The organism is Phreatobacter sp. GW821-FHT04C01 (genome assembly GCF_059420385.1).
Genome location: NZ_JBWKTP010000013.1, coordinates 113690 through 170928 on the forward strand (window position 1 = coordinate 113690; position 57239 = coordinate 170928).

48 protein-coding genes (1 of these 48 cut by a window edge) are annotated in these 57239 nt (G+C 67.9%); 18 read left to right on the plus strand and 30 right to left on the minus strand.

The features are described from left to right. Window positions 1–740, minus strand: the beginning of a protein-coding gene (locus tag AC07WJ_RS33455; RefSeq protein ID WP_494939052.1) for a heavy metal translocating P-type ATPase. It extends 1795 nt beyond the left edge of the window; the window shows 740 of its 2535 coding nt (coding positions 1–740); it begins with the start codon at window positions 738–740; its stop codon lies off the left edge, out of view. Between the two features lie 241 nt (window positions 741–981). Between AC07WJ_RS33455 and AC07WJ_RS33460 the strand changes: the two genes are divergently transcribed. After that, window positions 982–1185 carry a heavy-metal-associated domain-containing protein gene (locus AC07WJ_RS33460; protein WP_494939053.1) on the plus strand — a complete coding sequence of 68 codons (204 nt, stop codon included), beginning with the start codon at window positions 982–984 and terminating at the stop codon, window positions 1183–1185. 232 nt (window positions 1186–1417) lie between these two features. Here the strand turns inward: AC07WJ_RS33460 and AC07WJ_RS33465 are convergent, their stop codons facing one another. The 4 genes from AC07WJ_RS33465 to AC07WJ_RS33480 form a co-directional block, all read right to left on the minus strand. Beyond that, window positions 1418–4606 carry an efflux RND transporter permease subunit gene (locus tag AC07WJ_RS33465; protein WP_494939054.1) on the minus strand — a complete coding sequence of 1063 codons (3189 nt, stop codon included), beginning with the start codon at window positions 4604–4606 and terminating at the stop codon, window positions 1418–1420. Next, entirely contained in the window at window positions 4603–5859 is a 1257-nt protein-coding gene (locus AC07WJ_RS33470) for an efflux RND transporter periplasmic adaptor subunit (protein ID WP_494939055.1), read from the minus strand. Before AC07WJ_RS33470 ends, AC07WJ_RS33465 begins: the two co-directional genes overlap by 4 nt. Before the next feature lie 254 nt (window positions 5860–6113). Next, window positions 6114–7595, minus strand: a complete 1482-nt coding sequence (locus AC07WJ_RS33475; protein ID WP_494939056.1) for a catalase — start codon at window positions 7593–7595, stop codon at window positions 6114–6116. Between the two features lie 26 nt (window positions 7596–7621). Continuing rightward, entirely contained in the window at window positions 7622–8263 is a 642-nt protein-coding gene (locus AC07WJ_RS33480) for an HD domain-containing protein (RefSeq protein ID WP_494939057.1), read from the minus strand. Window positions 8264–8373: 110 nt separating this feature from the next. Between AC07WJ_RS33480 and AC07WJ_RS33485 the strand changes: the two genes are divergently transcribed. Next, complete coding sequence (locus AC07WJ_RS33485; RefSeq protein ID WP_494939058.1) at window positions 8374–9351, plus strand: GlxA family transcriptional regulator; 978 nt, start codon at window positions 8374–8376, stop codon at window positions 9349–9351. A 62-nt stretch (window positions 9352–9413) separates the two neighbouring features. On the opposite strand, the gene AC07WJ_RS33490 is transcribed toward AC07WJ_RS33485, so the two are convergent. Then, window positions 9414–10325, minus strand: coding sequence for an aldo/keto reductase family oxidoreductase (locus AC07WJ_RS33490; RefSeq protein WP_494939059.1), 912 nt, complete (start codon window positions 10323–10325; stop codon window positions 9414–9416). 96 nt (window positions 10326–10421) lie between these two features. On the opposite strand from AC07WJ_RS33490, the gene AC07WJ_RS33495 reads away from it, so the two are divergent. Both AC07WJ_RS33495 and AC07WJ_RS33500 read left to right on the plus strand, forming a co-directional pair. Further along, window positions 10422–11315, plus strand: a complete 894-nt coding sequence (locus AC07WJ_RS33495; RefSeq protein ID WP_494939060.1) for a LysR family transcriptional regulator — start codon at window positions 10422–10424, stop codon at window positions 11313–11315. A gap of 103 nt (window positions 11316–11418) precedes the next feature. After that, window positions 11419–12927 (plus strand): amidohydrolase family protein, encoded by a 1509-nt coding sequence (locus AC07WJ_RS33500; protein ID WP_494939061.1) that lies wholly within the window; start codon window positions 11419–11421, stop codon window positions 12925–12927. A 28-nt stretch (window positions 12928–12955) separates the two neighbouring features. Here AC07WJ_RS33500 and AC07WJ_RS33505 read toward each other — a convergent pair whose 3' ends face one another. Next, window positions 12956–13381, minus strand: a complete 426-nt coding sequence (locus AC07WJ_RS33505) for a putative immunity protein (RefSeq protein WP_494939062.1) — start codon at window positions 13379–13381, stop codon at window positions 12956–12958. Window positions 13382–13390: 9 nt separating this feature from the next. Then, window positions 13391–13984, minus strand: a complete 594-nt coding sequence (locus AC07WJ_RS33510; protein ID WP_494939063.1) for a DUF1989 domain-containing protein — start codon at window positions 13982–13984, stop codon at window positions 13391–13393. Between the two features lie 355 nt (window positions 13985–14339). Here AC07WJ_RS33510 and AC07WJ_RS33515 point away from each other — a divergent pair, with 355 nt between their 5' ends. Together AC07WJ_RS33515 and AC07WJ_RS33520 are read left to right on the plus strand one after the other, a co-directional pair. Further along, entirely contained in the window at window positions 14340–14759 is a 420-nt protein-coding gene (locus AC07WJ_RS33515; protein WP_494939064.1) for a hypothetical protein, read from the plus strand. Between the two features lie 204 nt (window positions 14760–14963). Then, window positions 14964–16319: a serine hydrolase gene (locus AC07WJ_RS33520; protein WP_494939065.1), complete on the plus strand. Its 1356-nt coding sequence runs from the start codon at window positions 14964–14966 to the stop codon at window positions 16317–16319. 29 nt (window positions 16320–16348) lie between these two features. Here the strand turns inward: AC07WJ_RS33520 and AC07WJ_RS33525 are convergent, their stop codons facing one another. Continuing rightward, complete coding sequence (locus tag AC07WJ_RS33525) at window positions 16349–17290, minus strand: LysR family transcriptional regulator (RefSeq protein ID WP_494939066.1); 942 nt, start codon at window positions 17288–17290, stop codon at window positions 16349–16351. Between the two features lie 144 nt (window positions 17291–17434). Here AC07WJ_RS33525 and AC07WJ_RS33530 point away from each other — a divergent pair, with 144 nt between their 5' ends. Continuing rightward, window positions 17435–18226 carry an SDR family NAD(P)-dependent oxidoreductase gene (locus AC07WJ_RS33530; protein WP_494939067.1) on the plus strand — a complete coding sequence of 264 codons (792 nt, stop codon included), beginning with the start codon at window positions 17435–17437 and terminating at the stop codon, window positions 18224–18226. A 103-nt stretch (window positions 18227–18329) separates the two neighbouring features. Here the strand turns inward: AC07WJ_RS33530 and AC07WJ_RS33535 are convergent, their stop codons facing one another. The 4 genes from AC07WJ_RS33535 to AC07WJ_RS33550 form a co-directional block, all read right to left on the minus strand. Further along, complete coding sequence (locus AC07WJ_RS33535) at window positions 18330–20024, minus strand: arylsulfatase (RefSeq protein WP_494939116.1); 1695 nt, start codon at window positions 20022–20024, stop codon at window positions 18330–18332. Between the two features lie 275 nt (window positions 20025–20299). Further along, window positions 20300–21823, minus strand: a complete 1524-nt coding sequence (locus AC07WJ_RS33540; RefSeq protein ID WP_494939068.1) for a DUF1254 domain-containing protein — start codon at window positions 21821–21823, stop codon at window positions 20300–20302. 440 nt (window positions 21824–22263) lie between these two features. Further along, the gene (locus AC07WJ_RS33545; protein ID WP_494939069.1) at window positions 22264–22896 is read right to left on the minus strand and encodes a Vgb family protein; all 633 of its coding nucleotides are present in this window, start codon (window positions 22894–22896) and stop codon (window positions 22264–22266) included. Between the two features lie 30 nt (window positions 22897–22926). Then, window positions 22927–24147, minus strand: a complete 1221-nt coding sequence (locus AC07WJ_RS33550; protein ID WP_494939070.1) for a helix-turn-helix domain-containing protein — start codon at window positions 24145–24147, stop codon at window positions 22927–22929. A 132-nt stretch (window positions 24148–24279) separates the two neighbouring features. On the opposite strand from AC07WJ_RS33550, the gene AC07WJ_RS33555 reads away from it, so the two are divergent. The 4 genes from AC07WJ_RS33555 to AC07WJ_RS33570 all read left to right on the plus strand — a co-directional run bounded on the left by AC07WJ_RS33555 (window position 24280) and on the right by AC07WJ_RS33570 (window position 26566). Beyond that, complete coding sequence (locus AC07WJ_RS33555; protein ID WP_494939071.1) at window positions 24280–25098, plus strand: DUF899 domain-containing protein; 819 nt, start codon at window positions 24280–24282, stop codon at window positions 25096–25098. Continuing rightward, window positions 25076–25336: a hypothetical protein gene (locus AC07WJ_RS33560; RefSeq protein WP_494939072.1), complete on the plus strand. Its 261-nt coding sequence runs from the start codon at window positions 25076–25078 to the stop codon at window positions 25334–25336. The genes AC07WJ_RS33555 and AC07WJ_RS33560 overlap by 23 nt, the downstream gene beginning before the upstream one ends. A gap of 124 nt (window positions 25337–25460) precedes the next feature. Continuing rightward, window positions 25461–25877 (plus strand): GFA family protein, encoded by a 417-nt coding sequence (locus tag AC07WJ_RS33565; protein ID WP_494939073.1) that lies wholly within the window; start codon window positions 25461–25463, stop codon window positions 25875–25877. A gap of 116 nt (window positions 25878–25993) precedes the next feature. Continuing rightward, entirely contained in the window at window positions 25994–26566 is a 573-nt protein-coding gene (locus AC07WJ_RS33570) for an SRPBCC family protein (protein ID WP_494939074.1), read from the plus strand. A 130-nt stretch (window positions 26567–26696) separates the two neighbouring features. On the opposite strand, the gene AC07WJ_RS33575 is transcribed toward AC07WJ_RS33570, so the two are convergent. After that, entirely contained in the window at window positions 26697–33134 is a 6438-nt protein-coding gene (locus tag AC07WJ_RS33575; protein ID WP_494939075.1) for an MBG domain-containing protein, read from the minus strand. 303 nt (window positions 33135–33437) lie between these two features. On the opposite strand from AC07WJ_RS33575, the gene AC07WJ_RS33580 reads away from it, so the two are divergent. Continuing rightward, on the plus strand, window positions 33438–34223 hold the full coding sequence (locus tag AC07WJ_RS33580; RefSeq protein ID WP_494939076.1) for an SDR family NAD(P)-dependent oxidoreductase: 786 nt from the start codon (window positions 33438–33440) through the stop codon (window positions 34221–34223). Window positions 34224–34263: 40 nt separating this feature from the next. On the opposite strand, the gene AC07WJ_RS33585 is transcribed toward AC07WJ_RS33580, so the two are convergent. Both AC07WJ_RS33585 and AC07WJ_RS33590 read right to left on the minus strand, forming a co-directional pair. Continuing rightward, window positions 34264–34737 (minus strand): SRPBCC family protein, encoded by a 474-nt coding sequence (locus tag AC07WJ_RS33585; protein ID WP_494939077.1) that lies wholly within the window; start codon window positions 34735–34737, stop codon window positions 34264–34266. Window positions 34738–34809: 72 nt separating this feature from the next. Next, the gene (locus AC07WJ_RS33590; RefSeq protein WP_494939078.1) at window positions 34810–35397 is read right to left on the minus strand and encodes a DUF6506 family protein; all 588 of its coding nucleotides are present in this window, start codon (window positions 35395–35397) and stop codon (window positions 34810–34812) included. An 85-nt stretch (window positions 35398–35482) separates the two neighbouring features. On the opposite strand from AC07WJ_RS33590, the gene AC07WJ_RS33595 reads away from it, so the two are divergent. Continuing rightward, on the plus strand, window positions 35483–36388 hold the full coding sequence (locus AC07WJ_RS33595) for a LysR family transcriptional regulator (protein WP_494939079.1): 906 nt from the start codon (window positions 35483–35485) through the stop codon (window positions 36386–36388). Between the two features lie 33 nt (window positions 36389–36421). Here the strand turns inward: AC07WJ_RS33595 and AC07WJ_RS33600 are convergent, their stop codons facing one another. Both AC07WJ_RS33600 and AC07WJ_RS33605 read right to left on the minus strand, forming a co-directional pair. After that, window positions 36422–37594, minus strand: coding sequence for an MFS transporter (locus AC07WJ_RS33600; RefSeq protein ID WP_494939080.1), 1173 nt, complete (start codon window positions 37592–37594; stop codon window positions 36422–36424). A 13-nt stretch (window positions 37595–37607) separates the two neighbouring features. Further along, a complete protein-coding gene (locus AC07WJ_RS33605; RefSeq protein ID WP_494939081.1) occupies window positions 37608–39035 on the minus strand; it encodes an FAD-binding oxidoreductase in 1428 nt (475 codons plus the stop codon). 105 nt (window positions 39036–39140) lie between these two features. Between AC07WJ_RS33605 and AC07WJ_RS33610 the strand changes: the two genes are divergently transcribed. From AC07WJ_RS33610 to AC07WJ_RS33620, 3 genes are all read left to right on the plus strand, one after another. Continuing rightward, window positions 39141–40043 carry a LysR substrate-binding domain-containing protein gene (locus AC07WJ_RS33610; protein ID WP_494939082.1) on the plus strand — a complete coding sequence of 301 codons (903 nt, stop codon included), beginning with the start codon at window positions 39141–39143 and terminating at the stop codon, window positions 40041–40043. 102 nt (window positions 40044–40145) lie between these two features. After that, complete coding sequence (locus AC07WJ_RS33615; RefSeq protein WP_494939083.1) at window positions 40146–40628, plus strand: PaaI family thioesterase; 483 nt, start codon at window positions 40146–40148, stop codon at window positions 40626–40628. A gap of 41 nt (window positions 40629–40669) precedes the next feature. Then, window positions 40670–41818 (plus strand): NAD(P)-binding domain-containing protein, encoded by a 1149-nt coding sequence (locus AC07WJ_RS33620; RefSeq protein ID WP_494939084.1) that lies wholly within the window; start codon window positions 40670–40672, stop codon window positions 41816–41818. 111 nt (window positions 41819–41929) lie between these two features. On the opposite strand, the gene AC07WJ_RS33625 is transcribed toward AC07WJ_RS33620, so the two are convergent. The 3 genes from AC07WJ_RS33625 to AC07WJ_RS33635 all read right to left on the minus strand — a co-directional run bounded on the left by AC07WJ_RS33625 (window position 41930) and on the right by AC07WJ_RS33635 (window position 44304). Continuing rightward, entirely contained in the window at window positions 41930–42664 is a 735-nt protein-coding gene (locus tag AC07WJ_RS33625) for a phosphotransferase enzyme family protein (protein WP_494939117.1), read from the minus strand. 8 nt (window positions 42665–42672) lie between these two features. Then, the gene (locus tag AC07WJ_RS33630) at window positions 42673–43197 is read right to left on the minus strand and encodes a HEAT repeat domain-containing protein (RefSeq protein WP_494939085.1); all 525 of its coding nucleotides are present in this window, start codon (window positions 43195–43197) and stop codon (window positions 42673–42675) included. Window positions 43198–43371: 174 nt separating this feature from the next. Continuing rightward, the gene (locus tag AC07WJ_RS33635; protein ID WP_494939086.1) at window positions 43372–44304 is read right to left on the minus strand and encodes a GlxA family transcriptional regulator; all 933 of its coding nucleotides are present in this window, start codon (window positions 44302–44304) and stop codon (window positions 43372–43374) included. 208 nt (window positions 44305–44512) lie between these two features. Here AC07WJ_RS33635 and AC07WJ_RS33640 point away from each other — a divergent pair, with 208 nt between their 5' ends. Then, window positions 44513–45352 carry a dienelactone hydrolase family protein gene (locus AC07WJ_RS33640; protein WP_494939087.1) on the plus strand — a complete coding sequence of 280 codons (840 nt, stop codon included), beginning with the start codon at window positions 44513–44515 and terminating at the stop codon, window positions 45350–45352. A 59-nt stretch (window positions 45353–45411) separates the two neighbouring features. Here the strand turns inward: AC07WJ_RS33640 and AC07WJ_RS33645 are convergent, their stop codons facing one another. The 9 genes from AC07WJ_RS33645 to AC07WJ_RS33685 form a co-directional block, all read right to left on the minus strand. Continuing rightward, entirely contained in the window at window positions 45412–47280 is a 1869-nt protein-coding gene (locus tag AC07WJ_RS33645; RefSeq protein WP_494939088.1) for an autotransporter domain-containing protein, read from the minus strand. A 357-nt stretch (window positions 47281–47637) separates the two neighbouring features. Continuing rightward, a complete protein-coding gene (locus AC07WJ_RS33650) occupies window positions 47638–48594 on the minus strand; it encodes an acetamidase/formamidase family protein (RefSeq protein ID WP_494939089.1) in 957 nt (318 codons plus the stop codon). 33 nt (window positions 48595–48627) lie between these two features. Beyond that, window positions 48628–49635: an ABC transporter ATP-binding protein gene (locus tag AC07WJ_RS33655; RefSeq protein ID WP_494939090.1), complete on the minus strand. Its 1008-nt coding sequence runs from the start codon at window positions 49633–49635 to the stop codon at window positions 48628–48630. Continuing rightward, the gene (locus AC07WJ_RS33660) at window positions 49632–50642 is read right to left on the minus strand and encodes an ABC transporter ATP-binding protein (RefSeq protein WP_494939091.1); all 1011 of its coding nucleotides are present in this window, start codon (window positions 50640–50642) and stop codon (window positions 49632–49634) included. The genes AC07WJ_RS33655 and AC07WJ_RS33660 overlap by 4 nt, the downstream gene beginning before the upstream one ends. A gap of 4 nt (window positions 50643–50646) precedes the next feature. Next, on the minus strand, window positions 50647–51546 hold the full coding sequence (locus AC07WJ_RS33665) for an ABC transporter permease (RefSeq protein ID WP_494939092.1): 900 nt from the start codon (window positions 51544–51546) through the stop codon (window positions 50647–50649). A 23-nt stretch (window positions 51547–51569) separates the two neighbouring features. Then, on the minus strand, window positions 51570–52511 hold the full coding sequence (locus AC07WJ_RS33670; RefSeq protein ID WP_494939093.1) for an ABC transporter permease: 942 nt from the start codon (window positions 52509–52511) through the stop codon (window positions 51570–51572). After that, window positions 52496–53920: an amidase gene (locus tag AC07WJ_RS33675; protein WP_494939094.1), complete on the minus strand. Its 1425-nt coding sequence runs from the start codon at window positions 53918–53920 to the stop codon at window positions 52496–52498. Before AC07WJ_RS33675 ends, AC07WJ_RS33670 begins: the two co-directional genes overlap by 16 nt. An 8-nt stretch (window positions 53921–53928) precedes the next feature. Beyond that, window positions 53929–54438: a cupin domain-containing protein gene (locus tag AC07WJ_RS33680; RefSeq protein WP_494939095.1), complete on the minus strand. Its 510-nt coding sequence runs from the start codon at window positions 54436–54438 to the stop codon at window positions 53929–53931. 67 nt (window positions 54439–54505) lie between these two features. Then, a complete protein-coding gene (locus tag AC07WJ_RS33685) occupies window positions 54506–56083 on the minus strand; it encodes an ABC transporter substrate-binding protein (RefSeq protein WP_494939096.1) in 1578 nt (525 codons plus the stop codon). Between the two features lie 341 nt (window positions 56084–56424). Here AC07WJ_RS33685 and AC07WJ_RS33690 point away from each other — a divergent pair, with 341 nt between their 5' ends. After that, window positions 56425–57120 carry a TetR family transcriptional regulator gene (locus tag AC07WJ_RS33690; protein WP_494939097.1) on the plus strand — a complete coding sequence of 232 codons (696 nt, stop codon included), beginning with the start codon at window positions 56425–56427 and terminating at the stop codon, window positions 57118–57120. Window positions 57121–57239: the final 119 nt, after the last annotated feature.

The following is a 57239-nucleotide window of genomic DNA, read 5'->3' on the forward strand; positions in this document are numbered from 1 at the left end:
AGGGAATTCATGTCGGGGGCGAGGCGTGCGAGCGCCGGCACGCCCTTCCGGTAGAAGCGCAGGCCGGGACCGAACTGGACGATGGTCGCCAGCACGAAAAAGGTGATGTAGCGCGGCTGCTCGTCGAAATTGGCCATCAGCCAATGGTGCAGCGCGGGGAACAGGTGGGAGCCCATTTCCAGCACGAAAATCGGCAGGGTCAGGACGGCCGCGATGGTGAAATCGCGCTTGAGGTTGGAGAACTCGCGGTTGCGGGCGTCCTCGCGGCTGTCGGTCGCCGCCAAGGTCGCCATTGCCTCCGTGCGGCGCGGCTCATAACCGGCCTTGCGGATGGCGGCCTCGATCGCCGCGCGTGGCGCGGAACCGGCGAGCAGCGCGACGGTCGCGCGCTCGGTGGCGAGATTGACCGAGGCTGAGGTCACGCCGGGCACCGCGGCAATCGCCTTTTCGACGCGGCCGACACATGAGGCGCAGGTCATGCCCTCGATATCGACCTCGATCGTCTCGACCGGCACGTCATAGCCGGCGCCGCGGATCGCCGCGATGACGCCGTCGACATCGGCCGCGGCGCCGAAAGCGACCTCGGCGCTCTCGGTGGCGAGGTTGACGGTGGCCGCCGAGACGCCCGGCACGGCCGCGATCGCCTTCTCGACGCGACGCACGCAGGATGCGCAGGTCATGCCTTCGATCGGGAAAGTCCGTCGGGCGGTCGCGGCTTCTAGTCGAGGCAACGCATTCATCGTTCCTGGTCTCCGTTCGAATGTGATGAAGGGAGGCTAGGGCTTCCAGTCGCGGGAAGGTCAACAGGGGGGGCAAAGATTCTTGGCTCGCGGCAAGTGGCTGCTTTCAAACATATTTTTTCGCGCGGGCGAACGAGGGTCCTGAAAATAGCCGGGACGGCGGGCGGCTTGACCTTCCACCGGCGGGAACCTGCAGATTCGACGAACGGCGCCTGCGCCGATGACGAGACAGGAGAAACCGATGCTGAAATTGAACGTCCCCGACATGACCTGCGGCCACTGCGCCGGGGTCGTCACGAAGGCCATCCGCAGCGTCGACGCGGGCGCCGGCGTCGATGTCGATCTCAAGACCCGGACCGTGACCATCGACGCCAAGGCCGACGGCGCCGCTTTCACCCAGGCGCTTGCGGTGGCGGGCTATCCGGCCACTCTCGGCGCCGCGTAACAACGACCATGGCCCCGGGGGCGGAGCCTCTTTTCCGCCCCCGCAACACGCCTCGCGCGCCCGGCGGGGCAGGGCCGATGACGGCGGGCGAGAGACGGGCGGCCGCGGCGGCCGCGCCGTCATGAGCCCTGGGCGGCGGCGGCGGGGCCCGGACGTGAGCCAGAGATCCGGGAAGCCGCCGGTGTGACGGATGTGGGGCGGGGAGGTTCGAGGCCTGCCCGCCCCGCCGCCGTCAGGCCGGAGGCTCGCCTGCGACGGCTGTCGTCGCGTCGACCGCGGAACCGGCTGCGCGCCGCAGGACCAGCCGCCGGACGACGACGTAGAACACGGGTGTCAGGATCAATCCGAAGAAGGTCACGCCGAGCATGCCGGCGAACACGGCGATGCCCATGGCATGGCGCATCTCCGCGCCGGCGCCCGTCGCCATCACCAGCGGCACGACGCCGGCAATGAAGGCGAGCGACGTCATCAGGATCGGCCGCAGGCGCAGGCGCGCGGCCTCGAGCACCGCGGCCAGGGGATCGCGGCCCTTCCTTTCCTCCTCATGGGCGAATTCCACGATCAGGATGGCGTTCTTGGCGGCCAGGCCGACCAGCACGACGAATGCGATCTGGGTGAAGATGTTGTTGTCGCCGCTTGAGAGCCAGACCCCGGCGATGGCGGACAGCAAGGCCATGGGCGCGATGAGCAGGACCGTGAACGGCAAGGACCAGCTGTTGTACTGCGCCGCCAAGATCAGGAAGGCCAGCAGGACCGCGAGCGGAAACACGATCATCGCCGTGTTGCCGGCCTGTTTCTCCTGGAAGGTCAGGTCGGTCCATTCGAACGCCATGCCGGCCGGCAGTGTCTCGCGCATGATCCGCTCGATGACCGCCGTCGCCTGGCCGGACGAATAGCCCGGCGCCGGACCTCCGGTGATGTCGACCGAGGGATAGCCATTGTAATGCATCACCCGATCGGGTCCTGAACTGGTCGCGACGGTCGCAAGCGCCGCCAGCGGAACCATCTCGCCCGCGGCATTGCGAACCTTCAGGCGGGCGATGTCGTCCACATCGGCGCGGAACGGCGCGTCGGCCTGGACGATGACGCGATAGGTTCGGCCGAACCGGTTGAAATCATTGGCGTAGAGCGAGCCCAGATTGACCTGCAGCGTCTCGAAGATCGCGGTCAGCGGAACCCCTTGCGCCTTGGCCTTGGCCCGGTCGAGATCGACCTGAACCTGCGGCGCGTTCATCTGAAAGCTCGCCATCATGCCGGCGAGTTCCGGCGCTTGCGCCGCCTTCGCCATGATCGCGCCCTGCGCCCTGGCCAGGGCTTCGAACCCGGCGCCGGAACGATCCTCGATCTGCAGCTTGAACCCACCGATCGTTCCGAGCCCCGGCACCGGCGGCGGCGGGAACATGCCGACGAAACCATCCGGGATCTGGCTGTACTTGCCCATCAGCCGCCCGGCGATCGCATTGGCCGAGAGCGACGGGTCCCGGCGCTGGTCGAAGGGATCGAGGATGGCGAAGACGACCGCCGCGTTCGGCAGGTTGACGAAGCCGTTCACCGAGAGGCCCGGAAAGGCCACGACGCTTTCGACGCCGGGTTCTGCCATCGCGATCCTGGACATCTCCTTGACCACGGCCTCGGTCCGGTCGAGCGACGCGCCGGACGGCAATTGGGCGATGCCGACGAGATAATACTTGTCCTGCGTCGGCACGAAACCGGCCGGAATGCTCTGGAACCCCATCCAGGTCATTCCGACAAGGGCCGCATAAAGCGCCAGGATCACGCCGCTGATACGGATGGCGCGGCGCGCCGCGCCGACATAGGCGTCGGAGGCCCGGTCGAAGAAGCGATTGAACAGCCGGAAGAACCAGCCGAAGGCGAAATCGATGCCGCGGGTGAGCCAGTCGCGCTTCGACCCGGCATGGTGCGGTGTCAGCAGAATGCCCGCCAGCGCCGGCGAAAGCGTCAGGGAATTGATCGCCGAAAGCACCGTCGAGATCGCGATGGTGACGGCAAACTGGCGGTAGAACTCGCCCTGAAGGCCCGACAGAAAGGCGGCCGGAATGAACACCGCCGCGAGGACCGAGGTGATGGCGATGATCGGCGCGGTTACCTCGTCCATTGCCTTGCGGGCCGCGTCCCGCGGCGTTTCGCCGAGGCCGATATGGCGCTCGACATTTTCGACGACGACGATGGCGTCGTCGACAACGATGCCGATCGAAAGAACCAGGCCGAACAGCGACAGGGTGTTGAGCGAGAAACCCAGCAGATACATCACCGCAAGCGTGCCGATGAGCGAGATCGGCACGGCCACCAGCGGAATGATGGACGCCCGCCACGTCTGCAGGAACAGGACCACGACGATGACGACGAGAACGATGGCTTCGAGCAAGGTCGTCACGACCGCCGCCAGGGAGGCGCGCACGAAGACGGTCGGATCGTAGGCGATTCGGTATTCCAGGCCCTCGGGGAAACCGCGCTGCAACTGCTTCATCTCGGCGCGCACCGCGTTCGAGACGTCGAGCGCATTGGCGCCGGGGCGCTGAATGATCTGCAGCGCCACCGCCGGCTCGCCGTCGAGCAGGCTGCGCAATGCATAGGCGTCGGCACCAAGCCCGATCCGCGCCACATCGCGCAGGCGCACGATCTGCCCGTCATCGCCGGTCTTGATCACGATCTCGCCGAATTGTTCCTCGCTGGACAACCGGCCGAGCATGTTGACCGTGACCTGATAGCTGGCGGCATCGGACGGCTGCTGGCCGACCGAGCCGGCCGCCACCTGGACGTTCTGCTCGCGAATGGCGGCGACGACATCCCGGGCCGTCAGTCCGCGGGCCGCGATCCTGGCGGGGTCCAGCCAGACGCGCATCGCATATTCGCCGGCGCCCCAGACGAGCACGTCGCCGACCCCCGGCAAGCGGGCGAGCGAGTCGCGGACCTGAAGGGTGGCGAAGTTGGAGATGTAGAGCGGATCATAGCGTTTGTCGGGCGATATGAGATGAACCACCATCAGAACATCGGGCGACGTCTTCTGGGTCACGACGCCGATGCGCTGAACCTCCTCGGGCAGGCGCGGCAGCGCGCGCGACACGCGGTTCTGCACCTGGATCTGGGCGATGTCGGCATCGGTGCCCTGGGCGAAGGTGACGGTGAGCGTCATCCGGCCGTCGGTTGCGGCCTGCGACCCCATATAGAGCATGCCCTCGACGCCGTTGATCGACTGCTCGAGCGGGGCGGCCACGGTTTCGGCGATGACCTGCGGATTGGCGCCGGGATAACTTGCGGTGACCTGCACGGTCGGCGGGGTGACCGATGGGTATTCGCTCAGCGACAGCCGAAACAGGGCAATCGCGCCCGCGATCAGCATGAGGGCGGAGACAACGATCGCAAAGATCGGGCGGTTGATGAAAAAGCGGGGCAGGCTCATCGACCGGCCTCCCGGCTATTGCGGTCGGCGACGGCGCCGCCTGAGCGCCGATCGGGCGCCGGCGCGATCCGGTTCGGGGTCACCTCCATGCCCGGGCGCACCAGCCCCTTGATGATGATCGTATCGCCGGGGTTGAGGCCGCTGGCGACGACGCGCAGTCCCTCGTTCATCGCGCCCAGTTCGACCGGCCGGTATTCGACCTTGTTGCCGGCGCCGAGCACCAGGACGTAGCGGCGTCCCTGATCGGTGCCGATCGCCTGGTCGTCGATGAGAACGGTCTCCCGGGGCGGGCTCGTGGCCAGTTTCACCCGTGCGAACAGGCCCGGTGTCAGCCGGCCGTCGGGATTGGCCAGCACGGCCCGGGCGCGGATCGTCCCGGTGCCGCGATCGACACGATTGCCGAGGAAGTCCAGCGTGCCCGCATGCGGGTAGCCGGTCTCGGTGGCGAGCCCGACCTGCACCGGGAACGCGGCGCCCTGGCGCCCGCCGGCTTCGGGCCGGGCCTTGCTCAGAAAGCTCAGATAGGTCGCTTCGTCGATATCGAAATGGACATGGACGGGATCGATCGACACGATTGTGGTGAGCAGTGCCGCCGTGGCGCCGGAGGCTCCGGTGACGAGATTTCCTTCCGTCACGAGGACGCGGTCGACGCGCCCGGCGATCGGGGCGGTGACGCGGGAATAGGAAAGGTCGAGCCTCGCCGCGGCCACCGCGGCCTTTGCCTCCAGCACCTGCGCTTGCCGCTCCCGTTTCCTGGACACGGCGTCGTCGAAGGTCTTGCTGGAGACCGCACCGCTCGGCACCAGCCGCTGCGACCGGTCGAGATCCGTCTCGGCCTGGGCGAGCAGGACCTCGGCCCGCTGCAGCTGCGCCTCCGCATTCTGGAGCGCGACCTCGAACCGGCGCGGGTCGATCTGGAACAGCAACTGGCCCTGTTCGACGAGGCCGCCTTCCGGCACGCTGACGGATTCGAGCATGCCGCCGACCCGCGGCCGGAGCTCGACCGTCCTGGTGGCGGCCACGACACCGGTGAACTCCGACGATCGGGCGATCACCCGCGTGACCACCTCGGCCACCGGCACCTGGGGTGGCGGCGGCGTGGCGGCGGTCCCGGCCGTTTCGCCCGCGGTCAGCGCGGCGCTGACGGTGGCCGGCACGCCATTCAGATAGAGCAGCAATGCGCCGCTGCCGACGGTCGTCAAGGCGAACAGAAAGGTCTTGGCGGACAGAAAGGTCTTGGATTTTCTTGTCATTTGGGCGACCTCGTCGTCGGAATGCGCGACGTCTCGGACGCCGCCGCTGGATGATGCCCAGCGACGCTAGTGCTTTCAGTGACTGGAAGGTCAACAGCCGTGCCGACGGCGCACGAGCCGAAGCGCGCGATGCCGTCTTGCCGGGAGCCCGGCCTTCGCCGCGGTCACCGTTGGGGGCGGTGCTGCCAGCGGCGAGAGCTTGCTTGCAAGGGATGGAGCAGGCCGATCGCCGGCCTCGGTCTCGTCTCCCGGCGTCATCCCGCGGGCCGGTCGTCCTCCGCGGCCCTGACCGTTGCGACGCGCAACAGGGCCGCGGCGACGCCGGCGCCATAGTCGGGATCGGCCTTCGTGCAATTGGCGACGTGGCGCTGCTGGATCGGCACGGCGGCGGCGCCGACGGCGCGCGCGGTGTTGTCGAACAGCATCTGGCGCTGCGCCGGGTTCATCTTGCGGAACAGGTCGCCGGGTTGCTGGTAGTGGTCGTCGTCGACGCGATGATCCCAGTGGGCGGCCGCGCCCTCGATATCGAGCGGCGGCTCGTTCAGGTCAGGCTGATCGGTCCATTCGCCCCGGCTGTTCGGGAAATAGGTCGGGGTCCGGCCGAGATTGCCGTCGGTGCGCATGGCGCCGTCGCGGTGATAGCTGTGGAACGGGCATTGCGGTGCGTTGACCGGGATGAGGTGATGGTTGACGCCGAGGCGATAGCGCGCCGCGTCGCCATAGGAGAACAGCCGGGCCTGCAGCATCTTATCGGGCGAGAAGCTGATGCCCGGCACGATGTGGGCGGGCGAGAACGACGCCTGCTCCACCTCGGCGAAGACGTTTTCCGGGTTCCGGTTCAGCTCGAAATAGCCGACCTCGATGAGCGGGAAATCCGCCTTCGGCCAGACCTTGGTGAGATCAAAGGGATTGAACGGGAACGTCTTGGCCTCGGCGTCGCTCATCACCTGGATGGATAAAGTCCAGCGCGGAAAATCGCCACGCTCGATGCTTTCGAAGAGATCGCGCTGGTGCGTCTCGCGGTCCTTGCCGACCAGGGCTTCGGCCTCCGCGTCGGTCAGGTTTTCGATGCCTTGCCGGGTCCGGAAATGGAACTTCACCCAGGTCCGCGCATTGGCGGCGTTGAGGAAGCTATAGGTGTGGCTGCCGAAGCCGTGCATGTGGCGGAAGCTTCTGGGGATGCCGCGATCGCTCATCACGATCGTGACCTGGTGCAGCGCTTCCGGCAGCAGGGTCCAGAAGTCCCAGTTGTTGTCGGCAGAGCGCATGCCCGTGCGCGGATCGCGCTTGATGGCGTGGTTCAGGTCCGGGAAACGCAGCGGATCGCGAAAGAAGAACACCGGCGTATTGTTGCCGACCATGTCCCAGTTGCCTTCCTCGGTGTAGAACTTCAGCGCGAAGCCGCGAATGTCGCGTTCGGCATCGGCCGCGCCACGCTCGCCGGCCACGGTCGAGAAGCGGGCGAACATCGGCGTCTGCTTGCCGATCTCCGAGAAGATTTTCGCCTTGGTGTAGCAGCTTATGTCGTGCGTGACGGTGAAGGTGCCGAACGCGCCGGAGCCCTTGGCGTGCATGCGGCGTTCGGGGATCACTTCGCGGTCGAAATGCGCGAGCTTCTCGATCAGCCAGATGTCCTGCAGCAGCGCTGGTCCGCGCCGGCCGGCCGTCTGGATGTTGAGATTGTCGCTGACGGGTGCTCCCGTCGCATGGGTCAGATAGGGCGGTTTATCGGTCATTGGATCGTCCTTCGTCCGGGGGTGGTTCAGCCGTGCCAGTGCGAGCAGCGGATGACGCTGCAGAAGTTGCCCCGGTGGAAATGCGGCTCCTTGTCGGCGATGACGTCGGCCTTGACGTTGCCGAAGGTCGTGTCCGGCTTGTGCTTGATGCCGTCGTAGAACGCCTGGATGATGTCTTCCTTGAACCCCGGCGTGCGCGGGAAGGCGTTCACGACAGCCTCGCGCTCGTGGTCGGAATGGTCCTTGTAGGTGAGGCCGAGCACGTCCATCTCGACACCCGCGGTGACCAGCGCGACGACGGGATGCATGTGGACCGGCACGCCCGGCGTGGTGTGCAGCGCGATCGCGGTCCAGACCGTGTAGGCGTCCTCCTCGGGGATGCCGTGGCTGCGCAGGAAGTCGCGGGCGGCGTGGGCACCGTCGACCTCGAACCGCTCATGGGGGCTCGCATGGCTCGGCATCAGGCCGATGTCGTGGAACATCGCGCCGGCGTAGAGCAGCTCGCGGTCGAATGTCAGCCCGCGATGCACCCCGGCAAGCGCGCCGAAATGATAGACCCGGCTCGAATGGTTGAAGAGCAGATCGGTCTCGGTGTCGCGGATATATTCGGTGATCGCGCGCGCCAGCTTGCTGTCGGGAATGGCGGCGGTTTCAATGATTTTCGTCATGACGTTCTCCTGCGTTTTTGCTCGTCAGGACCGTAGATCCGCGCTAGGGTTGGCAGCAATTGTCGTAACACGACGAATGCAGACAAAATCCGACCCGGGCGGACACAGGCATGAATGTGAAAGCAAGAACGGTTGTGATCGTCGCGCTGCCCGGTGTGCAGTTGCTCGACGTCTCCGGTCCCCTCGACGTCTTCGCCGAGGCGAATGCGCAAGCGGGCTATCCGGCCTACCGGCTGCTGGTGGCGGCAGCGGAGCCTGGTCCGGTCCGAAGTTCGTCGGGCGTGCGCCTGATGCCCGACAGCGTCATCGGCGGCGAGAGCGAGGCCGGGATCGACACGCTCCTGGTCGCGGGCTGTCCGAACGCGGCCGAGGTTCCGGCCGATGGCGCGGTTGTCGCCTGGCTGCGGCGGATGGCACCGGCCGCGCGCCGCTTCGGGTCGGTCTGCAGCGGCGCATTCTTCCTGGCCGCCGCGGGGCTGCTCGACGGCCGCCGGGTGACGACCCACTGGGCGGTCGCGGAGCGGCTGGCGCTGCGCTACCCGGCGGTCCTTGTCGACCAGGACGCGATCCATGTCAGCGACGGCCCGCTCAGGACCGCGGCGGGCGTCACCGCCGGCCTCGATCTGGCGCTGGCCCTCGTGGAAGAGGATCTCGGGCATGAGATCGCGATGAAGGTCGCCAGCCAGCTCGTCATGTTCTTCAAGCGTCCTGGCGGGCAGATGCAGTTCAGCCGCAAGGGCGAGGCCGTGCCGGCCGGACGCGCCGCGCTCCAGGAGCTTCAGCGTTGGATCGTGGCCAATCCGGCGCTCGACCATAGCGTCGCGCGTTTGGCGAAGCGGATGGAACTGAGCCCGCGCCATTTCGCGCGGCTGTTTCGAAGCGAGGTCGGAATCACCCCCGCGACCTGGGTCGAGGAGGCCCGTATCAGCGCGGCGCGGCAATTGCTGGAAACCGGGCATGAAATGCCGAAGCAGGTTGCCGCGCGTTGCGGCTTTGCCGATGCCGACACATTGCGCCGGGCGTTCGCCCGCCATGTCGGGGTCACGCCGGCGGAGTATCGCAAGCGTTTCGCCAGCCTCGCGGCCTAGGTGCCCGGTCGTGGCGCCGGTGCGGCCAGAAAGACGCCGCCGGCGGCACGGTCTTCCGCCGATCAGCCGTGGCGATCTCGGCTTGCACCGGTTTCCTTCGCGGGCCGGGCCTTGCCGATCGCGTTCAGCCGCGCGAGCGCCTCGTCCGGCAGCGCAAGCTGGGTCGCCGCGAGGTTCTCGGTCAAATGATCGGGCGACGAGGTACCGGGGATCAGCAGGATATTGGGCGCGCGGTGCAGCAGCCAGGCCAGCGCCACCTGCATCGGCGTCGCGCCGAGCGCGGCGGCGACGTCGGACAGGGCGGTCGATTGCAGCGGCGTGAAACCGCCGAGCGGGAAGAACGGCACATAGGCGATGCCCAGGCCGGTCAGCTCGTCGATCAACGCGTCGTCGTCGCGATGGGCGAGGTTATAGTGGTTCTGCACGCAGACGATGTCGGCGATGCCGCGCCCCTGTTGCAACTGGCGGGATGTGGCGTTGCTCAGGCCCAGATGGCGGATCAGGCCCTGGCGCTGCAGGTCGGCGAGCACGGTGAGCGGCGCCTCGATCGATCCCTCGCTTGGGCCGTGCACCTGGCCCATGATGCGCAGGTTGACGACATCGAGCACGTCGAGACCGAGATTGCGCAGGTTGTCGTGAACCGCGCGCGTCAGCTCGGCCGGCGTCATCGCCGGGTTCCACGATGCGTCCGCGCCGCGTATCGCGCCGACCTTGGTGACGATCACCAGGTTGTCCGGATAGGGATGAAGCGCTTCGCGAATGATCTGGTTGGTGACGTGCGGACCGTAGAAGTCGCTGGTGTCGATGTGGTTGACGCCGCTTGCCACGGCCTGCCGCAACACGGCGAGCGCGGCGTTGCGATCTCGCGGTGGTCCGAAGACGCCGGGCCCGGCCAGTTGCATGGCGCCATAGCCGAGACGGTTCACGGTGCGGCGGCCCAGCGGGAATGTACCCGCGGCGGTGATGTCGGCCATCTGAGATCTCCCTGACGAGGATCGGAGCACTATGGACCGCTTGGCGTCGCGCGATAATCCCATATAATCCTCACGGGCTGTGCGGAATGGCGAACAATGGCGTTGGAACTGGACGATCTGGCCGCCCTTGTTTCAGTGGCCAGGGCCAGGGGGTTCCGCCAGGCGGCGCGAACCGGCGGCGTCTCGGCCTCCAGCCTGAGCGAGGCGGTCGGCCGGCTCGAATCCCGCCTGGGCGTCCGTTTGCTCAACCGCACCACGCGCAGCGTCGCCCCGACCGAAGCCGGCGCCCGCCTGCTCGAACGGCTGGTTCCGGCCCTCGGCGAGATCGAGGCGGCCGTCGACGTCGTCAACGCGTTTCGCGATCGGCCGGCCGGGACGCTCCGACTCAACGTGCCGGCGACCGTCGCCCGCCTGGTCCTGCCGGACATTGTCGCGCCGTTCCTGAAGGCCTATCCGGAGATCCGGCTGGAGGTGATCGTCGAGGACGGCTTCGTCGACGTGCTCGCGGCGGGTTGCGATGCCGGCATTCGATATGACGAGCGGCTGGAGCAGGACATGATCGCGGTGCCGATCGGCCCGCGTGTCCAGCGCTTCGCCACCGCCGCATCACCGGGTTATCTCGCCGCGCGAGGCCGGCCGGAACATCCGCGCGACCTCTTGGCCCATGCCTGTCTTCGCGGCCAGTTCGCCAGCGGCGCTATGCCGGCCTGGGAGTTCGAACGCGCGGGCGAGGTGGTCCGGGTCGATCCCGGCGGCCCGCTGGTGGTGCGGCTCGGCGCGGCGGTGGACCTAGCGACCAGCGCCGCCGTCGCCGGGCTCGGCATCATCCATCTCTTCGAGGCCTGGCTGAAGCCGCATCTCGACGACGGCACGCTGGTGCCCGTGCTGGAGCCGTGGTGGCAAAGCTTCCCGGGGCCGTTCCTCTACTATCCGGGCCGGCGGCTCCTGCCGCCGTCGCTTCGCGCCTTTGTCGACTTCATCAAGGCATAGCAGCAGGCAAGCCCGAGGCGCTTCACTCGCGGCCGGTGCGTGATACTGAATGCCCGTTTCGGCGCGCGCTCCTCGCGGGGGGCGCCAGGGCCGATCGGATCGCATGCGGAGTGACGCGATGAGCGGCTTGGTGATCAAGGGCGGCCGGGTGGTGGATCCCGAGAGCGGGTTCGACGCTCAGGCCGACGTGGCCATTGTCGACGGCAGGATCGCCGCCATCGGCGCCGGGCTCGGCGCGGCCGACCGGGTCATCGACGCGACCGGCCTGGTCGTCGCGCCCGGCTTCATCGACCTGCATGCCCATGGCCAGTCCATCCCCGCCGACCGCATGCAGGCCTTCGACGGCGTCACCACGACCCTGGACCTGGAGGCCGGCGTGATGCCGGTCGCCTCCTGGTATCGGCGCCAGGCCGAGCAGGGGCGGATCCTGAACTACGGCGCCTCGGCCAACTGGGCCTTCGCCCGCATCGGCGCCATGGTCGGCATCAACGAGGAATCATCCCTGGAGGCCTTTGGCCGCGCCACGCGGGACCCGCGCTGGATGAACAATATCGCCAGCCCCGCGGAGCAGGACGGGATCGTCGCGCGCCTCGCTCAGGGCCTGGACGAAGGCGGCATCGGTATCGGCATCCTGAACGCCTATGCCCCTGGTGCCGGCGTCCAGGAGCTCACCGCCGTCTGCCAGCTCGCGGCGGCCGTGGGTGTGCCGACCTTCACGCATATCGCCTACATGTCGCGCATTGATCCGAAAAGCGCGGTCGAGGCCTATATCCGCCTGATCGGTTATGCCGGCGCGACCGGCGCGCATATGCACATCTGCCACTTCAACAGTTCCAGCAAGACCGACGTGGAGCGCTGCGCCGAACTGGTGCTGAAGGCGCAGGCCCAGGGCCTGCCGATCACGGTCGAGGCCTATCCCTACGGCACCGGGTCGACCGTGCTGGCCGCCGCCTTTTTCAGCGATCCCGAATTCGAGACGCGCAACGGCACCGGCTACGATTCCGTGCAGCGGGTGGCCGACGGCCGGCGCTTCCGCGACCGGCAGGAGCTGCTGGCGGCGCAGGCGGAGGAGCCCTCCACCCTGGTGCTCTGGCACGTCCTCGACACCGAGAACAACGAACGCCATCGCCGCATGCTCGACCTCTCGGTGCTCTATCCGGGCGGCGCGATCGCTTCCGACGCCATGCCCTGGATCCTGGCCGATGCCACGACCTATACCGGCGATGCCTGGCCTCTGCCCGAGGACGCAACCTCGCATCCGCGCTCGGCCGGAACCTTCACCCGCTTCCTCAGTCACTGGGTGCGCGAGCGCCAGGCGGTTTCGCTGATCGAGGGCATCGCCAAGTGCACGCTGATCCCGGCCGAGATCCTGGCGGCCAGCACGCCCGCCATGCGCGCCAAGGGCCGGCTGCGTCCGGGCGCCGATGCCGATGTCGTGGTGTTCGATTTCGAGACGCTGGCCGACCGCGCCGACTTCAAGGCGATGAACCGCCCGGCCGAGGGCGTGAAACACCTTCTGGTCGGCGGCCAGGCGGTGATCGGCAACGGCATCATGGATGTGGCGGCGCGCCCTGGCCAGGCGGTGCGCCGGCCGCTCGCCGCCGCGACCTGAACGGGCAGGGGGCTGCTCGCCGCGCCGCTCAAGCCGGCCGGATCACGTCGCGCAGATGAGCCGGCAGACGCAGCCGCTGCCAGGCGCTCTCGGCGTCCCGTCCAGGCACATTGGCGCAAGCCTTCAGGGCGTAGCGCGCCGCATGAGGCGCATGGCTCGCGACATGGACGGTTGCCGCGGCATGGGCCGCGGCCCTTGCACTGGCGACGGCTTCGGGCGAGGTCGCCAGCCTTGCCGCGGCATGGGCCGCGAAGGCCGCGTCCCGGGCCGCCGATACGCCGAGTTCGCCGCGCACCCAGGCGCGGGCGGCGGCAATGGCCTGCCCGGGGCGGCGGTCCCGCGGATGGGCCACCTCGAAGCGAGGCAGGACCCGTTCGGCGCAATCCGCGGCCCAGAGAGCCATCAGCTGATGGTCCGAGAGAGCCGCCTCCGCCGGCAGGTCATGCTGTTTCACGGGCTGTTCTCATGGCTGGCTGTGGTGTGCGGAAACCGCCACCGCGATCTCGGTGCAACGATCGCCATTGGTCGGATGGAAATCGACGGAACAGGCGGTGACGACCAGCAGAAGATCGCATTCCGCGCGCAACACGACAAATCCGCCGGGCGGGTTCACCGATGCCGAGACCTCCAGCCGACCATCGGCCGATGGCAGGGAGTTCTGGAAGAAGTCGACGGGATCGGGAACGAAGGCAAGCGAGATGCCTTGCTCCTGCATCGCCCGCAATAGATTGTCCCGGCAGTTTGGATGCCCGGGCAGGCCGACGCGCTCGAACAAGCCACTGTTGCAGGCCGGGAACAGCATATCATGCGGACCCGGGGAACCGTCCTCGACGAGCGTCAGCAGAGGGCGGCCTTTGTCGCTGTAGAAGCTCTGTCCGACCGCCGGAAACAGGCTTTCGTTGATATCCCGCGTCTGTGACGTGCTGAGCCAATCCAATGTATCTCCGATCACGAAGGCCCAGAGATCGGAGACCTGCTGGCCCTGCGGGTCCGTGATGGAAATGAATTGACCGGCGGAAATTCTGATCGAGCGTCCGGAATATGGAGGTATGATCATAGAGTTATTTTCATTTGACAATTTTGCATTTCCATTTCGCATTATTTGAATACATGCTATCGCCGCGATCGAAGCAACGTCAAGGTTAGATCGGTGCGACTGATCTTCGCGGGCCGCGGGCGCGGCAATTGAATTCGGTCACTGCCGACCGGCCCCTTCGCGCCAATTTCAGCACGAGGCTGTGAGCGCCCGGCCGGCGGCCGGCGACGCTGCGCTTCGTCCGAAGCCGCGAAGATCGGCTTGGCGCGTTCGAGCGATTTGATGGCCGCCGCGCGAGCGCGCGACGGACGCATTCGGGGCATGACCATGCCCGCCATCACACGGCTCATGGCCGTTGCGCAGCGGGAGACATGTCATGCCGATCGATCAGAGCCGCTTCCCTCTGGTGTTCCTGCGCTCCGAGCTGGACGCGGAGGCGGCGTCCACGCACGACCATTCGGCCGAGGCGCAACTCGAGGCCGTTCTGGACCGACAGGAGCGGTTCGTTCTGATCACCGATCATTCGCCCGGCGACGCGCAGGGCGACAGCGTCGAGGAGCGCAGGCAGCGGGCCCTGTTCTTCAAGCGCAACAAGGGACGCCTGCGCCGGTTCTGTGCCGGCGCCATCGTCATTGAGGGCGACAGGCCGACGCCCATGCCGATGAGGCTCGCGGCCCAGGCCATGGGCAAGGCCTTCGGGATCGGCTTCCATTTCGTCGCCAGCGAGGCCGAGGCGATCGAACGGGGCGTGGGGCTCGTTGGGCAGGTGGCAGGGTCCATCGCGCGGAAGCTTTGATCGACGCCCGGGGCCCTGGCGGAGGCCGGGCTTTTTGATAGAATCGCGCCCATGTCGCGAACGCGCCGCCGCCCGCCGCCATCGACGATCCCGGACCCGTGTCGCCGGGCCATGCTCGCCGCCATGGGAAGCGTCCTGGTCTCCCGGCCATCCCTGGCGCAGGACAGGTCGCCCTTGCGCGTGGCCGATGAGGTGGGACCGCGCATGCAACGTATCGTCGAGGGCCTGCGTCCCGCCGTCGTCCTCGCCGGCGAAGCGCCCATGAAGCTGGCGGATCGAATGCGGGAGCTCCGCGTTCCCGGGGTCAGCATCGCGGTGACGCATGGCGGCGACATCCAGGCTTTCGCTTTTGGATCCGCCGGCATCGACGGCGCGCCCGTGCGGCCTGAGACGCTGTTTCAGGCGGGCTCGATCAGCAAGCCGGTTTCGGCGGTCGCAGCGCTCGCCTTGGTCCAGGCGGGAAAGCTCGATCTCGACGGCGACGTCAACCTGACCCTGAAGGCCTGGAAGATCCCGGCCAATGCGCATACCGATCGCTCCAAGGTCACGCTGAGACGGCTGCTGAATCATTCCGCAGGTATGACGGTGCATGGATTTCCCGGCTATGCGGCGGGCGCGGCAATTCCCTCGCTCGTCGACGTTCTCAACGGGACGCCGCCGGCCAATACCGCCCCTGTCGTGGTCGGCCATGAGCCGGGAACCCGGTTCCAATATTCCGGCGGCGGCTACACGATCATGCAGCAATTGCTCATCGACGTGACCGGCAGGCCCTTTGCCGAGCTGGTCGCGGATCTCGTTCTCAAGCCGTTCGGCATGACCCGGAGCAGCTTCGCGCAGCCGCTGCGGAAGGAGGACGCGCCATCGGCCGCGACGCCTTACCGGGGAAATGGCGCGCCGGTGCCCGGCGGGGCGCATGTCTATCCCGAACTCGCCGCCGCGGGATTGTGGACGACGCCGACCGACCTGGCGCGCTTTGCCCTCGGCCTGCGCGATGGCTGGGTCGATCGGAACGGCTCCGTCTTGTCTCACGCGACGACGGTTCAGATGCTCACCCCCGGCTTTGGCGACTACGGGCTCGGCCCGATCGTCCGCGGGACCGCGCCGCATCGGCAATTTCTGCACGAGGGCGTCAATGATGGCTTCGTGAGTTCGATGATCATGTTCGAGAATGGCGATGGCGCCGTCGTCATGACCAATGGCGCGCGCGGCGCTTTTCTGGCCGCCGAGATCATGCGCGCCGTCGCCGTCGAATATGACTGGCCGGCCGGCCGGCCCGCGACACGGCAAAGAACCGCGATCGACGCGCGCCTGCTCGACAGGTTGACCGGAACCTATGAACTCCCGTCCAAGGTCCAGATCCGCGTCTTCGGACAGGACGGCCGCTTGTACTTCCATGCGACGGGGCGCGATCGTTTCGAAATCCTGCTTGGAAGCGGCCGCGACTTCTTCTTCACGACCGTCGATGCCACCCTGACATTCGACGGCGAGGACACCGCCGATGCGACGCAGCTGACACTTCACGAGAACGGCGCCGACCGCGTCGCCAGGCGCATTCGATAGGGCAGTCCTGGGACATCGACCTCCCGCGTCTATGGGGCCGCGGCTTCGGCAACCCGGCCGCCGCGCGGCGCGCGTTTGACGATCCCGGCCCTGAACCAGTCGACGAAGGCGCGCAGCTTGCCCGGCTGAAGGTCGCGGGACGGGAAGTAGATGTGGAACTGCTGTGGTTCCGGTTCGTAGTCGTCGAGCACGCTGACCAGTTCGCCGGATGCTATCGCCGCCTCCTCGGTGGCGCGGAAGCGCTGGGCCAAGCCCAGTCCGGCCCGCGATGCCAGGGCGAAATGGCTGTTGTCGTCCAGGATAAGGGCTGCCGGCGGGTCGAGCTGGATGGTCTCGTCGCCACGCCGGAACGTCAGCGGCTCCAGCCGGCCGCTGCCGGGAAAACGGTAGCGGATGAGCGCATGGCGAGACAGGTCCTCGGGCGACCGCGGCTCGCCGGAACGCGTCAGGTAGTCGCGGCTGGCGAGCATGGAACGGCGCAATGGCGGGCCGGTCGGCACCGAGATCATGTCCAGCTCCAGCGCGCCTCTGAAGCGTATGCCGGCGTCGAAACCATTGCTCACGATGTCGGTCAGGCGGTCGTCCGTCGACATCTCCAAGCGGATGGCCGGGTAGCGCCGGACGAAATCGGCCAGGGCCGGCAGAATGCAGACCTCCGCCGCGAGCCGCGACAGCGTGATCCTGAGGTGGCCGGACGGCTCGCCATCGGCTTGCCGGATCGTTTCGATGGCGCCGGCGAGAAGCCCCATCGGCGCTTCGACGGCATCCAGCAGCAGGCGCCCGCGTTCGGTGAGCCGGACGCTCCGGCTCGTCCGGTCGAACAGGCGGGTTCCCACGCGAAGCTCGAGCTGCCGGATCGACTGGGAAACCGCCGATACGGAGATGCCGAGCGGGCCGGCCGCAGCGGTGAAACCGCCAGCCTGCGCCACCATGCGGAAGACCGGCAGCGCGGCCAGAACACCCGAATCCATCATTAAGTCCTACTTCATGATGCGTTCAGGAATGTGCCCATTTCGGCTGGGCATTGTCGAGGCTATTTCCCTGGCCTGTGACATGCGCGGCGCCAGGCGGGCCAGGTGATCCCTGTCCGCTGGCGTCCAATTCAGGAGACGGAAATGACGGCCTCATTCGACTTTTCGGGCAAGGTCGCGCTGGTCGTCGGCGCCAGCAGGGGCATCGGCGCCGAGACAGCCAGGGCCTTTGCCCGCGCCGGCGCCGCCGTCGTGCTCGCCGCGCGCAGCCAGGCGGCAATCGCCGATGTCGCGCGGCGGATCCAGGCGAGCGGTGGCCAGGCGCTTGCGGTTGCGGCCGATGTCACCGATGCCGGCAGCATGAAGGCGCTCGTCGCGCGCGCGGTCCAGCAATTCGGCCGCCTCGACGCAGCGTTCAACAATGCGACCGACGGGCCACGGCCGGCCCCTCTTGCCGAGATCGATGTCGACGCGTTCGACCTGGGCATTCGCACCAATATCCACGGCACGTTCCACGGCATGAAGTTTCAGATCGCCGCCATGCTGGACAATGGCGGCGGCACCATCGTCAACATGGCTTCGACCGCCGGTGTCGAGGGCGTTTCGAGCCTTGCCGCCTATGTCGCTGGCAAGGCCGGCATTGTCGGGCTCAGCCGTGTCGCGGCGCTGGACTACGCCGACAGGAACATCCGGGTGAATGTCGTGGCGCCGGGACCCATCCTCACGCACCATCTGGAGGCCGCCGGCGACGACGTCCAGCGGATGGCCGCCTCGGCCGTGCCGATGGGGCGGCTCGGACAGGCGGGCGAGGTTGCGAATGCCGTGCTCTGGCTGTCGTCGCCGGCGTCCGGGTTCACCAGCGGCGCGGTGCTTCCCGTGGATGGCGGACAACTGTCCGGGCGTGTCATCAAGTCGACCTTCAGGCGCAGCACCTGAAGGGTGGAGGTGATGGCGCGGGCCGAAGCAGCGAAATCGCCAGGGCGCACCGCCTGCACGGAAGCCCCGACAGTCCAGGCGACGAGGCCGCCGGCCCCGTGCCTCATCGGCTGGTCGAGTCGAAGCTGCGCTGCATCTTCTCGACGATCTGGTCGATGCTGAAGCTGGACGGCCTCTGGCTCGGTGGAAACTCCTTGAATGTCTCCAGGAATTTGCCGACCACCGCCGGAGCGGCCAGGAAGATGCCGGCACCATCGGACATGAGCCAGTCGTAATAGGTGTTCGAGGTGATATCGGCGCGTTCGAAAACATCGGAACGAAGATTGAACAGCTTCGGCACGCGCAGCGCCGTGAACGGTTCCGCCCAGATCCGCAGCGTGCCCTGCACCCGCTGTTCCTCGAAGACGACCTTCCAGCTGCCGTAGCGCAGCGCGACGACATCGCCGTCGTCATTGAAGTAGATGAACTCTTCGCGCGCGCCGTTCGGCTGCTGGCCAGTCAGGTGCGGCAGCTGGTTGTAGCCGTCGAGATGAACCTTGAAGGTCTTGGTTCCCGCCTGGTGGCCCCTCAGCAGCTTCTCCTTGATATCGGGATCGCCGGCGGCGGCCATCAGGGTCGGCAGCCAGTCGAGGCCGCTGACCATTTCGTTGGAGATCGATCCGGGCTGGATCCGGCCGGGCCAGCGCACGAAGCAGGGAACGCGGAAGGCACCTTCCCAATTGGTGTTCTTCTCGCTGCGGAACGGGGTGGTTCCGGCATCCGGCCAGGAGTTCTGGTGCGGGCCGTTATCGGTCGTGTAGATGACGATCGTATTGTCGCCGATGCCGAGATCATCGACCGTTTTCAGGATCTGGCCGATGGTTGCGTCGTGCTCGATCATGCCGTCGGCATATTCGGTCCTGGCGTTGAGGCCGCCCGGGCTGCGATGGGCTTCGGCGACATGGGTGCGGAAATGCATGCGGGTGGAGTTGAACCAGCAGAAGAACGGTTTGCTGGCCCGCGCCTGCCGCTGCATGAAATCGATGGCCGCGGCGGACGTCTCGTCGTCGATCGTTTCCATCCGTTTGCGGGTGAGGGGCCCGGTATCCTCGATCTTACCGTCGGCCGAGCTTCGGACGACCCCGCGCGGGCCGAAGCGCTTCCTGAATGCGGGATCCTGCGGATAGAACCGGTTCTCGGGATCCTCTTCGGCATTCAGGTGGTAGAGATTGCCGAAGAATTCGTCGAAGCCGTGATTGGTCGGCAGGAATTCGTCCCGGTCGCCGAGATGGTTCTTGCCGAATTGTCCGGTGGCGTAGCCGAGCGGCTTCAACAGTTCGGCCAGCGTCGCGTCGCGTGCCTGCAGGCCGACGGTCGCTCCGGGGAGCCCGACCTTGGACAGGCCGGTACGCAGCGTGCACTGGCCGGTGATGAAGGTGGACCGGCCGGCGGTGCAGCTCTGCTCGGCATAATAGTCGGTGAACATCATGCCTTCGCGCGCGATCCGGTCGATATTCGGGGTGCGGTAGCCCATCACGCCGAACGAGTAGGCGCTGATATTGGTCTGCCCGATATCGTCTCCGAAGATCACCAGGATATTCGGCCTGCGGCCGCCCGCGGCAGCGGCCGTCGGTGCCGGAACCGGGGAGGGCGCCTGGGCCGGCGCCGGCGCGGGAGCCGCGGGCCGCTGCTGCGCCTCGGCCACCTCATTCAGCCCGATGACCGATGCCACCGTCAGGGTCGTGGTGGAAAGAAGCATGTTGCGGCGGCTGACATGGGCGCAGCCGGATGCGCCGCTCGGCTCGTCTTTCTCGGTCATGACGGTCTCCGCCCTCTGTGGGAAAGCACTGTCGAGCAGCGTCGGATCGGGCCCTCGCCACCTCAGCGCAAGGTGGCGAGGATCGGCCTCGCCGGTCGAGCGCGACATCCGGTCATTCCAGGACGCGGCCCCTCGCAATCCTCGGGCGATTTTCGGGGAAAATGCTGAGCCGGCCGGCAGGGTCGATCGAGCATGGCTGGTCCCGCCGGCGCGCGTCGCCCAGCTGGAGCGATGCGGCCGCGGCAGCCCCCTGACGTGACGGACAGGGCGCGGACTTAGCCGGCCTTGCGCACCGGGGGCGGCGTCCACGAGCCGTCCAGGGCCGGCGCCTTCGGCCAATAGGCGCGGACGTAGAGAGAGAAGTCGCCTTGCGGCGCGGGCAGCCAGTTGGCCCGCTGCACCGGATCGGTGGGAGCGTCGGCCTGCACGTAGATCGTCAGCGAACCGTCGGCGGCAAGCCTGAGATCCTTGTTCTTGGTGCCGACCGAGAAGCGGTTGATCGGGTTGGCGACGAAGAAATGGTGCGCGTTGTAGATCGACAGCGACCAGAAGCCGTTGACGGGCGGCGTGCCATCCTTGGCGAAGGTCACGGCATAGCGGTTGGCGCTGTTGAGCCGCGCGCCGGCCGCATCCAGGTCCTGATAGAAATATTTCGTTTCGTCCGGCGAATTGACCAGGATGTTCGATTTCGCCACCGCCGTACGCGTGAAATAGTCCGTGCCGAAGGCCGATTCATTCGAAATCGTGCTCCAGTTATGCGCCAGCTGCTGGCCGTAATTACGGAACTGAAACAAGGGATTTACGAGCGTTTCTTCAGCCTCCTTGGCAGCTTCGATCATCACCTGCTTCAGTTTCGGGTTGTCCTTGGCGGCGGCCAGCACGGCGAGCATCTGCGCATAACGCGCCTCTTCGCCCGGGAGCGGCGGTGCATCCGCCAGGACCATCGCAAGCTCGTCGAAGTACTTGTCCGGAAACACCCATCGCGTTTCTTCGTCGCCATGCGGAGCGCCGGGCACCTTGGGCAGCTTGCTCCATGTGATGCTTTTCATTCGTCCGTCATAGTCGGCCAGCGGATACATCATGATGCCGGTCAGCACCTCCTGGATTGCCCGTTTGTCCTCGGGCGTATCGTCCTGGAAGATGCGCGGCGCGACCAGCGCGGTGTTGCTCGATGCGCGGAACACGCGGGTGATGCCCTGCGGCACCTCGCCGTTCCAGCCGGGTCCGACGAGGAGGTAGAAGCCGGCCGTGGTGCCGTGCATCTTGCCGAGTTTGACGAAACTGTCGGTGCGCAGGTCGACGACCTGATAGACCCAGAAGCGGTCGCCGAAATCCGGCACCTGGAGCACCACCGGGGACATGTCGAGCGCGACCATGCCGAGCCCGTAGACCACGTCCTGGTTCGGGCACGCGACGTTGCGCTCCTCCGGATCGACATAGTCCATCAGCATGGTCAGCCGGTTGAGCGGCGCCTCCAGCAGGGGGCCGGAATAGCGGATTTCCGTCATCCGGGAGAAGGCGAGGCGGCGGGTATACATGTTGACCAGCGGCCAGCCCCAGAAGAAGGCGTCGCGCGCGACATGGGCGGCATAGGCTTCGGTGATCTTCACACGCCCATCCGGGCCGGGCGGGAGCGCCCGGCTCCAGCCGGGCGACGGCGGCAGCGGCTGCGGATTGAGCGACGCGCCTTGCGCCCGCGCGGCCGGCGTCGCGCCCGGGGCGAGCGTCGAGGCCGCGAGTGTCGCCCCCGCGGCCATGAGAGTGCGGCGATCAAGCCTGGATGGGGTTCTGTCGCTCAAGATAGCCTCCCGTTCCGGATCAGGTTGCACGGTTGCGTCTGAACCGCGCTGCGCAAATGCGGCGAGGCTTGCCGCGCAGGCGACGAGCGGCCCGGCCGTCACCACTGGTGATCGGCGCGGGCGACCGTGCTTCTGCGCCGAGGCCCCAACCCGTGGCGGCGGCGAAAAGCCCGATCGCATCGCGAAGGTTCGCGTTCATGGCGGCCTTGCATCGCTGCGCGGAACAGGCGTCCGGTCCGCGATCGCAATGGTGAGGCGGCGATGGCGCGCGGACCATCGGGGGAAGCACGGCGGGACGCGGGACAAATCCTTAAGGGCGCCAAGGGCGCCGAACGCTCGCCGCACCGATGCCTTATCCCAGGGATCATTCCCGTCCTGACCGGCCGCGTCCGCGATGTCCGCGCCTGCGGTTCAGGCGCGTTGCGGCGACCTCGCCGAGCTCACCGGGGCCGGCGGACGGCCCGGACCTTGCCGCTGTTGCCGCCGCCGCAGAAGAACCGGTCGGCCCCGTCGAACTCGAGTCCCGAGACGAACATGCCGGCCGGCATGTCGAGCTTTTCCAGGACCTCGCCGGTGCGGGCATCGATCCGCCTCAGGTCGCTTTCGTCGTTCTCCCAGGTGGCGTGCCAGAGCGCGCCGTCGACAAAGGTGACACCGGTGACGAAGCGGTTGGATTCGATCGTGCGCAGAATGGCACCCGTCTCGGGGTCGATCTGGTGGATCTTGCGGTCCCGGTATTGCCCGACCCAGAGCGTCCCCTCGGCCCAGGTGAGGCCGGAATCGCCGCCGCCGCCCGGCGCCGGGATCGTCGCCAGCACCTCGCCGCTGTTCGGATCGATCTTGTGAATCCGATCCTCGGCGATCTGAAACAGGTGCCGGCCGTCGAAGGCGGTTCCGGCATGGGCGGCGATATCGATCGCGCGCACCGGCTTGCCGTCGGCGGGATCGAAGGCGTTGAGCTTGTCCCCGGAGGCAAACCAGACGTTCTGGCCGTCGAACGTTACCCCTCCGACCTGCTTGACCCCGGGCAAGGGGCCATATTCACGGATGACTTCGGCAATGGCGTGTTTCATGGCGCGATCCTCGCTGACGATGGACGGACCCTAGTCACCCGGCAGCGGGCCCGGGAGTAACAAAGTGGTCGTGAATCCCGGCACGGGCGGGGTCATCCAGCGGCGCGCGGGTCCAAGCCCGAACGGCTGCACCTTGCCCGCCGCCGCAAGCTGGTCGAGCGCCCTTTGCACGGTACGCTGGCTGGCTCCGAGCGCCAGCGCCAGCGCCGAGCTCGACCAGGACTCGCCGTCGGACAGGAAGGCGAGCACCGCGCCATTCTCGTCTTCGACCGGCGGCGCCAGCACGGCGACCTCGCCGCCGCCGCGCGGCGTCAGCGCGAAGCCGTGTTTGGTGGCGCTGACGCCGGCCAGTATCCTGAGTTCCGCGCGCAGCCGTCCCATCTCGACGCGCAGCCGGGCGCGATGCGATTCATCGGCATGTTTCGCCCGGAACGCGCGCGCCACCAGCACGTCCCTCGGCACATCGCCGGGCCAGGCTTCGGCCAGGGCACGGGCGAGCGTGAACAGGACCGGGCGCGTTGCGAGCGAAACCGCCGTGCCGGCATCGCACACGACGTAACGACAGGCGTCCACGACCAGTGTTTTCGAGGTAAGCAAAGCTTCGACGGCGTCGAGCCGCAGCAGGCGCTCTTCGCCGCGCGTGATCAGGCGCGCCGCCGGCGTGGCCAGGACACGCACCGCGCTTTCGACCTCGGCGGTCAGGGCAGGGATCCCCGCCTGCAGCGCGGCCTGTTCGGCCCGCGCCAGCGCGGCGCGCGCCGGCGCTATGCGCAGGCGGCGCATCGCGATGCCGGCGACCACCAGTTCGTGGGCGGTCCGCGACGCCGGCGGCAGCGGCGTCGGGTCGAGTGCGGCGAGCAGGCGTTCGGCCTCGTCGAGCCGCCCGATCAGGACGAGGCGCCGGACCTCGAGATAACGCGCATAGGCGGCGTTTACCCGGTCGCCATGCTGTTCGAGTGTCGCCCGTGCGGCATCCAGCGTTTTCGCCGGCCAGCCGAGGTCGCGCGAAACGAGCGCGATCTCGGCTTCCGCGACGACGCAGCGCGCGCGGGCGACGGTCTCTTTCGGACCGAAGGCGCGCGCGGCCCGGCGCACCAGCGCCTTGGCGCGCACGAGATCGCCGAGCTGCGCCATGGCGATGCCGCGCAGCGCCAGCGCCGGCGCGTCGTCGCGTAGCGCAACCCGTTTCAAGGCACCGAGGGGATCACCGGCCGCGAGCGCGCGCGCCGCCGCGGTGATCAACGAGTCCATTGGAATCCCGCCACACTTGTCACTCCCACCACGCGCCGACCCGACCCTAACCTCTGTCTCGACCACCCGCCAACACGTCGTATCGCGAAGCAAACGAACGACGAAAGGCATTGGACGAAGGAGTCGAGGACGATGACGCAACACCTGATTGGCACACGCGAGGAGTGGCTGGCAGCCCGTTTGGCGCTGCTCCAGGAGGAGAAGGAGCTGACGCGGCGCAGCGATGCGCTGGCCCAGCGGCGGCAGGAACTGCCCTGGGTCAAGGTCGACAAGGACTATCGTTTCGAGACCGACCAGGGCGGCGCCTCGCTGGCGGATCTCTTCCAAGGGCGCTCGCAGCTTCTCGTCTATCATTTCATGTTCGGGCCGGACTGGGCTGCGGGCTGTCCCTCGTGCTCGATGATTGCCGATACCTTCAACGGTTCCGTCGTTCACCTGGCCAACCACGACGTGATGCTGTGGGCCGTGTCGCGCGCGCCGCTCGCCAAGCTGCAGGCCTACCGGCAGCGCATGGGCTGGAGCTTTCCCTGGGCCTCGTCGCAAGGCAGCGAATTCAATTTCGACTTCTCCGCCTCCTATAGCGAGGAGCAACAGCGCGAGGGGATCGAATACAACTTCCATCGCGAGCCGAAATTCCAATGGCGCCCCGGTCAGGAGGGCGGCGGCGCGGTGGCGGAATTCGAGCTTGCGACCATGTGCGGGGTCGACACGGCCAGGTACCACCGCGACCGGCCGGGCGTGAGTTCCTTCGTGTGCGAGGACGGCGCCGTCTATCACGCCTATTCGACCTATGCGCGTGGCGTGGATGTCTTCTTCGGCACCTACCACTGGCTCGATCGCGCGCCGAAGGGCCGCAACGAGGCGGGCATCTGGTGGCGCCGCCACGACGAGTATGGCGGCCCCGACCATGGGCTGAAGGAGGGGCGTGATGACGGCTGCTGTTCAGCGTGAACCCGCGGCCGGCCTCGGCGCCATCGACTGGCTATGCCTCGCAGCCGCGCCGACCTTCGCCATCATGGCGCTGCTGACGGGTGTTTTCGGCGGGCCGCCCGACATTCTCTGCTCGGCCACGCGGCAGGGGGCGGCCTTCGACGGAATGGTGCCGATGTATCTCTTGATGAGCGCCTTCCACCTGCCGCCCTGGCTGAGGCTGATGCCCGGCCGACGTCGCGGCGCCCATCCGACTTGAAGCCGGCGGCGCAAGCCAGCGCTCCGGCCGGCGCTCCGGCCGGCGCCGCCCAGCGACATCGCCGCGGGTGGGCCTGCCACGGGCGAGGCATGGCGCGCGGCACCTCGAAAACGGGAGAAATGATATGAGCAAGGCTTTCACCGGCGGCTGCGCTTGCGGCGCGATCCGCTACGACATCGCGGCCGAGCCGATCGCGCAGAACGATTGCCAATGCCTGGATTGCCAGGGCCGGAGCGGCACCGGGCACAGCTCCTATCTGAGCTTTCCGGATCGGCGCCAGGTCAGGCTCGAAGGCGAGGCGAAGTCGTGGGAGATCGTCGCCGACAGCGGCAATGTGAAGACCCACGCCTTCTGCCCCACCTGCGGCTCGCCCGTCTATCTGACGTTCAAGGACTGGCCTGATGTGTTCACCATTCATGCCGCGACCCTGGACGATCCGGGGCGGTACACCCCCCAGGCGGTGACCTATGTCGCGCGCGGCCTGGTCTGGGACCGGGTCGATCCGGCACTGCCGAAATTCGAGGGGATGCCGCCGGGCTGAACGGGCCGTCCGGCATGGCTCGGCCGGACACGCTGCGAAGAGACGAGCTCGTCGCGCCGGAATCCCTCCGGCGTGACGAAGACGAGGCGAACCGGAAGACGAGAAGGAGTGACGAGATGAATATCGCGACCAGACCCCAGGTCCTTGGCGGAACGGCCGAACCCTATGCCACCATGCCGGCTCCGGCGACGCTGCGGCTCGAGCGGATCCTTGCCGCACCGATCGAGCAGGTCTGGGGCCATCTGACCGAGTCCGGCAAGCGGGCCAGATGGTTCGCCGCCGGACCGATGGAGCTCCGGGACGGTGGCGCCGTCACGCTCACCTACCGCAATGGCGACCTGTCGGACGGGCAGGCCAATCCGAACGGCACCGGCTCGCCTGACGGCGTCGACCATGTGATGCACGGTGTCATCACCCGGTCCGCGCCGCCGCATCTTCTGGCATTCAACTGGAGCCGTGACGGCAAGGGCTCGGAGGCGACCTTCGCCTTGACCGGACTGGGCCCCGAAACAAAGCTCGTCGTCACCCATCGCGGCCTCGACAATCGCAAGCAGCTGCTGAGCATTGCGGCGGGATGGCACACCCATCTCGGCATCCTCGTCGACCTGCTGTCGGAAAGCCCGCCGCGTCGCTTCTGGCCGGAACATGGCCGGCTGGTGAAGGTCTACGAGGAGCGCTTCTCCGATTAGCGCCCATGCCGGTCACGACGATGCGCCGCCGGACCACCGGCGCCGCATCGTTCGATCGGCGCGGATCGACGGCAAGGGTGGCCCGGCCGGCGCAAGCCCGCGCGTGGCCGGGACGCGTCGCGAACCCTCCTCAGGGACATGTGATGCCGCCCGCCGGCTGCCGCCGGCAAAGGACGGCGGTGGCGGCAGCGCCGGTATCTTCAGCGAGGCCATCGAGTACGGCCGTGCCGCCAGTGCCTGCCATCGCCGGTGCCGGCGCTGTCAGGCGCGCGAGTTGGTTGATCGGAATGGAGGGGGGCAGCGCGCCGACGGTGAAGCGGCCGGGCTGGAAACTCATCAGATAATTGGCCGACAGGGCAAGCGAGCCCTGGAGAATGGCGTAGCCGCCGACCGTCTCGCCGGATTCCCGCGCCAGAACCCCGGTGATCTGGTCACCATTGACGAGCCCCTGGCCGCTGATCAGGTAGGCGAGGGCCGGGTCCGGCTGGCCGAAATTCTTGGACGCGTCCATTGCGGTGACGATCACCTGGCGAGGCGTCACCGTCAGGTTCGCGCTCGCATAGGTGAGGGAATAGTTCGCGGAGACGGCCAGGTCGCCTTGGGTGATGGCATAGCCGCCGACATTGCTGGTGCCGGAGGCTGAGGTCGCGAGGCTGCCGGTGAGGCTGTCATTGTTGACGAGCGCGCCTGATGTGACCTGCCAGGTGAGCGCCGGATTGGCGTCGCCATAGGTCCGGCTCAGCGTGTCGGCGGTGATGGTGATGGCGCGCTGGGTGACGGCGAGATTGGCGCCGGCAAGAGTGACGGCATAATTCGATGAGGCGGCCAGGGTGCCCTGCGTGATGGCATAGCCGCCGACATTGCTGGTGCCGGTGGCCGAGGTCGCGAGGCTACCGGTGAGGCTGTCATTGTTGACGAGCGCGCCTGATGTGACCTGCCATGTGAGCGCCGGATTGGCGTCGCCATAGACCCGGCTCAGCGTGTCGGCGGTCACCGTGATGGCGCGCTGGGTGACGGCGAGATTGGCGCCGGCAAAAGTGACGGCATAATTCGGCGAGGCAGCCAGGGTGCCCTGGGTGATGGCATAGCCGCCGATATTGCTGGTGCCGGTGGCCGAGGTCGCGAGGCTGCCGGTGAGGCTGTCATTGTTGACGAGCGAGCCGGCCGTGACCTGCCAGGTGAGCGCCGGATTGGCGTCGCCATAGGTCCGGCTCAGCGTGTCGGCGGTGATGGTGATGGCGCGCTGGGTGACGGCGAGATTGGCGCCGGCAAAAGTGACGGCATAATTCGATGAGGCGGCCAGGGTGCCCTGCGTGATGGCATAGCCGCCGACATTGCTGGTGCCGGTGGCCGAGGTCGTAAGGCTGCCGGTGAGGCTGTCATTGTTGACGAGCGAGCCGGCCGTGACCTGCCAGGTGAGCGCCGGATTAGCGTCGCCATAGGTCCGGCTCAGCGTGTCGGCGGTGATGGTGATGGCGCGCTGGGTGACGGCGAGATTGGCGCCGGCAAAAGTGACGGCATAATTCGGCGAGGCAGTCAGGGTGCCCTGGGTGATGGCATAGCTGCCGACATGGCTGGAGCTGGTGGCCGAGGTCGCAAGGCTGCCGGTGAGGCTGTCATTGTTGACGAGCGCGCCTGATGTGACCTGCCAGGTGAGCGCCGGATTGGCGTCGCCATAGGTCCGGCTCAGCGTGTCGGCGGTGATGGTGATGGCGCGCTGGGTGACGGCGAGATTGGCGCCGGCAAGAGTGACGGCATAATTCGATGAGGCGGCCAGGGTGCCCTGGGTGATGGCATAGCCGCCGACATTGCTGGTGCCGGTGGCCGAGGTCGTAAGGCTGCCGGTGAGGCTATCATTGTTGACGAGCGAGCCGGCCGTGACCTGCCAGGTGAGCGCCGGATTGGCGTCGCCATAGGTCCGGCTCAGCGTGTCGGCTGTGACGGTGATGGCGCGCTGGGTGACGGCGAGATCGGCGCTCGCATAGGTGACGGCATAGTTCGAGGAGGCCGCCAGGGTGCCCTGGGTGATGGCATAGCTGCCGACATGGCTGGAGCTGGTGGCCGAGGTCGCAAGGCTGCCGGTGAGGCCGTCATTGTTGACCAGGGAACCGGAGGTCAGCTGCCAGGTCAGCCCCGGATTGGTGTTGCCATAGAGGCGGCTCTTGGCATCGGCGGTGATGGTGATGGCGCGTTGGGTGACGGCGAGATTGGCGCCGGCGAACGTGACGGCATAGTTCGCAGAGGCCGCCAGGTCGCCGCGTGTGACGGCATAGCTGCCGACATTGCTGGTGCCGGCGGCCGACGTCGCGAGATTGCCGGTGAGGCTGTCGTTGTTGACGAGCGAGCCGGCCGTGACCTGCCATGTGAGGGCCGGATTGGCGTCGCCATAGGTCCGGCTCAGCGTATCGGCTGTGACGGTGATGGCACGCTGGGTGACCGCGAGATTGGCGCCGGCAAACGTGACGGCATAGTTCGGCGAGGCCGCCAGGTCGCCGCGCGTGATGGCGTAGCTGCCGACATTGCTAGTGCCGGTGGCCGGCGTCGCGAGGCTGCCGGTGAGGCTGTCATTGTTGACGAGCGAGCCGGTCGTGACCTGCCATGTGAGTGTCGGATTGGCGTCGCCATAGGCCCGGCTCAGCGTGTCGGCGGTCACCGTGATGGCACGCTGGGTGACGGCGAGATTGGCGCTCGCATAGGTGATGGCATAGTTGCCGTTGCCGAGCGTGCCCAAGGTGATGGCATAGGTGCCGACACCGGATGTGGCGGTCGCCGTGGTCGCGAGACTGCCGGTAAGGCTGTCGCCGTTGATGAGCGAACCCGCGGTCAGCTGCCAGGTGAGAGCCGGGTTGGCGTCGCCATAGATGCGGCTCCTGGCATCGGCGGCGATGCTGATGACGCGCTGGGTGACCGAGAGATTGGCGCCGACATAGGTGATGGCGTAGTTCGACGAGGCCGCCAGGGTGCCCTGCGTGATGGCGTAGCTGCCGACATTGCTGATGCCGGTGGCCGAGGTCGCGAGGCTGCCCGCGATGCTGTCATTGTTGACCAGGGAGCCCGAGGTCAGCTGCCAGGTGAGCGCCGGATTGAGGTCGCCATAGGTCCGGCTCTTGGCATCGACCGTGACGGTCAGCGGGCGTGGGGCGATCGTGATCGCACTGTCCAGATAGAGGATGCGATAACTGGTTCCCGACGCGGTGACGGCGCTCGTGCCGCTGATGGCCGCGGCATAGCTGCCGACATTCGAGGCGGTGGTGGCCGCGCTCGACCAGGTCCCGAGGCTGGTGACCGTGTCGCCGGCATGCAGGCCGGCATAGGTGATGAACGGGGTGGGGCCGGTCTCGCCATAGAGACGCGTCGCCGATGCCAGGGAGACGGCCAGCGTATTGGTCAGGCTGTAGAATGTCGGGTAATTGGCTGTCGCGGAGCCGCCCTGGCCGGCCTGGTTCGGCGGCACCCAGACGGTGGCGAAATCCCAGCCGGCATAGGTGGTCGCGTAGGTCGACAGGTTCTGCAGCTGGGCGGTGGTCAGGCCCGTGCCGCCGAAGGTGCCGCCGTCATAACGGCCCATGCCGCCGGCCGGACCCGTGGTCGTGTTCCAGAAGCTCGACTGCACGGTTCCGCCGGACAGCAGGCCGACCAGCCCGCCTCGGTTCGCGCCGGTCACCGAGCCGGTGGCATAGGTCTGCGAGATCGTTCCATAGGTGTTGTCGCCGACAAGGCCGCCGACATATCGATTGCCTTTCACCGCGCCGGTGGCATAGGCCTGCGAGAGCGAGCCGCCGAACATCAGGCCGACCAGGCCGCCTGTGGTGGTGGTGTTGCTGCTGACCGAGGTGACCGAGCCGGTCGCGTAGACGCGGGTCATCGCTGCGTCATAGGTGGCCCCGACCAGCCCCCCTGCGTAATAGGAATGCTGGATGACCGCGCCGGTGGCGTAGGAATCGATGATCGTGCTTACGGTGCCGTTCATCGCGCCGAGACGCCCGACCAGGCCGCCGACCTGGTAGGAGCCATCGACGGTTCCCGTGGCATAGGAGCCGGTGATCGAGGCCGTGCTGCCGTTGTTCGCGCTCACTCCGGCGAGGCCGCCGACGCCTTGGCCCTCGGCGGTGACCGCGCCCGTGGCATAGGAATTGACGATGATCGCCTCGTTGCGGCCGACCAGTCCGCCAATGCCTTCTCCGTCTGAGGCACTGTTCGATACCGCTCCCGAGGCATAGGAACTGCTGATCGTGCCGCGATAGCTGTAGCCGACGAGACCGCCGATATTGCTCATGGTGCCGGACACGGTGGCGCTCGACCAGGCGCCGGTGATGGTGCCGGTATCGCTCATGCCGACCAACGCGCCGATATTGCGGTTGCCCGTGATGGCGCCGCCGCTGAGGCCGATATTGCTGATCTTGCCCGGACCGGACGATGTGCCGACGAGCACCCCGATCAGCCCCACCGATTCCGCGCTGGGGCGGTTGATGACCAGGCCCGAGACGGTGTGGCCGGCGCCGTCCAGGCTGCCGGAAAAGCCCGTGACGCTGTCGCCGATCGGCTTGAAGCCGGCACCGCCATTCCAGCCGCTGGTGCCGGAGGCCGTGATGTCATTGGCGAGCGTCCAGGAGGCGGAGAGCATGGCCGCGGACGAACCGACGCCCTGCAGGCCGTAGATGTCGGTCAGCCGATAAGGGCTCGCGCTGCTGCCGTCGCCGCCGGCGACGCGCAGGAACGAGCCGCCATTGATCGTGAAACTGGCGGCGGAAAAGCCGGGAAGGGCGGCGGTGTTCTGGGCCCAATTGCCGCTGGTCAAGGTGAAACTGCCGACCGACACGGCGGCGCTCGCCGTAATCGTGCCGCCGGCGGCGAGCGTCAGCCCGCCGGATGTCGCGGTGACGGCGCTGTTGATGGCGATGCCGCCGGCCGCGTTCAGCGTCAGGATCTCGGCCGACGACCAGGACAGCGCCGTTGCCACCGTGATGTTGCCGGCCTGGGCGCCGCCGGATCCGGTGGAGATCGCGACATTGCCGAGCATGAGCTGGCTGGTCAGCGTGGTGACGTTGATGACGCTGTCATTGCCGGTCGCGGTGAAGCCGGACTGGCCGGCATCGGCGGCCGTCGAGATGGTGACGTTGTAGGGATCGAGCAGCAGCGTGCCGAAGCGGCCGAGGGCGGCGCGCAGATCGGCCATGCCGGTGAAGGTAAGATGAGCCTTTCCGGAGACCTCGGCAAAGCCACCATCGCCGCCTTGCGTTCCGCCGAGGGCGGAGATGGTGCCGGCGAAGCGGGTATCCCGGTCCGACCAGACGATGACGCGGCCGCCGTCGCCGGTGCGTCCGGCATTGGCCCGGATGGTGGTCGCGGCATCGATCGCGACGGTCTCGGCACGGGGCAGGGATCCACCGCCTTGATAATCGCCGCCGATGCGGATCTGGCCGCCGCCGGTCGTACCGGAGGCGTCGAGCCGCGCGCCCGACAGGGCGAGGGTCCGGCCGGTGATGGCGATGGCGCCGCCGGAGCCGCTCGGGCTCGATGCGTCGATGCGGCCGGTGGCCGATACCGTTCCACCGGCGCCGCCATCGACGACGACGGTGCCGGCCTTGCCGCGCGGCGTCGCGCGAACGGGCGGCCTCACCGCGCGCTGCGGCCGCGAGGTGACGGCATGCGTCCCCCGCGTGACCGGTGGCGCGCCGAAACGGACGCCATCGGCGGTGCGGGCGATGCCGCCGGCCTCGATCGATCCTCCGAGCAGGATCGCCGCGCGGGCGATATCGGCCGTGGTCGCGGCGCGGGCTTCGACGCGCCCGCCCTGGGCCTGGATCCGGCCCGTCTGGCGGATCAAGGCCTGGGCCCGGTCGGGATCACTGGTCGGGACCGACACGGTCAGGAAGCCGTCGCCCTCGACATCGATCGAAACGCGCTCGCCCGAGCCGAGGCCGACGCGGCCGCCGGGCGCCGCGATCGTCCCCTCATTGGTCACCCGTCCGCCGATCAGTACGGCGTCGCCGCCGCCGCGCACGCGAATGGTGCCCTGATTGGTCACGCCGGCCGACTGGCCGTTGCCGGTATAGCGGCGGCGGCCGGCCATGAAGTCGCCGTCGCTGGTGTCGAGGGTCGAAGCGGTGAAGCCGGCGGTGTCGACGGCGCCGCTCGGCGTGATCAGGATGCCGTTGGGATTGACCAGATAGACCTGTCCGTTGGCCTGGACCTGTCCGGCGATGGTCGAGCCGGTGGTGCCGGTCACCCGGTTGAGCGTGGCGGCGCCGGCGCCGGGCTGCTGGAACGTGACCCGGCCGCCCTGGCCGACGGAGAAGGCGTTCCAATTGATGACGGCGCGCTGGGATGACTGGTTGACGGTCAGCGAGCCGGCCTGCGGCGTGCCGATGCTCGCCGTGCCGCTGGCGACCGTGCCGCCGGTCGGCAGCGTCTGGGCCTGAACGAACGCGGCGCCAACCGGCATCAGGCCGGCACAAAGCGCGGCGACCGAGACCGAACGGCTCAGCCGCTGCGGTAGGGCCAGGCGACACGGGCCGGCCGGCGCCGGATGGGCCACGATCCGTACGGCCTGTGCAAGGCCAGCCATTGTCTGCATGCGGCGCACGCCCATCACCGATCGCCCCGTTCGACGCCTCGGGCCTGTCGGCCCCGTCCGGCATGCGACTTGCCACGCAGCGGCGAAGTGCGTCTTCTCACCAGGCGCATGGGCATTCAGATTTGCCGGCGCCGGCTTATTTTCGAATATCCGTCGCCGCGGCCCGGTGCCGATGGCATGGTCAAACGCCGGATTGACGGGGCGTGGGCCGACGGCCTCCATAGGCGGATCGACAGCGACAGCAGCGCCCGTTCCGGCTCTGCGGGGAACGCTGACCTGCAAGGGGGAAGACATATGCGCCGTCTCGAAGGTAAATCAGTCGTCATCACCGGCGCGGGCAGCGGCATCGGCCGCGCGGCGTCGCTGCTGTTCGCCACGGAAGGCGCAAGGCTGGTCGCGGTGGACCGCAGCCAGGCCGTTGAGGACACCGTGGCGGAGATCCGCAAGGCCGGCGGTACCGCCGAGGCGGTCGTCGCCGATGCCGGCTCCGAGCCGGACGTGGCCGCCTTCATCGCCAGGGCGGTTTCCGCCCATGGCGGGCTCGACGTCATCTGGGCCAATGCCGGCATCAGCGGCGGCCTGGTGCCGCTCCGCGAACAGACGCCCGAACATTGGCAGGAGATCCTGCGCATCAACCTGATCGGGCCGTTCCTGGCGATCAAGCATGCGATGCCGCAGATGATCAGCCAGCGGCGCGGCTCCATCGTCTGCACCGCCTCGGTCGCCGGCCTCAAATCCGGTGCCAGCGGCCATCCCTACGCGGCGAGCAAGGCCGGCGTGATCAGCCTGGTGCAGACAACCGCCTATTCCTTGTCCGGCACCGGCGTGCGCATCAATGCGATTTGCCCGGGCCTGATCGAGACCGGCATGACCAAGCCGATCTTCGACGGCGCCAGGGAGCGCGGCACCGAAGACCGGATCGGCCAGCTCAATCCGCTGAAGCGGGCGGGCCAGCCCCATGAACTCGCCGCCATGGGGCTGTTCCTGGCGAGCGACGAGGCATCCTATGTCAACGGCCAGGCCATTCCGGTGGATGGCGGCCTGACCGCATCGATGCCTTATGCCGGCAAGCCGATCTGACCCGTCCGGGCGCGTTGGTTCGCGCCCGAACGGGCCGGCATCAGGCCGCGGCCGCCTGGCGGTCGAGCTCCACGGCGAGCGCGTCCAGCAGCTCTCGCCACCCCGTCTCACGGTCGGCCGGCTGGTCGCCGCCGTCGAGGAAGGCCGCCTGTTCGGTATAGACGAGCTGCGTGCCCGCGCCGTCGGCGGTGATTTCGATGGTCGCGAGCGAGACGGAGATGCGCTTGCCGTCCAGCGCCATGGCATAACTGAACACGATGCGCTGGCCCGGCACGATCTCATGATAGACGGTGTCGTTGCTCACCAGCGGACCGTCGCGGAAGCGGAAGCGGCCGCGGTCCCCGCCGCCCTCGGTGAAGTCGGGGCTAAATTCCTCGATCGTCCAGCCTTCTGCTTCGACGAACCAGCGCCGCTTGATGGCCGGATCGGCGAAAGCCTGGAAGACGCGCTCCGGCGTGGCGGGATAGCGCCGGGGAATGACGAGGGTGGCGTGGATGACGGATCGGTCGATCATGGCAGGTCCTGCATGCTGGGCCAATGGCCCAATGGACGATGGCTCGAAGGGGAAATCCGGGCGTCGGCTGTTTCAGGTCACGGCGGCTGCTCCTGGATAAGTGGCCTCCAGCGTGAAGCTGCCGACTCCGACGGCGGCGCGTCCGTCCACCGCGTCGATGACCGCCGCGGCCCCCTTGGCGGTGAAGCCGCCATAGAGCTCGATCAGCGCGACGCCGCCGTCGGTGAGTTCGCGTGCGACCGCGGCGGCCGCGGTGTCGTCCGGCACGGCGACGAAGGTCGTGTGCTGCGGCGGAAACGCCGTGACGAACCGGTCCTGCCGCGGGTCGGCCCCGGCCTCGATGAAAATGAAGGCCCCGGGCGGCGGTGTGCCGTCCATGGAGGCCTGGCTGAAGCGGGCGGCGACCGCCAGTGACTCGATGCCGAAAGTCACTGAGCTGACCCGCACATGCGGCCCGGCGGCGGCCTGGACGATCGGGCGCCAGCGCGGCGATATCGCGCCGCAGAGCTCGATCAGGGTTGTGCCGTCGCGCGCCAGGGCCGCCGCTACCGCGGCGAGCTGGCCGGGATCGGCGACGGCCAGCACGGTCAAGTCCGGTCTCTCGATGCGGTCGCGCCGCGGATCCGCGCCTGCCGCGTCATAAATGATCGCCTTTTTCATCACGTCCTCCGGCTGCGAAGATTGTGACGCGGAGTGATCCATGCAATTGCTCAAAATGAGATCAAAACGATCGGGATGAGCGATCATGCTGGATGCCCTGACGCTCGATCAGCTGCGCGTCTTCGTCACCATTGCCGACCGGGGCTCGTTCCGGGCCGCCGCCAGGTCGCTCGGGCGGGCCCAGTCCGGGCTCAGCAGCGCCATCGCCAATCTGGAGGCCGAACTGCGGGTGCCGCTGTTCGATCGCTCGGAGCATCGGCCCGTGCTGACCGCGGCGGGTGTCACCTTGCTCGCCGAGGCGAGGGCGCTGCTGATCCGGGCCGATGCCTTTCGTGCCCGCGCCAACAGCTTTCATCAGGGGGTCGAAGCTGGGCTCACCGTTGCGCTCGACCCCTTGCTGCCGCTGCCGCTTCTGGCCGCCGTCATCGGCCGGTTCCAGAGCGAATATCCGAGCGTCAGGCTGGAGCTGGAGACCGCGCCGATGACCTCGGCGCTGGCCATGGTGCTGGATGGCCGCTGCGATCTCGGCCTGACCGCGGCGGAGGAGCAGGACCCGCATATCGGCTCTGAAGTGATCGGCGAGATCTATGGCATGATCCCGGTCTGCCATCCCGATCATCCCTTGGCGGGATCGGGCGAGACCGGCAAATGGGCGACGGTCGATCTCGCCGACCATGTCCAGATCGTCATCTCCGACCCGTCGGCGCGCTCGGCGGGGCGCAATTTCGGGGTCCTGTCGCAGCGAACCTGTCGGGTGAGCGATATCGCGACCAAGCACGGCCTCATCCGCGCCGGCGTCGGTTGGGGCAATCTGCCGCTCTGGATGGTCGCGGACGATATCGGCGCGGGCAGGCTCGCCCGTGTCGCGCTGGCGGCGCACCGGGCGCCGGAGCCCGCGCCTTTGACGCTCTTTGCCATCCGCCGCATCGATCGGCAGCACGGGCCGGCGGCATCGAGCCTGTGCCGCATGCTGGCCGAAGCGCTCCGCTGAGCAGCGATCCGGGCGCGACCTGCCCGATGGCGGTCAGGACGGCGCGGCGGCGGGCCGGGCCGTCCCGCCCGGCATCAGGCGGAACAGCCAGAGCGCGATCGGGCAGGCCAGGAGCGCGGCGGCGCCGAAGTCGAGCGCGGCGCCGGCATTGCCGGCCCAGACGGCGATCGTGCCGCCGGCCATCGGACCGAGCAGCATGCCGGCATAGAAGACGGTGTAGAACAGCCCCATGCCGATCGCCCGGTTGTCGGGTCCGAGCACGCGCTGCGGCAGGCTCATGATGGCGCCCGCCGGCAGGCCGCAAACGGCCCCCAGGACCAGGACGACGGGAAGCACCGCGCCGCTGCGCGACAGGAGCAGCAGCAGTGCGGCGAAGGCGATGCAGCCGGCGACCAGGACGACATCGCCCCGCTTGCTGCGGTCGGCTAGGACGCCGCCCAGCGGCACGGACAGCGTGGCGAGCCACAGCACGATGCTGATGGTGGATCCCGCCGTGGATGCGGACCAGCCGCGCGCGGCCAGCATTGACGGGCCGAAACTGAAGACCATGGCGAGGCCGAGATTGTAGAGGCTCCAGATGACGCCGGCGGCGATCACCGCCGAGGCCGCGCCCGGCGGCAGGCGTCCGCCGCCAGGCCCCGCAGCGGGCCTGTCGGGCGCGCGGTAGAGCCAGGCGACGAGGATCATTCCCATGGCGATCGGCGCCGTCACCGCCCAGTTCGCCGCGCCCAGCCCGAAGGTCGCCGCGATCGCCGGCAGGGCCATGAGCGCGGCGGCGATGCCGACCGGCCAGGAATTGACGAAGATGGCCATGGCGGTCGCCATCTCGCGGCCGGAGAACCAGTCGGCGACCATTTTCGTCATCACGACGTTGAGCACGATGCCGCCGGCGCCGGCCATCAGCCGGCCGGCGATCTGGGCGTTCCACCCGGTCGACGCGGTCATCAGCCATTGGCCGGCCAGCATCAGCGCAAGGCCGGCCAGGACCGCGGTCTTGTCGCCGAGGCGGCGGCCGATCGCGCCGCCGGGCAAGGCGAGCACGGTGCCCGGCGCGAAATAGAGCCCGATCAGAATGCCGATATCGGCCAGGCTCGCACCGAGACCCTGGCTGAGCTGCGGGGCGATGGCGGCAACGCTTTGAAATTGAAAGGCCATCGCCGCGCGGGCGGCGAAGAGGGCGGCAAGGATGGTCCAGCGGCTGGGCACCTCGATCGCTCCGTCAGGCCGGAGACCGGTCGGCCGGCGGGGCGGCGGTGGCCGGCCGGATGTTCTGGTTCAGGCGAAACATGTTGGTGGGGTCATAGCGGGTTTTCAGCGCGACCAGGCGCGCGTGGTTGTCGCCATAGGCATCGCGGATGCGATCCTCGCCCTCGTCGCCGAGATTGTTGGCGTAGACGCCGCCGGTGCCATAGGGCCTGACGGCATTCCACAACGCGCGCGTCCATTCGATATTGGCCGCGTCGGCGGCCGCATCGTCCCAGATCGCCAGCGGGAAGCAGTCATAAAGCGCGTCCCGGTTGGCATAGGGCGATTGCGCCCGTGGGACGCGGGCAATCGCGCCGCCGACCTGCTGAAACACCAGGAGCGAGGCGGTCGAAGGCGCCCGCGCATAGGCCTCGAGCAGCGCCTCGATGGCGCCATCGCCGATTGCGTTCAGGAACTGCGCTTTCCAGTAGTAGCGGCGGCCGCGCGGAAACAGGCTGTCGCCCCTGGATTGGATGTCGAGATAGGGAATGGCGCCAAGCCGGCTTTCCACGGGCTGCCCGAACTTCATCAGCGGTGCGAGCACGGCTTCGCCGGCCTCGGGCGGGCCGACATAACAGGCCGAGATGCTGAAGAAGCGTTCGCCCGCCGGCGTGGTGACCAGCGCGGCGTCGGCGCTGACCTCGTCCGGCGCATGGCGGCAGAATGCGTCATAGAAACGGATCGTTTCGCGCGCGTCGTCGTAGCGATGCAGCACCGAGCCGACCAGCAGGGCCGGTCCGACCGGGTGAAGCCTGTATTCGAACGCGGTCACGATGCCGAAATTGCCGCCGCCACCGCAGAGGCCCCAGAACAGGTCGGGATGATCGGCGGCGCTGGCTCTCAGCCGCCGTCCGTCCGCGGTGACGATCTCGGCGGCGACGAGATTGTCTGAGGTCAGCCCATATTTGCGGCCGAGCTTGCCGAAGCCGCCGCCGAGCGTCAGCCCGGCAATGCCGGTATCGCTGTTGACGCCCATCGTGGTCGCCAGGCCGTGGGCCTGCGTCGCCGTGTCGAATTCGCCCAGGCTCAGGCCGGCTTCGGCCCGGGCAAGACGGCGCACCGGGTCGACTGCGATCTCTTTCATGCGCGAGAGGTCGATGACCATGCCGTCGTCGCAAACCGACAGGCCCGCCACACTGTGACCGCCGCTGCGCACCGCCACCAGAATGCCTTGCGTCCTGGCGAAGGCGACGGCGTCGACGACGTCGTCGGTATTGCGGCAATAGGCGATCAGGGCCGGCCGTTTGTCGACGGCGCCGTTCCAGACCTGGCGTGCGGCGTCATAGGACGCGTCTCCCGGCCCGACCAGGTCGCCGCGGAAGTCGCGCCGGAACCGGTCGATCGCCGGAAGGGAGGAGTGGCGGTGGTCCGGTGCAGGCGCAATTGGCTGTCGCAGGTCCATCTTGGCCTCCCGGGTGTCGGCAAAGATGATCTCATGGGCCCGCGCCGCGCCGCAAAATCGAAGATCTCAGCTGCCGGATGAGAAAAACTCATCTAGATTGCGCGAATGAGAAAGTTGCCGCCGCTCCGCTCTCTGCACGCCTTCGAGGCAGCCGCCAGGCATGGCAGTTTCCGGGCGGCGGCGGCCGAGCTCGGCGTGACCCCGACCGCGATCAGCCATCAGATCCGGCTGCTCGAGGAAAGCTGCGGCCATGCCTTGTTTCAGCGCCGGCCGCTGGTGCTGACGAGCGCCGGCGCGCGGCTGTTTCCGGCCTTGCGCAACGGCTTCGACACCTTTGCCGGCGCCTTCGCGGCCATGGCGGAGCCGGGCCCGCAAGCGCCGCTGCGGGTGACCAGCCCCAACGCCTTCGCCAGCCGATGGCTGGTGCCGCGCTTGCCGCAATGGCGCGACGCCAACCCGACCATTGCCCTGGAAATCATCGGGACCGACAAAGTGCTGGATCTGCGCGCCGGCGCCGCGGATGTGGCGATCCGCTATGCCCGCAGGCCGCCCCTGGACTTCGCGAGCCACGAGGTTTGCCGCGATACGTTCTTTCCGGTCTGCACTCCGAAGCTGCTCGCCGGCGACGGCCGGCCGCTGCGGCGCGTGGCGGATCTGTTGCGGTTTCCATTGATCCACTTCGACTGGATGAGCGGCGATCCCGAGGCTCCGACCTGGCGACAATGGCTGGCGATGGCGCGTTCAATCGATCCCGACCTCGGAGATGTCGACAAACCCTGGGACCTGAGCTTTCGCGAAGAGCTGCATGCCATCGACGCGGTGGTCGCGGGGCAGGGCATCGCCATCTGCAGCGACGTGGTGGTCAGCCGCGAGCTGGAATGCGGTTCGCTTGTCAAAGCCCATCCGCTGTCGCTGCCGGGCTACGGCTTCTACCTGGTGTCGATGCCCGACAGCCCGCGGGCCGACATCATCGAAGCCTTTTCGGCCTGGATGCGAACGGCAGGCTGATCGGCGCGGGCCGCCTGGTGATGAGGTCCGATTCCGGCGAGCGGGGCCGCGGGGCAGGGGCCAGGGTGAGGCCCTTCGCCCCCTTTTCGCCAGGAGCCGACCATGCCGGACCATCACGCCAGCAAGACCTATGGCACCGTTGCCGCCGACCGGCAGGGACAGCTGAGCGGCCTGGAGTTTGTCCGGGGCCTCGTCGCGGGAACGCTGCCGCTCAACACCTTCGCCAGGACCTTGGGTTACGACATTGCCGAGGCGGAAAGGGGGCGTGTCGTCGTGACCGCCGAGCCGCGGGATACTCACCTCAATCCGGCCGGCACCGTCCACGGCGGCCTGGCCGCGACCCTGCTCGACAGCTGCATGGGGCTCGCGGTCCAGTCGACCCTGGAGAAGGGGTTCGGCTCGACCACCCTGGAATTCAAGATATCCTTCGTCCGGCCGATCACGCCCGAGACCGGGCCGGTCAAGGCCGAAGGCCAGGTGATCAACCGGGGCCGCCGGGTCGGCACGGCCGAGGGGCGGGTCACCGACGGCCAGGGCCGCCTGCTGGTCCATGGCACGACCACGTGCCTGATTTTCGAGCGGTGATCCCGGCTTGAATTCGCCCAAGGCCTATCCCAGGTTTGGCCATGGCCAATGAACATACGCATTCCGCCGCGCCTCATCCGCCGGTGGACAATCAGCCCGGCGGGACCGAGATCCGCGCCGCGTTCAAGATCGATATCGTGATCATCGGCGCCGGGCAGGCGGGGCTCTCGTCGGCCTACCACCTGCAAAATCTCGGCCTCGTGCCGCGCCGGAACTACCTGGTCCTGGACAAGTCGCCGGAGGCGGGTGGGGCTTGGCAATATCGCTGGCCGTCGCTGACCTTGAGCACGGTCAACCGGGTCCATGACCTGCCGGGCATGGCCTTTGCCGATGTGGTCGGGGGCGACAGCCCCGAGGTCAAGGCTTCCGTCGCCGTACCCCGCTATTTCGCCGCCTATGAGCAGAAGTTCCATTTGCCGGTCTACCGCCCGGTCACCGTCAAGGTGGTCTGCGACCGCGGCGAGCGCTTCCGCATCGAGACCGACCGGGAGACCTTTTCGGCCCGCGGCCTGATCAACGCCACCGGCACCTGGGAGACGCCCTATATTCCGGAATATCCGGGCGCCGACCGGTTCCAGGGCCGGCAGCTCCACACCCGCGACTACCGGACCGCCGGTGAATTCGCCGGCAAGCATGTCCTGGTGGTCGGCGGCGGCATCTCGGCCTTGCAATTGCTCGACGAGATTTCACGGGTCACCACCACCACCTGGGTGACGCGCCGCGAGCCGCAATTCCGGGAGGGCGGGTTCACGCCGGAGGATGGCCGCGCGGCGGTCGCCATTGTCGAAGACCGGGTCCGGCGCGGCCTCGTTCCCGGTTCGGTCGTCTCGGTGACCGGCATCCCGCTGACCCCGGCCCTGAGAGCTGCCCGCGAACGCGGCGTGCTGAACCGCCTGCCGATGTTCAGCGCGATCACCGAACAGGGCGTGCGCTGGCCCGACGGCAGCGAACGCTCGGTCGACGTCATCCTCTGGTGCACGGGTTTTCGCAGTTCGCTCGACCATCTCGCGCCGCTGCAGATCCGCGAGGACAATGGCGGCATCGTCATGACCGGCCGTCTCGCGACGCAGGTGGCCAAGGACCCGAGGATCCATCTGGTCGGCTACGGCCCCTCCGCCTCGACCATTGGCGCCAACAGGGCGGGCGCCGCTGCGGCTCGCGAACTGACGGCGCAGCTCGAACTGGCCTGAGGGCCGTCCGTTCACGATCGGCCCGTTCGCCGCGCATCGTTCGAACGCCGGTCCGGGAGTTTTGGACACGGGGCTTGCCGCGCACGACGCTCCCGGCCCAGCCCCGCCTGTTCAGACCACGCGCACTTCGGCAAGCCGCCTGATCGAGAACGCGTCGTCCCAGCAGATGGCGGCTTCCCATGCGGCCGAGGCTTGCGCCGCGATATCGAATTCGCCGGCGTCGAGGCCGGCGGCGTTGTGGGGCAGCACCAGGTCGAGGTCGGGGGCGTCGACATGCGACTCGTCCCAGTCGATCAGCGCGACCCGATCCGCGGTCATGCGGATATTGCCGCGATTGTTGGCGTCCCCGTGCACGACGCAGGTCGGACGTCCGACGAGGCGCGCCCATGCTGCCCGGCATCGCGCAACGCCCTCGGGCGGCATCGCGGCAAGGTCGATCCTCGTCCCGCTCTCGGCCTGCAGGAGATCGGTCGAGGATCGCCAGCCGGGGCGCTGCGGCCAGTGGCGCGTCAACCGGTGCAGCCGGCGGAGCGTGTCGGCCACGCGACGCCAGTCGGCCTCCGTCTCGGGCGGTCCGCCCTCCACATAGGTCATCACCATCACACCGTCCGCGAACAGGCGGCCGTCGGTCGTCGGGATCGGCACCGGCACGGTCAGGCCTTGCCGGTCGAGAGAGTGGAGGAGCCCGGCTTCCCACGCGAGATCGGCGTCGCTCCTGGTCCCGAGGCGAGCGACCGCGAGGCGGCCTTGGACATGCACGCTCCAGACGTCGTTGGCGACACCGCCGGCGAGGCGTTCGATGCGCGTTGCGTCTTCACCCCATTGCCGCAGCGCCTCCCATCCCACCGGCGGCATCAAAGCCTCGGTTGCGTGCGTTTGTGGAGCGGGCCTCCCGGCAGATACCATCCGGCCTTTTTGCGGACGGTCGCACTTGCGTCATTCTGCCGGGCGGCCGAGATCGCCGCGGCCGCCAGGGCATTGGTGTGGACGAATTGCCCGACCACTTCGATCGCCATCGCGCGGACATGGGCTTCGGGGTCACCCTCGAGCAGTTTCATAGCCCTCGGAAGCACCGCAGCCTCGGTGGGCCTGCAGGTCCCCTCCTTGCACCTCTCGCACGCCAGGCTGTGCAAGGCGGAGCATCGGATGCGCTCGTCGCCATCATCAAGCATCGCCATCAGATCGGCGAGCGTGTCAGGCGACAAATACCGGTCGAGAAACCGGCAGCAGTGCAGGCGGACATCGGGAGCGTCATGCCGCAGCCCGGCGCGCACCGCGGGAAGCGCGCTTGTCCCGAGAGCGAGCAAGGCCCGATAGGCCTCGGGCGCCCTGTACGGGAATGCCAGGGCTTCGATGACCTCTTGGTGCTGCGCCACCATTTGAGCGACCCGCAGGGTTGTTGAAGGCGGCAACCGATACCATGCGGCACCCCTTCGCCATATCCGCATTTCCGCTTGGCGGCTCGTCCCGACTTCGTCCGGCGACCACGAATGAAAGGCGCACGGGGCGCCGGCAGAGGCAGGAGGCCTCTCGCGGCTCCGCCAGGCCGCCGCTCACGCAGCCGGACGGAAATGCCCGGGCGGATGGCTGGTATCGCGCCGGATCAGGCGCCTGAGCGTCGACGGCTCGGCATAACCCACTTGCCGCGCGATGGCGTCGACCGGCAGGCGGGTGGTCTCCAGCAGATAGCGCGCCGTCTCGACCCGGATCCGCTGCACGAATTGAATGGGCGAGACGCCGCAGGTCACGGCGATCCTGCGCGCGAAGGTGCGCGGCGCCAGGCCCGCGGCTTCCGCCAGTTCCTCGATCGCGAAATCCCGGCCGATATTGTCGCGGACCCAGCGCTCCGCCTTGGCGATGCTGGCGTCCTGGCCGGCCAGATAGGTGATCGCCATGAACGGGGCCTGCGACCGGCGCTCGTCCAGCAGCAGGTAATTGGCGCAGGCCCTGGCAAGGCTCGGCCCGGCGAAGCGCGCCACCACCGCGAGCATCAGGTCCATCTGCGCCATGGCCGCGCCACCGGTGGCGATGGGCCAGTCGGCAACGACCATCTGCTCCGTCACCAACTCGACCTTGGGGTAGCGGCGCTGGAACAGCGGTGCCAGCCACCACGTCGTCGTGGCGCGCCGGCCATCCAGCAGACCGGCCTCCGCGAGCAGGAACGTGCTGGCGCAGGAGGCGGCGAGCGTGGCGCCGGCCGCGAAGGCCTCGACCAGCATGGCGCGGGCATGGCGCCCGGCGGCGCTCTTCAATGTGGCGTCGAGTTCTTCCGCAGCCGCGGTGCCGAGACCGGGAACGATGACCAGTTCGGCGCCGTGCAGCGTGGCCGCGTTGCGCCGTGGTCCGCAAGGCACCGTCGTGACTTCGAACGGCAGGGCGCGTTTCGCCGCCTGGCTGATCCGGTTGGCCGTCGCCATCACGTCGTGGGTGATCGCCGCGCTCGACGCCATGCAGCCGCGAAGTTCGAGAACGGCAACTCTGGTCATGTCAAAAAAGCCCCGATCAATGTCACTTTCGACACTAGCGCGATCGCCCTGGCGGCACAATGATCCGGCCCGGAGACCGAGGCCGGCATTCCGGACCTTGTCGCCGACACGGCCGTCCCATGCCGAGCCTGCCCGATCCGCGGGCCGGTCGCGTGGCCCGACGGCCGAGACCTGCCCGGACATCCGCTGATATCGACGAGGAAGAGCCATGCCGACCGCCGCCCGCAACATGCACGAAGACGATCCGCTGGATGATTTCGCGCCGCGTGAGATCACCCTCGACGGCGTCACCAAGGTGGTCCATGTCGCCGGCACCGGACCGGCGGTGATCGTCATGACCGAAATGCCCGGCATCAGCCCGCATGTGGCGCGCTTCAGCCGCTGGGTTCGCGATGCCGGTTTCACCGTCTACATGCCTTCGCTGTTCGGCCTGGACGGTGTCGTGCGCACGGCGGAGGATGGTGCTGCGGTGTTCAAGCGGGCCTGTGTCAGCGCCGAGTTCCGCGCCTTTGCCGGCGCCGGGTCGAGCCCGGTGACGTTATGGCTGCGGGCGCTGGCGCGGCTCGCCCATGCCGAATGCGGCGGCCCCGGCGTCGGCGCCATCGGCATGTGCTTCACCGGCAATTTCGCGCTGACCATGATGCTCGAACCTGCCGTGCTGGCGCCGGTTCTGTCGCAGCCGTCGCTGCCGCTCGACGACCCTGCCGGCACCGGCATCGACAATGACGAGTTCCGCGCGGTGCGCGAGCGCCTCGAGCGCGACGACCTCACCGTGCTCGCCTATCGCTTCGAAGGCGACCAGTTCTGCCGCGCGCAGCGCTTCGCGGCCTTCTCCGCGGCGCTTGGCGACCGGTTCATGCCGCGCGTTTTGCCCGACAGCGCCGCCAATCCCGACACCGCGCCGTTCTTTCAGCGCCACGTCGCATGTCCGCACAGCGTGGTGACCGCCCACCTGATCGACGAAGCCGGCCAGCCGACGATCGCCGCGCGCGACGAGATCCTGGCCTTCTTCGCGCACAGGCTCGCACCGGAACGGCGCCGGGGCTGACGGCCTGGTTCGAAACCGGGGCGGGCGCGTTGCGGGCGCCCGCCCGAATTCCTCAGCCGTCAGAACGAAATCCGGATCGCGCCCGATCCGTGGAAATCGTCGCCACCGCGCCGCCCCACGGTCCGGGACAGCGTGGCGGACAGGGCGACATTGGCGTTGATGGCGGCGGAAAAACCGCCGGCGACGCGTCCGTAGATGGATCTCGGCGCGCCTGGAACCGTCCAGGCATTGACGATGAGCGGCGCCGAGTTCGCCTGATAGGCGATGATGCGCCCATTGCCGAGCAGGTCGTGTTCGACGGTCAGGTTCAGATAGGGCGTGATGATCCTGTCGTCGTACCGGACCGTGGCGCGCAATTGCCCGCCGAGGCTGCCGACGAGAGCCTGGGCCACTTGCGGGCCGACCTTCAAGGTCAGCACGGGATCACCGACCTCGGAATAGCCGTTCACCCGGGCCCACGCATAGGTCAGGCCGCCGATGGGACCGGCCTGGACCGGGCCGATGTCGAAGAGGTAGCCGAGCTTGCCGGCCGCCACCGCTGTTGTTCCATCCGGCCGCGAGGCGAGCGTATCGACCACGCCGGGGCGTGTGTTGCGCGAGTCCTGGCGGCCGACGGTGGCGAGCCCCTGGGCGAAGAAGTTCGCGTCGGCCCAGGCGCCGTAGAGACCGAACTGATACGAATGGGCGTCCAGGGTGCCGGCCCCGTCGCGCAGCCGAGCCTTCGGATTGGCGTAGTCGAAGGCGGCTCCGACAAAGGCGTTGGCGTTGATGCGATATTCGAGGCCGAGCGTGCCGCCGACGCTGTCGAGCTGATAACCGGCCGATGTCGCCGAACGCGACCGCTCGCCGATGGCGCCATTGGCTTGCATGTAGAATGACCAGGGGCTGGCGAGCGGCGAGCGCCCGAACGCCACCGGTGCCAGCGGGCCACCCGCAGAACGGGGCGCGGGCGCAAGGACGGACGCCTCACGGAACAGGTCGAGCCTGCCGAACAGCGTCGCGGCAAAGCCCATGGCGGTGCTCAGGGCCAGATCGCCTTGCGGCGCGAAGGTGAAAGGGGCGTTGAGCCGGTTGACGATATAGGCGGCGAAAATGGCAAAGCCGCGCGATGTCGGATGCACGCCGTCGAAATAGTAGAGATATTGGTTCTGCAGCGCCGGATCTCCGACGCAGGCGACCGGGCAAACGCCGACATTGGCGATGCCGTAGAGCGCGGGCGACGCCTTGATCTGGCGGACGATCATCGCGGTGTCGATCAGCTCGACACGCACGCCGGTGCGGGCGACGGCCGCCAGACCCGCCTGCATCAGGCCATTGTAATCGCGGCTATAGGCGGTGCCGATGGCCGCCAGGGGCGTTCCGGCCGATGCCGGCGCGGCGCCGGTATCTCCCGTGGTGACGACGAATGTTCGTGCGCCTGCGCCGACCAGCGCATTGACGCCGGCCAGCGCCTGGCTGGCGCTGGTCGCGGCGGCGGCGGGAACGCCGGCAAGCGTGCCGCCGCCCTGGTAGAAGACGCGGACGTCGTTGCCGCCGATATTGAGCGTGACGAGGTCGGTTGGCGCGATCCTCTGCCCGGCGACGAAATCCTGCCACTGCTGCGCGAAGCCGGGGATGCCGGGCAGGGCCAGATTGATCGAACCCGTCGTGGCGCCGCCGATCGCGTGGCTGACCAGCGGAATGCCCAGCAGCTGCGCGGTCGTGTCGACATAATTGGTACCGCCGCTGAACCGCCCGGTGGGATATTGGGGCAGGTTGGGCAGGCCGAGCAGCCTGAAGAAATTGCCGGTATCGGCCCAGCTGTCGCCGAAGGCGACGACCTTGGTGAACGGGCTCTGGGCCCTGGCTTGCCCGGCTGCCGCGAGCAGTGCGGCGCCCCCCAGCAGCGCCCCACCGCAGATCAATCCCATGCGTATCGTCCTGTTCATTGCGTCGCCCTCCCGGTTGTTGGTCTTGGTGTCGTCAGGTCGCGTGGGCGCGAGCCGCGGCTTTCGCACGCGGCGCCCTTGCGGTGGTTGGGGCCGGCGCGCCCGGCGAGGGGCGGCGGCGCGCCGGGCGAAGTCCGCCCGGCCTCTCCATGCTCGCGTCGCGTGATCGCGTCGCCGTTCGGCCGTTTCGCTCCTATCAATCAGCCGACTGATTGATGAGCGGACCGTGCCGTCTCGCCTGGTGCACTCTCGAGATCTGCGGGGGTCTGCGCCCGCCTGTGAATGAAGGGGGATCGTCCTGCCGGCGGGTCGATCAGCGGGTGGGCGCCGCGCCCTGCGCCGGAACGCCGGACCTGGTCATCCGACGAGGTTCTTGGGCAGCAGTCCGTGCACGCCCTTCTCGCCGTTCACCGCTTGGGTCACGCGAAAATCGACGCATAGCGAACAGAGCTGGTAGGCATGGGCAGGCGACAGACCGGTGCGGTCGCCGATGAAGGTGATCATCTCCCGCAGGGCCTGTCTCAGGGCCTGGTCGAGATCCTCGCCGAAGCCCATGCTGATGAAATGGCTGGGGGTTTCGGCCCTGGGAAAGCGCAGGCGGGGGGCACGCGGGCCGCCGCCCTTGTGAAGGGTCAAGGTGAACCGGCCGGTGAGGCACATTTCCAGCGCGGTCACCGACACTTCGCCATCGCCCTGCAGGCCATGCCCGTCGCCCGCCGAGAACAGCCCGCCCTCGGCGTGAACCGGCAGGAACAGGGTGCTTCCCGCCACCAGTTCCTTGTTGTCGAGATTGCCGCCGTGGCGGCGCGGCTCCTTGGACGAGATCCGGCCGTAGGACGCCGGCGGCGCCACGCCCATGACCCCGAAAAACGGCGCGGTCGGCAGGGTCATGCCCCAGGGCAGCCGGGCCAAACCCCTTTTGCGGTCCACGGCGACATGCGTCAGGACCATTTCGGGGAAGTCGTCGGGCAAGGTGCCGGCCAGCGGGCGGATATAGGTGTAGCCCCAGTCCGATCCGAGATCGACGGCGTCGATGCCGATCTCCAGCATGTCGCCCGGGGCCGCGCCGGCGATACCGATCGGTCCGGTGAGGATGTGTGGAGCGAGCGAGGGCAGGCCGGCGTCGAGCACATGCCGGAGCGCGGCGGGAACCGTCATTCCCAGGCCGGCCGGCGGCAGCAGCGAGGTCTTCCCGGAGACGGTCTCCAGGATGACGGTGTCGCCTGACGACACTGTCAGGATGGGCGGAAATTCGCAGTCGAACATGCCGATGCGGACAGTGTCTGGCGTCGCCGCCACGCGATGCAAAGCCAAGATCGCCTCCTTCCAGCGCGATGTCGGGATCGGTCATGAAAGCCTGGGCCGGCCGCCGGTCGCGGCATCCGGGCCGTCGTCCAGGTGACAGGCCGACACATGCCCTGGGCCGACCGGCCGCAATGCCGGCTCCTCGGTCCGGCAGCGATCGAAGGCCAGGGGGCAGCGCGTGTGAAAGCTGCAGCCCTTGGGCGGATTGATCGGGCTCGGCACGTCGCCGCTCAGGATGATGCGTTGGCCGCCGGCCGCGCGCGGCCCCACCAGGGGCGCGGCGGATAGCAGCGCCTTCGTGTAGGGATGCCGCGGCGTCGCGAACAGGGCGCTGCGGGGCGCCAGCTCGACGATCTTTCCCAGATACATGACGGCGACCCGATGGGCCATGTGCTCGACGATCGCCAGGTCGTGGCTGATGAACAGCAAGGCGAGCCCGAGCTCCTCCTGCAGGTCCTGCAGCAGATTGACGATCTGCGCCTTGACCGAGACATCGAGGGCCGAGACGGCCTCGTCGCAGACGATCAGGTCCGGCTCGGCCGACAGGGCGCGGGCTATGCCGATGCGCTGCCGCTGGCCGCCGCTGAATTCGTGTGGCCATCGGTCGGCGGAATCGCGCGGCAGGCGGACCTTGTCCAGAACCTCGGCGACCCGATGATCGATGTCGGCGTGTCTCAGGTCCGGCCAGAAGTTCCGGATCGGTTCGGCGATGATCTCGCGGACCTTGAGACGCGGGTTGAGCGACGAGAAGGGGTCCTGGAAGACGACCTGCAGCCGCTTGCGCACCGGGCGAAAGGCGCCCGGGCCGAGATTGTCGATGCGCCCGCCGTCGAGGCTCACCTGGCCATCCGTGACCGGGAGCAGGCCGAGCACCGCGCGGCCGACCGTCGACTTGCCGCAGCCGCTCTCGCCGACCAGCGACAGGGTCTCGCCTCGTTCGATCGAGAACGACACGCCGTCGACCGCGCGCAGGCGGGCGGCCCGACCGAGCCCGGTCCGGACGGGATAGTATTTCTTCAGGCCTTGGACATTCAGCAGAGGCTGGGTCATGCCGCCACCTCGGCGCTTGCCGGTGCATAGTGACAGGCGGCGAGATGGCCCGCGGCCTTCGCCGCCAGCCGTGGCGCGACGTTGCGGCACAGGTCGGTCGCCGAGCGGCACCGGCCGGCAAAGGCGCAGCCGGTGATCTTGTCCTTGAGGCTCGGGACCGTTCCGGGAATCTCGGCGAGGCGCCCGCCGGAGCCTGCCCGGTTGGCGCCGAGCGCCGGAACCGCGCCCAGCAGCCCCTGCGTATAGGGATGCCTGGGTGTGCCGAAGAGGTCGGTGGTCGCGGCCGCCTCGACCACCTGGCCGGCATACATGACAAGCACCCGCTCGGCGACCTCCCAGACCACGCCGAGATCATGGGTGATCAGGATGATCGCGGTTCCGATCCGCTGCTTGAGATCGCGCATCAGCTCCAGGATCTGTGCCTGGATCGTCACGTCGAGCGCCGTGGTCGGCTCGTCGGCGATCAGAAGCTTGGGGTCGCAGGCCAGAGCCATGGCGATCATCACCCGCTGGCACATTCCGCCGGAGAGCTCGTGCGGATATTGGCCGATGCGCCGGCGCGGCTCCGGAATGCCCACCAGGGCCAGCATCTCGACCGCCCGGTCTTGCGCCGGGCCGCCCCGCAAGCCCTGGTGGAGGCGCAGGGTTTCGCTGATCTGCCGCCCGACCGTCAGGACCGGGTTCAGGCTCGACATGGGGTCCTGGAAGATCATGCTGATCGCATTGCCGCGAATGCTCCGCATCTCCGCCTCGGGCAAGGTGAGCAGCTCGCGGCCCTGGAAGCGAATGCTTCCGCCGAGGCGCGCCGGGGGCTCCGGCAGAAGTCGCAGCATCGACATGGCCGTGACCGACTTGCCGCTGCCGCTTTCGCCGACGATGGCGAGGGTTTCGCCGGCGTCCACGTGGAAGCTCAGGCCGTTCACGGCGCGGGCCACCCCGTCCGGCGTCAGGAAATGCGCCTGCAGGTCTTCGACCGCCAGCAAGGGCGTGTCCTTGTGCATCGTCATGATGTCAGGCCTTCCTGCTCATGCGCGGATCGAGCAGATCCCGCACGCCGTCGCCGAGCAGGTTCATCGCCAGCACGGTGACGCAGAGAAAAAGGGCAGGGAACAGCACGAGATGCGGCTTGACCTGCCAGATGCCGCGCCCCTCCGCCATGATATTGCCCCAGGAGGGAATGCTGGACGGGGTTCCCGCGCCCAGGAAGGACAGCGCCGCCTCGATGAGAATGGCGCTGGCGCAGATGAAGGTCGCCTGGACGGTCAGCGGGCCGACGACGTTGGGCAGGATGTGGCGCATGATGATGGTCGGCGTGCGGGTGCCGCAGGCGATGGCGGCTTCCACATAGGGCTGCTCGCGGATCGCCAGGACAGCGCCGCGAACGACGCGCGAAACCCGCGGTATCTCGGTCACCGTGATCGCCAGGATGACGTTCTCGATACTGGCGCGGGTCAGCGCCATCAGCGCGATGGCCAGCAGGATCGGCGGCACCGCCATCATACCGTCCATGACCCGCATGAGGACATTGTCGGCCCAACGGACATAGCCGGCGACCAGTCCGACCGCCAATCCGATGCCGCAGGCCAGCAGCGCGACGGAAAACCCGACGATGAGCGAGACGCGCGCGCCGTACAGGACGCGCGAATAGACGTCGCGCCCCAGCATGTCGGTGCCGAACCAGAACTGCGCCGAAGGGTCCTGCTTGCGCAGCACGGGCGCGACCGAGGCCGGATCCTGGGTCATGAGGCCGGGCGCGAAGATCGCGATCAGAACCATGGCCAGCAGCATGAGGCCGCCGACCAGCATGGTCGGATGGCGCCGGACCAGGCCGTGCAGGCCACGGGCCAGGCGAATCTCGGGAAACAGCTCTGGAAGCTGTCTTGCGGCGACCGCGCCTGCGCGGTGGGCCACAGCTTGATCTGCGGGATAAGCGGTCAATACCGAACCCTCGGGTCAATCAGGATGTAGACGAGGTCAATCAGCAGATTGACGAAGACATAGGTGAACGAGAAAAACAGCACGACGCCCTGGATGACCGGATAGTCGCGCCGAAGGATTGCATCGGCGGTCAGCCGGCCAAGACCCGGTATGGCGAAGACGCTTTCGGTCACCACGGCGCCGCTGACCAAGAGCGCCATGCCGATGCCGACCACCGTGACGATCGGGACCGCGGCGTTTTTCAGGGCGTGAATATAGAGAATGCTGGTGCGGCCCAGGCCCTTGGCCTTGGCGGTGCGGATATAGCCCTGCTGGAGAACCTCGAGCAGCGTCGCCCGTGTCGTGCGCGCGATGATCGCGACATAGACGCCGCTGAGGGCCAGCGACGGCAGCAGCAGGCCCTGCAACCAGCCGGCGACGCCCTCCGACAGGGGGGTGTAGCCTTGAACCGGCAACAGGCCGAGCTGCAGGCCGATGCTGTAGGCGAGCAGATAGCCGAGCACGAAGCCGGGAATGGAGAAGCCGAGCACCGCTGTCGTCATGACCGTGCGATCGATCCAGCTGCCGGCCCGGGCGGCGGCGGCGATGCCGAGCGGCACGCCGATCGTCACCGCCACGACCAGCGTCACGATCATCAGCGACAGCGTCGGCTCGACCCGTTCCGCCAGCAGGGCGGCGACCGGCAGATTGGTGAAGATCGAGCGTCCGAGGTCGCCGCGCAGGATGCGCCAGGCCCAGTCCGCGAACTGGACGAGGAACGGCTGGTCCAGCCCGAGGGAGACGCGGATGCGGTCGAGCTCGGCCGGGCTCGCATGATCGCCCGCGACGAGAACTGCGGGATCGCCGGGCGCGATATAGAGCAGGCTGAAGACCATGAGCGCGACCACGGCCATGACCGGGATGGTCGACAGGATCCGCCGGATCAGGAAGAGGGGCATGGCGAACCTCCCGTGTCGGCGATGATGGGCGGGTGCCTCGCGCTCAGGCCGAGCGATTGCTCGAGCGCCGCCGACACCATGAGCAGGCGCTGCTCCGAAAACCACGGGCCGACCAGTTGCAGGCCCGCGGGCAGGCCGGCGGCGGTGAACCCGGCCGGCGTGGAAAGGGCGGGATGGCCGGTCAGATTGAAGGGATGCAGCGCGGCGGCCCATTGCGGATAGGAGCCCGGATAGCCGGGATCGATCGAGTCCAGCCGGGGGGCCGGCGTCGTCACCGTTGGCATGGCCAGGACGTCGTAGCGCTGCAGCAATCCTTGCACCGCACGAAACAGCGTGGTGCGCCGATCGCTGGCGGCCATGAGGTCGAGCGCCGACCATCCGCGGCCCTGGGCGATGCCGGCGCGCAGCGTCGCGGTCATCCTGTCGCCGGCGGCGTCGAAGATGGGACCATAACGCCGGGCGCGGACCGTGCTCGCCAGCGTCGCATAGATGGAATAGAGGCCGTCGAAACAGGCCTCCTTCACCTCTTCGACCACGGCGCCCAGGACCGACAATCGCGACATCGCGGCTTGCGTCAGGGCCAGCACTTCGGTTTCGGTCCGATACTCGCCGAAATGGGCGATCCAGCCGACCCGCAGGCCGCGGATCGACATCCGTTCCGGCTCGACGGGCGCCGCGAGCGCGAACGGATCGGCCGGACAAGGCCCTTGCATGACCGAGAGCAGCAGCGCGACATCATCCGTGACCCGCGCCATCGGGCCGACATAGGCGAAATTGCCGAAACTATCAGGCGCGGCCTCGTTCGGGATCCGCCCGAGTGTCGGCTTGAGGCCGACAACGCCGTTCCAGGCCGCGGGGCAGCGGATGGATCCGCCGCCGTCGGTCGCGACCGCGAGAGGCGCCAGCCCGGCGGCGAGCGCCGCGCCGGCGCCGCCGCTCGATCCGCCCGGGGAGTGCTCCAGGTTCCAGGGATTGAGGGTCACGCCTTCGGCCAGGTTTTCGGTCAGCACCTTGTGGGCGAATTCGGGCAGCGTGGTCTTGCCGATCACGATGGCTCCCGCTGCCTTGACCCGCCCGACCGCCAGCGCGTCTGTCGCCGGCACGACGGCCTCGGCGGCGATCGATCCGTTGCGGAGCGGCACGCCGGCAAGGCTGACATTGTCCTTGACGGTGATTGGCACGCCATGAAGCGGACCGAGCTCCTTGCCGGACATGACCTCCGCCTCGGCGAGGCGCGCGGCGGCGCGCGCCTCGTCGGGCATGAGCAGGGCGAAGGCGTTGAGCGAGGGATTGAGCCGCGCGACACGCGCCAGCACGGTGTCCGTCACCTCGACCGGCGACAGCTGTCGCGACGCGATCAGGGCGGCCATTCGTGTGGCCGGCATGTCGCAGAGTTCGTCCCGGTTCATGGGATGCCTCAGCCTTTCGACGCCGCATGCGTTTCGGTGATCTTGCCTCGCTCGTCCCGGCCCAATCCCTTGGCGCGTGCGGCTTGCGTGACTTCGTCGACCCAATCCACGCTGCCCGGATCGTCACCGCCGATGATCACCAGGAGCAGGGCGTCGATGGCGCTTTCATTGCGAAAGCCACGCAGCACGCCGACCGGCAGCGAGATCACGTCATAGGGCTCGAGGAACAATTCATTCTCGCCGTGGTCGCCCCATTGCACCGAGAACCGCCCGGTGAGGGGCATGAAGACCTCCACCGTCTTGTGATTGTGCAGGGCGCTTCCCTTGCCCGGACCGGCCCGCACGATGGACAGGTGGAAGCCCTCGACATCGGTGATCGGCGGGCTGATCGAGGGATCCTCGGCGACGCCGCTGCCGATGATGCTGAGCAGCTCGCGCTGATACTGTGGCATCACTGCATCGATCAAAGGCATCGTGCTCGGCCTCAGTTCCTTGAAGATGGCGACGCGCTTGCGCATGTCTTCGACGCTGACCTGACGGTTTGACATTGTCTTCTCCATTGGTGGTGAGCTTGCAGCGCGGTCGTCAGCGCTTCTCGATATTCCAGTAGGGTTGAACATAGGCGTGCAGGACGCCGGCGATATTGGCGCGATAGGCATTCACCACCTCCCATTGCCCGACGGGCACATAGGGCAGGAACTGCCAGAGATGGTCCGCGAAGGGCGCGAAGGCGGCCTTGGCCGAGGCCGCGTCGGTGGCGCGCAGGAAGCGCTGGCGGAGCGCTTCGCCCGCCTCGTCGCAGGGGAAACCCGGCCAGTTCTGGCCGCCGCAGGACAGGTCCAGGGCCGAATTGGTCAGCGGATGAAACCAGATGCTGCCGGTGGCATTGTAGGCGAACAGGTGGTAGCCGCCGGTCGCTGGTGTCCGGTCCTTGTTGCGGACGCGCTGCAACAGCGTGGGAAGGTCGGTCACCTGCAGGTCGACCTTCACGCCGGCCTGGCGGAGGCGCTGGGCCAGAACCTGGGCCACGACATTGTTGGGGCCGGTCGGCGTGCTCAGCAACACGATCGTTTCGCCGCGATAGCCGGCTTCGGCGAGCAGGCGCCGGGCCCGCTCGACATCCAGCCGGCGATAGGGTTCCGCGCCGGCTTCGGTTCCAAGCGCCGTCCCGCAGACGCCGAAACCGTAACAGGTCTTCCAGTCGGCATCGCCGGCGACCGCAGGCATGATCTCGTTCTGGTCGACCAGCAGGGCGATCGCCTGGCGCGCCCGGACGTCGTTGAACGGGGGAAAGCGAAAATTGGGGCGGACGAAGGACACGAAGGGAAGGCCGTTCGGCCTCACGCGCAGGCCGCGGGCACGCAGAAAGGCGATCTGGTCCGGGTCGGCCTCGGCCCAGAAGTCGGCCTGGCCCGCGGCCAGCGCATTCGAGGCGGTCGTCGCGTCGGGCAGGATGAGCCATTCGACCCGGTCGACCTTGACCACCCGTGCGCCGGCGAGACCATCGGTGGGTTCGCTGCGCGCGGGATAGTCGGGATATCGCTCGAACACGACGCGGCTTCCCTCCAGCCGCTCGGCATCGACATAACGAAACGGGCCGGAGCCGATGACCGGTACCGGCATGGGCGTGTTGTAGGGCCGCTTCGCGTCAGCCTCGCGCATGATGGCCGGGATCGGTGATCCCGCTCCGGCCAGCAGAAATTCGACGAGGCCGAAGGGCTCGGTCAGGACCAGGCTGATATTGCGGTCATCCTCGGCGGTCATGGCGGCCAGGCGCGACTTCAGCTGCGCGCCGACCGAGGTATTGTCCATCCAGCGCGCGATGGAGGCGGTCACGTCGCGCGCGGTGACCGGGCTTCCGTCATGGAAGCGCAGGCCGCTCCGCAAGGTGTAGTGGCGCCTGAGGCCGTCGTCGCTGACCGAAAAGCTCTCGACCATCATGGGTTTGGCCGACAGCGTGCTGTCGAGTGCAAAGAGCGTGTCGAACACCATTTGCGCATAGACGCGCGAAACGCGGCTGCTGCCCTGTGTCGGGTCCAGATCGGTGACGTCGCCGCTGACGACGCGCAGCACCTGCGGGCCCTTCTGGGCAGCGGCGCCGCCAAGGCCCGGCGCCAGCAGAAAAGTCGAAAGCGCCACGGCAAAGAGCTTCGGAAATCTCATGGGGCTGCCCTCCAGGTCTCTCGCGAACGTCATGTCGAGAGCCGCGAGCATACAGAGGGCGAATTGGGAGTCAATCAGCTGATTGATTGATTAAATTCAAAGTCCGGTCACGCCCGATCGATCATGGCCTTTCCTGCTGGTTTTCCAGACGGTTGTGAGTGGACGTATGGATTCAGTGGTCCGGCCCTGCAAAGGCATATGTCAATCAGGCGAATGATTGAATAAGAAGCTGAGATGCGCTAGATGCTGGGTCCGGCCGGGGTGAACGAAGCCCCGAGGGGGCATCAGGTCGCTGACGAGGCGCCGCATCCGACGACATCGAGTTTGGGACATTTTCGAAATTGAAAAACCGCAGTCGCGCCTCGGACGAACAGACACCGGAATACTGGATTTCCTCCACGCGCCGGCCGGTCCGGTCCAAGCGGACGCGCGATCCCGAGCGTACGCGGCAAAACCTGCTGGACGCCGCCTACAGGGAGTTCGCACATCTCGGCTATCACGCCGCCAGCATCGCCCGCATCTGCAAGCGGGCCGGCGTCAGCAACCAGATCCTGTCCCATCATTTCGGCTCGAAGGAGAAGGCCTATCTCGCCGTTCTCGAGGCGGCCTATGTGGCGTTCCGGTCGAATGATCCGAGCCTCGACCCGAACGCCGCCGATCCGCTGGCCGCGCTGCGCGACTTCGTGACGTTCATGTTCGATCATGTCCAGGAGAACAGGGATTTCGTCAGCCTGCTGAGCAGCGAAAACATCAACAAGGGCAAGATTATCGGGAAATCGAAGACCTTGAAGGCGATGTACGAACCGCTGATCCAACGGCTCGACGCGTTGGTCAGGAATGGCGAGAATGCCGGGGTTTTCCGAGCGGGCATCGATGCGCGCCAGCTCTATATCAGCATCAGCGCCTTGTGTTTCTTCAATATCTCCAACGCCTACACCCTGTCGGCGGTCCTCGACACGGATCTGACGGGCGACGCAGCCCTCGCGGAACGGCGCCAGCACGTCATCGACTTCGCCATGGCCGCGGTCGTTGCCTAGTGTTGCTGCACGGTGATGATGATGGCTTGATTTCCCCGAGTGGATAAATTCGCGGATGCCCGGGACAAGCCCGGGCAAGACGAGAATTGTCCTCGGAGCGACAGGTGCTGGACCGACCG

Excerpts from the sequence above, each read along its gene's own strand:
- AC07WJ_RS33575 (WP_494939075.1), bottom strand. The coding sequence starts at position 33,134 with ATGGCTGGCCTTGCACAGGCCGTACGGATCGTGGCCCATCCGGCGCCG.
- AC07WJ_RS33460 (WP_494939053.1), top strand. The coding sequence starts at position 982 with ATGCTGAAATTGAACGTCCCCGACATGACCTGCGGCCACTGCGCCGGG.
- AC07WJ_RS33560 (WP_494939072.1), top strand. The coding sequence starts at position 25,076 with ATGACGGCTGCTGTTCAGCGTGAACCCGCGGCCGGCCTCGGCGCCATC.
- AC07WJ_RS33525 (WP_494939066.1), bottom strand. The coding sequence starts at position 17,290 with ATGGATTCGGGTGTTCTGGCCGCGCTGCCGGTCTTCCGCATGGTGGCG.
- AC07WJ_RS33620 (WP_494939084.1), top strand. The coding sequence starts at position 40,670 with ATGGCCAATGAACATACGCATTCCGCCGCGCCTCATCCGCCGGTGGAC.
- AC07WJ_RS33555 (WP_494939071.1), top strand. The coding sequence starts at position 24,280 with ATGACGCAACACCTGATTGGCACACGCGAGGAGTGGCTGGCAGCCCGT.
- AC07WJ_RS33680 (WP_494939095.1), bottom strand. The coding sequence starts at position 54,438 with ATGCGCAAGCGCGTCGCCATCTTCAAGGAACTGAGGCCGAGCACGATG.
- AC07WJ_RS33500 (WP_494939061.1), top strand. The coding sequence starts at position 11,419 with ATGCGGAGTGACGCGATGAGCGGCTTGGTGATCAAGGGCGGCCGGGTG.
- AC07WJ_RS33465 (WP_494939054.1), bottom strand. The coding sequence starts at position 4,606 with ATGAGCCTGCCCCGCTTTTTCATCAACCGCCCGATCTTTGCGATCGTT.
- AC07WJ_RS33515 (WP_494939064.1), top strand. The coding sequence starts at position 14,340 with ATGCCGATCGATCAGAGCCGCTTCCCTCTGGTGTTCCTGCGCTCCGAG.
- AC07WJ_RS33660 (WP_494939091.1), bottom strand. The coding sequence starts at position 50,642 with ATGACGATGCACAAGGACACGCCCTTGCTGGCGGTCGAAGACCTGCAG.
- AC07WJ_RS33615 (WP_494939083.1), top strand. The coding sequence starts at position 40,146 with ATGCCGGACCATCACGCCAGCAAGACCTATGGCACCGTTGCCGCCGAC.
- AC07WJ_RS33635 (WP_494939086.1), bottom strand. The coding sequence starts at position 44,304 with ATGACCAGAGTTGCCGTTCTCGAACTTCGCGGCTGCATGGCGTCGAGC.
- AC07WJ_RS33470 (WP_494939055.1), bottom strand. The coding sequence starts at position 5,859 with ATGACAAGAAAATCCAAGACCTTTCTGTCCGCCAAGACCTTTCTGTTC.
- AC07WJ_RS33545 (WP_494939069.1), bottom strand. The coding sequence starts at position 22,896 with ATGAAACACGCCATTGCCGAAGTCATCCGTGAATATGGCCCCTTGCCC.
- AC07WJ_RS33630 (WP_494939085.1), bottom strand. The coding sequence starts at position 43,197 with ATGGTGGCGCAGCACCAAGAGGTCATCGAAGCCCTGGCATTCCCGTAC.
- AC07WJ_RS33595 (WP_494939079.1), top strand. The coding sequence starts at position 35,483 with ATGCTGGATGCCCTGACGCTCGATCAGCTGCGCGTCTTCGTCACCATT.
- AC07WJ_RS33490 (WP_494939059.1), bottom strand. The coding sequence starts at position 10,325 with ATGGCCGACATCACCGCCGCGGGTACATTCCCGCTGGGCCGCCGCACC.
- AC07WJ_RS33570 (WP_494939074.1), top strand. The coding sequence starts at position 25,994 with ATGAATATCGCGACCAGACCCCAGGTCCTTGGCGGAACGGCCGAACCC.
- AC07WJ_RS33605 (WP_494939081.1), bottom strand. The coding sequence starts at position 39,035 with ATGGACCTGCGACAGCCAATTGCGCCTGCACCGGACCACCGCCACTCC.
- AC07WJ_RS33675 (WP_494939094.1), bottom strand. The coding sequence starts at position 53,920 with ATGAACCGGGACGAACTCTGCGACATGCCGGCCACACGAATGGCCGCC.
- AC07WJ_RS33550 (WP_494939070.1), bottom strand. The coding sequence starts at position 24,147 with ATGGACTCGTTGATCACCGCGGCGGCGCGCGCGCTCGCGGCCGGTGAT.
- AC07WJ_RS33475 (WP_494939056.1), bottom strand. The coding sequence starts at position 7,595 with ATGACCGATAAACCGCCCTATCTGACCCATGCGACGGGAGCACCCGTC.
- AC07WJ_RS33670 (WP_494939093.1), bottom strand. The coding sequence starts at position 52,511 with ATGCCCCTCTTCCTGATCCGGCGGATCCTGTCGACCATCCCGGTCATG.
- AC07WJ_RS33655 (WP_494939090.1), bottom strand. The coding sequence starts at position 49,635 with ATGACCCAGCCTCTGCTGAATGTCCAAGGCCTGAAGAAATACTATCCC.
- AC07WJ_RS33530 (WP_494939067.1), top strand. The coding sequence starts at position 17,435 with ATGACGGCCTCATTCGACTTTTCGGGCAAGGTCGCGCTGGTCGTCGGC.
- AC07WJ_RS33535 (WP_494939116.1), bottom strand. The coding sequence starts at position 20,024 with ATGACCGAGAAAGACGAGCCGAGCGGCGCATCCGGCTGCGCCCATGTC.
- AC07WJ_RS33645 (WP_494939088.1), bottom strand. The coding sequence starts at position 47,280 with ATGAACAGGACGATACGCATGGGATTGATCTGCGGTGGGGCGCTGCTG.
- AC07WJ_RS33640 (WP_494939087.1), top strand. The coding sequence starts at position 44,513 with ATGCCGACCGCCGCCCGCAACATGCACGAAGACGATCCGCTGGATGAT.
- AC07WJ_RS33610 (WP_494939082.1), top strand. The coding sequence starts at position 39,141 with ATGAGAAAGTTGCCGCCGCTCCGCTCTCTGCACGCCTTCGAGGCAGCC.
- AC07WJ_RS33590 (WP_494939078.1), bottom strand. The coding sequence starts at position 35,397 with ATGAAAAAGGCGATCATTTATGACGCGGCAGGCGCGGATCCGCGGCGC.
- AC07WJ_RS33480 (WP_494939057.1), bottom strand. The coding sequence starts at position 8,263 with ATGACGAAAATCATTGAAACCGCCGCCATTCCCGACAGCAAGCTGGCG.
- AC07WJ_RS33585 (WP_494939077.1), bottom strand. The coding sequence starts at position 34,737 with ATGATCGACCGATCCGTCATCCACGCCACCCTCGTCATTCCCCGGCGC.
- AC07WJ_RS33495 (WP_494939060.1), top strand. The coding sequence starts at position 10,422 with ATGGCGTTGGAACTGGACGATCTGGCCGCCCTTGTTTCAGTGGCCAGG.
- AC07WJ_RS33685 (WP_494939096.1), bottom strand. The coding sequence starts at position 56,083 with ATGAGATTTCCGAAGCTCTTTGCCGTGGCGCTTTCGACTTTTCTGCTG.
- AC07WJ_RS33565 (WP_494939073.1), top strand. The coding sequence starts at position 25,461 with ATGAGCAAGGCTTTCACCGGCGGCTGCGCTTGCGGCGCGATCCGCTAC.
- AC07WJ_RS33510 (WP_494939063.1), bottom strand. The coding sequence starts at position 13,984 with ATGATCATACCTCCATATTCCGGACGCTCGATCAGAATTTCCGCCGGT.
- AC07WJ_RS33520 (WP_494939065.1), top strand. The coding sequence starts at position 14,964 with ATGCAACGTATCGTCGAGGGCCTGCGTCCCGCCGTCGTCCTCGCCGGC.
- AC07WJ_RS33580 (WP_494939076.1), top strand. The coding sequence starts at position 33,438 with ATGCGCCGTCTCGAAGGTAAATCAGTCGTCATCACCGGCGCGGGCAGC.
- AC07WJ_RS33485 (WP_494939058.1), top strand. The coding sequence starts at position 8,374 with ATGAATGTGAAAGCAAGAACGGTTGTGATCGTCGCGCTGCCCGGTGTG.